This window comes from Pseudomonas wadenswilerensis (assembly GCF_024749185.1).
GTDB lineage: Bacteria > Pseudomonadota > Gammaproteobacteria > Pseudomonadales > Pseudomonadaceae > Aquipseudomonas > Aquipseudomonas wadenswilerensis.
On sequence record NZ_CP087191.1, the window covers coordinates 2,702,264 to 2,759,934 of the forward strand.

General features: G+C 63.5%; 44 protein-coding genes and 1 pseudogene (2 of these 45 running past the window's edge). 18 read left to right on the forward strand and 27 right to left on the reverse strand.

Translation table 11 applies throughout. From position 1 onward, the window contains the following. A protein-coding gene (locus tag LOY45_RS12475; protein WP_115086502.1) for a sigma-54-dependent transcriptional regulator crosses the window boundary here: on the forward strand, window positions 1-1,243 show its 3' portion. 185 nt of this gene lie to the left of the window's left edge; 1,243 of the gene's 1,428 nt are visible here — the last part of the coding sequence; its start codon lies off the left edge, out of view; it ends in the stop codon at window positions 1,241-1,243. 143 nt (window positions 1,244-1,386) lie between these two features. Continuing rightward, complete coding sequence (locus LOY45_RS12480) at window positions 1,387-1,842, forward strand: REP-associated tyrosine transposase (RefSeq protein WP_115086503.1); 456 nt, start codon at window positions 1,387-1,389, stop codon at window positions 1,840-1,842. 140 nt (window positions 1,843-1,982) lie between these two features. Here the strand turns inward: LOY45_RS12480 and LOY45_RS12485 are convergent, their stop codons facing one another. The 3 genes from LOY45_RS12485 to LOY45_RS12495 all read right to left on the reverse strand — a co-directional run bounded on the left by LOY45_RS12485 (window position 1,983) and on the right by LOY45_RS12495 (window position 5,459). Then, window positions 1,983-3,176: a hypothetical protein gene (locus LOY45_RS12485; protein WP_115086504.1), complete on the reverse strand. Its 1,194-nt coding sequence runs from the start codon at window positions 3,174-3,176 to the stop codon at window positions 1,983-1,985. An 87-nt stretch (window positions 3,177-3,263) separates the two neighbouring features. After that, window positions 3,264-3,731: a VOC family protein gene (locus LOY45_RS12490; protein ID WP_233673429.1), complete on the reverse strand. Its 468-nt coding sequence runs from the start codon at window positions 3,729-3,731 to the stop codon at window positions 3,264-3,266. A 108-nt stretch (window positions 3,732-3,839) separates the two neighbouring features. Next, entirely contained in the window at window positions 3,840-5,459 is a 1,620-nt protein-coding gene (locus LOY45_RS12495) for an NADP-dependent glyceraldehyde-3-phosphate dehydrogenase (protein WP_258579215.1), read from the reverse strand. Between the two features lie 139 nt (window positions 5,460-5,598). Here LOY45_RS12495 and LOY45_RS12500 point away from each other — a divergent pair, with 139 nt between their 5' ends. Both LOY45_RS12500 and LOY45_RS27000 read left to right on the forward strand, forming a co-directional pair. Then, on the forward strand, window positions 5,599-7,839 hold the full coding sequence (locus tag LOY45_RS12500; protein ID WP_115086507.1) for a putative bifunctional diguanylate cyclase/phosphodiesterase: 2,241 nt from the start codon (window positions 5,599-5,601) through the stop codon (window positions 7,837-7,839). A gap of 828 nt (window positions 7,840-8,667) precedes the next feature. Continuing rightward, window positions 8,668-8,913, forward strand: a complete 246-nt coding sequence (locus LOY45_RS27000; RefSeq protein ID WP_420832716.1) for a DUF6124 family protein — start codon at window positions 8,668-8,670, stop codon at window positions 8,911-8,913. A 141-nt stretch (window positions 8,914-9,054) separates the two neighbouring features. Here the strand turns inward: LOY45_RS27000 and LOY45_RS12505 are convergent. The 16 genes and pseudogenes from LOY45_RS12505 to LOY45_RS12580 form a co-directional block, all read right to left on the reverse strand. Further along, a pseudogene (locus LOY45_RS12505) lies at window positions 9,055-9,842 on the reverse strand (carbohydrate deacetylase). Beyond that, window positions 9,814-10,986 carry a GNAT family N-acetyltransferase gene (locus tag LOY45_RS12510; RefSeq protein WP_258579216.1) on the reverse strand — a complete coding sequence of 391 codons (1,173 nt, stop codon included), beginning with the start codon at window positions 10,984-10,986 and terminating at the stop codon, window positions 9,814-9,816. The pseudogene LOY45_RS12505 and the gene LOY45_RS12510 overlap by 29 nt, the downstream one beginning before the upstream one ends. A 4-nt stretch (window positions 10,987-10,990) precedes the next feature. After that, window positions 10,991-11,680: a GNAT family N-acetyltransferase gene (locus tag LOY45_RS12515; RefSeq protein WP_115086511.1), complete on the reverse strand. Its 690-nt coding sequence runs from the start codon at window positions 11,678-11,680 to the stop codon at window positions 10,991-10,993. 34 nt (window positions 11,681-11,714) lie between these two features. Next, a complete protein-coding gene (locus LOY45_RS12520) occupies window positions 11,715-13,634 on the reverse strand; it encodes a hypothetical protein (protein WP_258579217.1) in 1,920 nt (639 codons plus the stop codon). Continuing rightward, window positions 13,631-14,935, reverse strand: a complete 1,305-nt coding sequence (locus LOY45_RS12525) for a lipopolysaccharide biosynthesis protein (protein ID WP_115086513.1) — start codon at window positions 14,933-14,935, stop codon at window positions 13,631-13,633. The genes LOY45_RS12520 and LOY45_RS12525 overlap by 4 nt, the downstream gene beginning before the upstream one ends. Further along, window positions 14,932-15,942, reverse strand: coding sequence for a polysaccharide deacetylase family protein (locus LOY45_RS12530; RefSeq protein WP_115086514.1), 1,011 nt, complete (start codon window positions 15,940-15,942; stop codon window positions 14,932-14,934). Before LOY45_RS12530 ends, LOY45_RS12525 begins: the two co-directional genes overlap by 4 nt. 9 nt (window positions 15,943-15,951) lie before the next feature. Then, complete coding sequence (locus LOY45_RS12535; RefSeq protein ID WP_115086515.1) at window positions 15,952-17,088, reverse strand: glycosyltransferase family 2 protein; 1,137 nt, start codon at window positions 17,086-17,088, stop codon at window positions 15,952-15,954. After that, window positions 17,081-18,046 (reverse strand): glycosyltransferase family 2 protein, encoded by a 966-nt coding sequence (locus LOY45_RS12540; RefSeq protein ID WP_258579218.1) that lies wholly within the window; start codon window positions 18,044-18,046, stop codon window positions 17,081-17,083. Before LOY45_RS12540 ends, LOY45_RS12535 begins: the two co-directional genes overlap by 8 nt. Further along, on the reverse strand, window positions 18,043-19,413 hold the full coding sequence (locus LOY45_RS12545; protein ID WP_258579219.1) for an O-antigen ligase family protein: 1,371 nt from the start codon (window positions 19,411-19,413) through the stop codon (window positions 18,043-18,045). The genes LOY45_RS12540 and LOY45_RS12545 overlap by 4 nt, the downstream gene beginning before the upstream one ends. Next, a complete protein-coding gene (locus tag LOY45_RS12550; RefSeq protein WP_258579220.1) occupies window positions 19,410-20,498 on the reverse strand; it encodes a glycosyltransferase family 4 protein in 1,089 nt (362 codons plus the stop codon). Before LOY45_RS12550 ends, LOY45_RS12545 begins: the two co-directional genes overlap by 4 nt. Then, complete coding sequence (locus LOY45_RS12555; RefSeq protein ID WP_258579221.1) at window positions 20,495-22,084, reverse strand: GumC family protein; 1,590 nt, start codon at window positions 22,082-22,084, stop codon at window positions 20,495-20,497. Before LOY45_RS12555 ends, LOY45_RS12550 begins: the two co-directional genes overlap by 4 nt. A 20-nt stretch (window positions 22,085-22,104) precedes the next feature. Further along, entirely contained in the window at window positions 22,105-23,127 is a 1,023-nt protein-coding gene (locus tag LOY45_RS12560; protein WP_115086520.1) for a polysaccharide biosynthesis/export family protein, read from the reverse strand. Between the two features lie 22 nt (window positions 23,128-23,149). Further along, window positions 23,150-23,797 (reverse strand): CpsD/CapB family tyrosine-protein kinase, encoded by a 648-nt coding sequence (locus tag LOY45_RS12565; RefSeq protein WP_115086521.1) that lies wholly within the window; start codon window positions 23,795-23,797, stop codon window positions 23,150-23,152. Further along, window positions 23,798-24,544, reverse strand: a complete 747-nt coding sequence (locus tag LOY45_RS12570) for a sugar transferase (RefSeq protein ID WP_115086522.1) — start codon at window positions 24,542-24,544, stop codon at window positions 23,798-23,800. Continuing rightward, complete coding sequence (locus LOY45_RS12575; RefSeq protein WP_258579222.1) at window positions 24,541-25,611, reverse strand: NAD-dependent epimerase; 1,071 nt, start codon at window positions 25,609-25,611, stop codon at window positions 24,541-24,543. Before LOY45_RS12575 ends, LOY45_RS12570 begins: the two co-directional genes overlap by 4 nt. Continuing rightward, window positions 25,608-26,960, reverse strand: a complete 1,353-nt coding sequence (locus LOY45_RS12580; protein ID WP_134062549.1) for a UDP-glucose dehydrogenase family protein — start codon at window positions 26,958-26,960, stop codon at window positions 25,608-25,610. Before LOY45_RS12580 ends, LOY45_RS12575 begins: the two co-directional genes overlap by 4 nt. Window positions 26,961-27,363: 403 nt before the next feature. Between LOY45_RS12580 and LOY45_RS12585 the strand changes: the two genes are divergently transcribed. The 3 genes from LOY45_RS12585 (at window position 27,364) to LOY45_RS12595 (ending at window position 39,527) form a co-directional block, all read left to right on the forward strand. Then, the gene (locus tag LOY45_RS12585) at window positions 27,364-29,067 is read left to right on the forward strand and encodes a sulfatase-like hydrolase/transferase (RefSeq protein ID WP_258579223.1); all 1,704 of its coding nucleotides are present in this window, start codon (window positions 27,364-27,366) and stop codon (window positions 29,065-29,067) included. A gap of 83 nt (window positions 29,068-29,150) precedes the next feature. Then, a complete protein-coding gene (locus LOY45_RS12590) occupies window positions 29,151-34,352 on the forward strand; it encodes an NEL-type E3 ubiquitin ligase domain-containing protein (protein WP_258579224.1) in 5,202 nt (1,733 codons plus the stop codon). Window positions 34,353-34,427: 75 nt separating this feature from the next. Continuing rightward, window positions 34,428-39,527 carry a dermonecrotic toxin domain-containing protein gene (locus tag LOY45_RS12595; RefSeq protein WP_258579225.1) on the forward strand — a complete coding sequence of 1,700 codons (5,100 nt, stop codon included), beginning with the start codon at window positions 34,428-34,430 and terminating at the stop codon, window positions 39,525-39,527. Between the two features lie 36 nt (window positions 39,528-39,563). On the opposite strand, the gene LOY45_RS12600 is transcribed toward LOY45_RS12595, so the two are convergent. Continuing rightward, the gene (locus LOY45_RS12600; protein ID WP_115086528.1) at window positions 39,564-40,529 is read right to left on the reverse strand and encodes a LysR substrate-binding domain-containing protein; all 966 of its coding nucleotides are present in this window, start codon (window positions 40,527-40,529) and stop codon (window positions 39,564-39,566) included. A gap of 146 nt (window positions 40,530-40,675) precedes the next feature. On the opposite strand from LOY45_RS12600, the gene LOY45_RS12605 reads away from it, so the two are divergent. Beyond that, on the forward strand, window positions 40,676-42,052 hold the full coding sequence (locus LOY45_RS12605) for an L-serine ammonia-lyase (protein ID WP_258579226.1): 1,377 nt from the start codon (window positions 40,676-40,678) through the stop codon (window positions 42,050-42,052). A gap of 165 nt (window positions 42,053-42,217) precedes the next feature. Then, window positions 42,218-43,516, forward strand: a complete 1,299-nt coding sequence (locus LOY45_RS12610; protein ID WP_258579227.1) for a serine/threonine transporter — start codon at window positions 42,218-42,220, stop codon at window positions 43,514-43,516. A 43-nt stretch (window positions 43,517-43,559) separates the two neighbouring features. On the opposite strand, the gene LOY45_RS12615 is transcribed toward LOY45_RS12610, so the two are convergent. Genes LOY45_RS12615 through LOY45_RS12625 form a run of 3 tightly spaced genes read right to left on the reverse strand, consistent with a single transcriptional unit; the run spans window position 43,560 to window position 47,176 of the window. Beyond that, complete coding sequence (locus LOY45_RS12615; RefSeq protein ID WP_258579228.1) at window positions 43,560-44,384, reverse strand: hypothetical protein; 825 nt, start codon at window positions 44,382-44,384, stop codon at window positions 43,560-43,562. Between the two features lie 12 nt (window positions 44,385-44,396). Next, a complete protein-coding gene (locus LOY45_RS12620) occupies window positions 44,397-45,473 on the reverse strand; it encodes an HNH endonuclease family protein (RefSeq protein ID WP_258579229.1) in 1,077 nt (358 codons plus the stop codon). A gap of 44 nt (window positions 45,474-45,517) precedes the next feature. Further along, window positions 45,518-47,176, reverse strand: a complete 1,659-nt coding sequence (locus tag LOY45_RS12625; RefSeq protein ID WP_258579230.1) for an alkaline phosphatase D family protein — start codon at window positions 47,174-47,176, stop codon at window positions 45,518-45,520. Between the two features lie 175 nt (window positions 47,177-47,351). Here LOY45_RS12625 and LOY45_RS12630 point away from each other — a divergent pair, with 175 nt between their 5' ends. After that, window positions 47,352-47,759 carry an OsmC family protein gene (locus tag LOY45_RS12630; protein ID WP_134062564.1) on the forward strand — a complete coding sequence of 136 codons (408 nt, stop codon included), beginning with the start codon at window positions 47,352-47,354 and terminating at the stop codon, window positions 47,757-47,759. Here LOY45_RS12630 and LOY45_RS12635 read toward each other — a convergent pair. Beyond that, a complete protein-coding gene (locus LOY45_RS12635) occupies window positions 47,756-48,433 on the reverse strand; it encodes a DUF3313 domain-containing protein (protein ID WP_115086533.1) in 678 nt (225 codons plus the stop codon). The genes LOY45_RS12630 and LOY45_RS12635 overlap by 4 nt on opposite strands. Before the next feature lie 161 nt (window positions 48,434-48,594). On the opposite strand from LOY45_RS12635, the gene LOY45_RS12640 reads away from it, so the two are divergent. The 3 genes from LOY45_RS12640 (at window position 48,595) to LOY45_RS12650 (ending at window position 50,275) form a co-directional block, all read left to right on the forward strand. Continuing rightward, window positions 48,595-49,095, forward strand: coding sequence for a GNAT family N-acetyltransferase (locus LOY45_RS12640; RefSeq protein ID WP_258579231.1), 501 nt, complete (start codon window positions 48,595-48,597; stop codon window positions 49,093-49,095). A gap of 414 nt (window positions 49,096-49,509) precedes the next feature. Continuing rightward, complete coding sequence (locus LOY45_RS12645) at window positions 49,510-49,812, forward strand: DUF6124 family protein (RefSeq protein ID WP_115086535.1); 303 nt, start codon at window positions 49,510-49,512, stop codon at window positions 49,810-49,812. Window positions 49,813-50,020: 208 nt separating this feature from the next. Continuing rightward, window positions 50,021-50,275, forward strand: coding sequence for an acyl-CoA-binding protein (locus LOY45_RS12650; RefSeq protein ID WP_115086536.1), 255 nt, complete (start codon window positions 50,021-50,023; stop codon window positions 50,273-50,275). Window positions 50,276-50,386: 111 nt separating this feature from the next. Here LOY45_RS12650 and LOY45_RS12655 read toward each other — a convergent pair whose 3' ends face one another. The 3 genes from LOY45_RS12655 to LOY45_RS12665 are packed head-to-tail and all read right to left on the reverse strand — an operon-like array spanning window position 50,387 to window position 53,759. Then, on the reverse strand, window positions 50,387-51,133 hold the full coding sequence (locus tag LOY45_RS12655) for an enoyl-CoA hydratase (RefSeq protein ID WP_115086537.1): 747 nt from the start codon (window positions 51,131-51,133) through the stop codon (window positions 50,387-50,389). A 24-nt stretch (window positions 51,134-51,157) separates the two neighbouring features. Next, window positions 51,158-51,763 carry a helix-turn-helix domain-containing protein gene (locus tag LOY45_RS12660; RefSeq protein WP_115086538.1) on the reverse strand — a complete coding sequence of 202 codons (606 nt, stop codon included), beginning with the start codon at window positions 51,761-51,763 and terminating at the stop codon, window positions 51,158-51,160. Between the two features lie 46 nt (window positions 51,764-51,809). Continuing rightward, window positions 51,810-53,759, reverse strand: coding sequence for an oxidoreductase (locus tag LOY45_RS12665; RefSeq protein WP_115086539.1), 1,950 nt, complete (start codon window positions 53,757-53,759; stop codon window positions 51,810-51,812). 183 nt (window positions 53,760-53,942) lie between these two features. Here LOY45_RS12665 and LOY45_RS12670 point away from each other — a divergent pair, with 183 nt between their 5' ends. The 5 genes from LOY45_RS12670 to LOY45_RS12690 all read left to right on the forward strand — a co-directional run. After that, window positions 53,943-54,980, forward strand: coding sequence for an ABC transporter substrate-binding protein (locus tag LOY45_RS12670; protein WP_115086540.1), 1,038 nt, complete (start codon window positions 53,943-53,945; stop codon window positions 54,978-54,980). Between the two features lie 75 nt (window positions 54,981-55,055). Continuing rightward, a complete protein-coding gene (locus LOY45_RS12675; RefSeq protein WP_233673406.1) occupies window positions 55,056-55,811 on the forward strand; it encodes a class II aldolase/adducin family protein in 756 nt (251 codons plus the stop codon). A gap of 206 nt (window positions 55,812-56,017) precedes the next feature. Beyond that, entirely contained in the window at window positions 56,018-56,662 is a 645-nt protein-coding gene (locus tag LOY45_RS12680; protein ID WP_115086542.1) for a TetR family transcriptional regulator C-terminal domain-containing protein, read from the forward strand. A 72-nt stretch (window positions 56,663-56,734) separates the two neighbouring features. Further along, complete coding sequence (locus tag LOY45_RS12685) at window positions 56,735-57,451, forward strand: response regulator (protein WP_134062574.1); 717 nt, start codon at window positions 56,735-56,737, stop codon at window positions 57,449-57,451. A 4-nt stretch (window positions 57,452-57,455) separates the two neighbouring features. After that, window positions 57,456-57,671: the 5' portion of a substrate-binding periplasmic protein gene (locus tag LOY45_RS12690; protein ID WP_258579232.1), read on the forward strand. The gene runs 558 nt beyond the window's last position; 216 of the gene's 774 nt are visible here — the first part of the coding sequence; it begins with the start codon at window positions 57,456-57,458; the stop codon falls past the right edge of the window.

Consider the following 57,671-nt stretch of genomic DNA (forward strand, 5'->3'; position numbering starts at 1 on the left):
CGAACTGCTCAAGGTCTTGGCCCAGCGCGAGCCGGAGCTCAAGGTGATCATGATGACCGGCTATGGCAACGTCGAAGATGCCGTGCTGGCGATGAAAGAGGGCGCGTTCCACTACCTGACCAAACCGGTGGTGCTGGCCGAACTCAAGCTGATGCTGGAAAAGGCCCTGGCCACCGAGCGCATGGAGCGCACCTTGTCGTTTTACCAGGAGCGCGAGGCGCAAAAATCCGGTGGGCAGGCACTGATTGGCGAGTCACCGGCCATGCTTGGCCTCAAGCACACCATCCGCCAGTTGCTCGACGCCGAGCGGCGCATGGCCAGCGGCGACCTGCCGCCGGTGCTGGTAGAAGGCGAGACCGGCACCGGCAAGGAGCTGGTAGCCCGCGCCCTGCATTTTGACGGGGTGCGCAGCAAGGGGCCGTTTATCGAATTCAACTGCGCGTCGATCCCGGCCAACCTGCTGGAAGCCGAGCTGTTCGGCCATGAGAAGGGCGCGTTTACCGATGCCAAGGATCGCCGCGTTGGCCTGGTCGAGGCGGCGGACGGCGGTACCTTGTTTCTCGACGAGATCGGCGAGATGGACCTGCTGTTGCAGGCCAAGCTGCTCAAGCTGCTGGAAGACCGCACCATCCGCCGCATTGGCGCGGTGAAAGAACGCAAGGTCGACCTGCGCATCATCAGCGCCACCAACTGCAACCTGGAGCAGATGGTCCAGCAGGGCAAGTTTCGTCGTGACCTGTTTTTCCGCCTGCGCATCATCTCGATCAAGGTGCCCAGGCTGTATGCCCGTGGTGAAGACATCCTGTTGCTGGCTCGGCACTTTCTTGCCCAGCACGGCAAACGCTATGGCAAGCCGAACCTGCGCTTCAGCGACGAGGCCGAGGAATTGATGCTCAACTACAGCTGGCCGGGCAACGTGCGCGAATTGCGCAACATGCTTGAGCAGACGGTGTTGCTGGCGCCCCAGGAACTGATCGCCCCGCACCAGCTCAACGTGTGCATGAGCCTGGTGGATGAGCCGCTGGAGATGCCGGCGCTTGCCGTGCACGAGGCGTACGGCAATGGCGATGCCCAGGCCTCGGCGAGCCTGCCGGAAGTGGAGCGCGACATGGTGCGCAAGATGCTTGATCGCACCGACTGGAACGTCACCAAGTCGGCGCGGCTGCTGGGTTTGAGCCGGGATATGTTGCGTTACCGGATCGAGAAACTTGGACTGACTCGGCCTGACAAGCGCCAGTGGTAGCGTTGGGGCTGCTGCGCAGCCCTTCGCCGGCAACGCCGGCTCCCACAGGGTTGTGCATACCCCAGACACATCAGGTTTAACTGTACTGATACCCCAATGTAATGACCGGGCTAGCCTGAAAGTTCATCTTCAGGAGACCCGACATGGACAGCCCAGCCTCCCACCGCCTGAGACGTGGGCGAGTATCGACACCTGGCGGCTTGTACCTGCTGACCAGCATCACTGAAAACCGCCAACCGGTTTTTACTGATTTTCACCTGGCTCGGCTGATGGTTGAACAGCTGCAATATGCACAGCAACAAGCCCTGGCGAAATCCCTGGCCTGGGTGATCATGCCCGATCATCTGCACTGGTTGATCGAGCTGCAGCAGGGAACCCTTGCATCCTTGGTACGTCGGGTCAAATCCCGCAGTACCTGCCTGATCAACAAGGCCAGCCGGCGCACGGGGCGCTTATGGCAACAAGGCTTCCATGACCGGGCGTTGCGCCGGGAAGAGGATATTCAGGCGGTGGCACGTTACATCGTTGCGAACCCATTGAGAGCGGGATTGGTGTCCCGCATTGGCGACTACCCGCATTGGGATGCCATCTGGCTCTAGACCCCTGGGGTGATCGGAGCATGCACAACCCTGTGGGGAATGGCGACCGCTGCGCGCTCGATCGCTGGCAACGCCAGCTCCCACAGGTCCATTGTGGGAGCAACTGTCTTGATCAGGCTGTTTGCACTCGACCAACGGCGCTACTCGCGCCCGCGCATGAAGAACCCCGCCACGTACTTGCGGAAGGTATCCAGGCTCTTGAAGTCGGCATAACGCTTGAACGTTTCACCCTCTGGCTCCGGCCCCAGCGGCTGCTCGGTCAGCGACACCGACAGCACCCGGTCCTGGTCGGAGCTGAGCACCAGTGCATCCATGCCCTGACCACCCAGCACCGGCCGGCGCATGATCACCTTGACGCCCTTGCTGGCCATCCAGTCAATCAGCGAGATGAGCATCTTCAACGGCTCTCGCTCTTCATCGCGATACACCGGAAACAGCTGCCCGCGGGACAGCACCGGCACGCTGGCGACATGAATCAGCTCATAGAAATGACTGCCGGCACTGGCCGGCGAGTAGATCGCCAGGGCCAGCAACGGCCCCGGGGTTTTGCTGCCGCCCCAGAGCAGGTGATGGCCCTGGAAGTCGAAGCCGTCTTCACTGCGGTCGTTGAACACCTTGCGCGCCTTGACCTGGCTGACACAGTCGAGCAGCAGGCCATGCCGGCGATGGTTGCCAAAGGCCGTGGACTCACGCAAGCGCCCCTTGAGCATCATCATGTGCTTCATGTCCAGGCGGGTTTCCAGGTAGTTGCTGGCCGGCACCCGCTCGATCAAGGGGTAACGGCTGGCCACCCCGCGCAATTCGGCGAACTGCCCGGTGAGGTCTTTTTTCAGGTGAGTGGCGTAGACATTCAGGCCACTGGCCTCGATCAGGGTCAGCAGCAGCGACAGCAGCCGGTGCTGTTCGCGTTTGTCGCCACTGCCTGCGGATTCGCCTGCGCCATCGCTGGCACGCTTGAAATCACCGATCAGGCGCAACGGCGCGTCGGGCGCGAGCCAGGCCGCCGGTGGCGAATCGTTGTCGCTGTCGCGGCTGCCACTTTCACGCTCATCCTTGATGAACGCGCAGTCTGGCGCGTGCTCGGCCGTGCCCGGGTTGTTCTTGAGGAACAGGGTGCCGGTGTTGCCATTGAGGTTGACGTTGAGCACCGGCATTGCCCTGGGCTGGCAATCGCAGGCCAGCCAGTGGCCGGCGGCGCGCACCTTCATCAACAGCTGGTTGGCCTGCAACAGGCGCGGGCCCTCAAGACTACCCTGGACAAAGCCACGCAACAGCTCGTCTTCAGCAGGGGTGAGGGTGCGCACCAGCGCGATGTTTTTTTCGATGATTCGCATGGACAATCCTGGCCAGCCTTCCTTTGCCTGCCACCTTAATGCAAAGCCCGGCTGGCGAACATGCCCGCCAGCCGAACCAAGCGCTGCTTACTGGCCGCCAAACAGCTTGGCGGCGCGGGCGCGGATCTCTTCCACGGAGAGGTCTTCCTGGTGGGTGGAGACGAACCACAGGTTGCCGAACGGGTCTTTCAAGGTGCCGCTACGGTCGCCGTAGAACTGGTCTTTGACTTCAGTGACCTGGGTGGCACCGGCGGCGAGGGCCTGGGCATAGGTGGCATCGGCATTTTCGACATACAGGTGCAGGCCGATGGCGGTGCCATTGAGCGATTGGCTGCTGGTCAGCCCGCCAGACTGCTCGCACGGGTCGGCGAGCATCAGCGAGGAGTCGCCGATCTTAAGCTCGGCATGGCCGACGCGCCCGTCGGGGCTGTCGAGGCGGAACATCTCGATCGCACCGAAGGCCTTCTTGTAGAAATCGATGGCCTTGGCGGCATCCTTGATGCCCAGGTAGGGGGTAATGCTGTGTTGTCCTTCGGGGATTGGTTTGACTGCCATTTTATTGATCCTCCTTTAAAGCGCCGCAGGGGAATGGCGCGAAACTGTATGTTTATACAGTTTCGGCGATTCGGCAAATCAAAATTCACAGCGCTGGACGGAAGGTCGTCAGAAAATGTAATCGGTGGTCAGGAAGCTCGACTCGCGGTTGCGGATGATGTCGCTGATCAGCTGCTTGTTGCTCTCCTGGAACCTGGTCGCCACCAGCGTGCGAATGGAGAACACGCGCAGTGCGTCGTGCACCGACAGGGTGCCTTCGGCCGAGTTCTTGCGCCCGTTGAACGGGTAGGTGTCCGGGCCGCGCTGGCACTGGGCATTGAGGTTGATACGGCCGACCTGGTTGGCGAAGGTATCGACCAGCATGCCGACTTCAGCCGAGTTGCTGCCGAAGATGCTCAGCTGCTGGCCGAAGTCGGAATCGAGCACATAGTCGATCACCGTCTGCAGGTCGCGATAAGGCACCACCGGCACCAGCGGGCCGAACTGCTCTTCATGGTACACGCGCATCTGCGCATTCACCGGGTACAGCAGGGCGGGGTAGAAGAACGAGCCACGGCTGGCGCCACCGCCTTCATTGATGACTTGTGCACCCTTGTCGACGGCATCGGCCACCAGGCCGTTGAGGTAGTCGATCTTGCCCGCTTCCGGCAGCGGCGTCAGGGCCACGCCCGGCTCCCAGGGCATGCCCGGCTTGAGCGCGGCCAGCTTGCGCTGGAACTTGTCGAGAAAGCTTGCGACCACGTCTTCATGGACGAAGAGAATCTTCAGCGCCGTGCAGCGCTGGCCGTTGAACGACAGGGCGCCGGTGACCGCCTCGTTCACCGCGTTGTCGAGGTCGACCTCGGGCAGCACGATCCCCGGGTTCTTGGCATCCAGGCCGAGGGCGGCGCGCAGGCGGTGCGGGCGCGGGTGGAGTTTTTTCAGGTCGCTGGCGGCCTTGTTGGTGCCGATGAAGGCGAACACATCGATCTTGCCGCTGGCCATCAGCGCACTGACGGTCTCGCGGCCACGGCCATAGATGACGTTGATCACCCCGGCCGGGAAACTGTCGCGAAAGGCCTCAAGCAGCGGACGGATCAGCAGCACGCCGAACTTGGCCGGCTTGAACACCACGGTGTTGCCCATGATCAGCGCCGGGATCAGGGTGGTGAAGGTTTCGTTCAGCGGGTAGTTGTAGGGGCCCATGCACAAGGCCACGCCCAGCGGCGCGCGGCGGATCTGGCCGAGGGTGTCCTGCTCCAGTTCGAAGCGGCTGGAACGGCGGTCCAGCTCCTTGAGCGCACCGATGGTGTCGACGATGTAGTCACAGGTGCGGTCGAACTCTTTTTCCGAATCCTTGAGGTTCTTGCCGATTTCCCACATCAGCAGCTTGACCACCGCCTCGCGCTGTTCGCGCATCTTGCCCAGGAAGGTCTCGACATGCTGGATGCGTTCGGCCACCCGCATCGTCGGCCAGGCGCCACGGCCTTTGTCGTAGGCATGTACGGCGGCGTCCAGGGCGGTGAGGGCGGTATCGGCGTCCAGCAGCGGCGTATTGCCGAGGGTCACCTGGCGCTCTTCGTTACCTTCCTTGAGCCACACCGGGCTGCGCACCGTGGCCAGGGGCCCGTCCCATTGCTGCAACTGGCCGTTGACCAGGTACTCGCGTTGCACCAGCGGTTCACCCAGGCGGTACGCCTCGGGGATCTCGTTGGCAGTGGGAAACAGCGAATCGAGCAGACGGTCCATGGGCGCAGCACCTCTTTTTCTGTAATGGGTGAAACGTTTCAGTCCGAGCATAACGCCAGGGCGCTAAAAAAAGCCAGCCTCGCTCAACATTGCGCCCAAGGCGCCGATAAAGCAGTAATCCGATGCGAATAACGGACCTATGAGCACAAGAACCCTCGCCCTTGATGACAATCTGGTCCTGCCAAAGAACCTGCGCACCACCCTCAATCGCCTGCTGCCGGTAGGTTTTGCCCTGATCGGTATCGGCCTGTCGGTGGTGCTCGGGCGTCTGGACGTGCAGCGCCAGGAAGCCGAAGTGATCGCCAATGCCAGCGCGCGCCTGTCCGGTGTGCGCGCCAGTATCGAAGCGCAATTGCGCTCGGCGTTCGGTGAGACCGAGGGCATTGCCCAACTGCTGAGCGCCGACGGTGAAATCAGCCCCGAGCATTTTCACGACATGGCCCGCCAGGCCATCGCCTCGGTGCCGCACATCCGGCATATCTCCCTGGCCCCGGGCGATGTGATCGCCGACGTCTACCCGCTGCACGGCAACCAGAGCGTGCTGGGCATGGACTACCGTCAGTTGCCGGACCAATACCCGCTGCTGCAGCGCGCCCGCGACAACTACAGCCCGGTGCTGGCCGGCCCGGTGCAACTGTTCCAGGGCGGGCGCGGGCTGATCTACCGGCGCCCGGTGTTCCTCAAGGGCCACAAGGGCGTGCAGCTGTACTGGGGCAATGTCTCGATCGTCGCCGATATCGACCGTTTGCTCAGTACCGCCGGGCTCGACCTCGACCCGGGCTTCGAGCTGGCCCTGCGCGGCGCCGACGGCCAGGGTTCGATCGGCGGCATGATCTGGGGCGACCCGAAGCTGTTCGAGCAGCACCCGGTCACCGTCAACGTCGACGTCCCCGGCGGGCTCTGGCAACTGGCGGCCAGCCCCCTGGGCGGCTGGCCATCGATGAGCCTGTTTGCCTCGCCGTTGTTCCTGTTTGCCCTGACCTGCACCGGCCTGTTCAGCGTGTTCGTCGCCCAGCTCAACCGCAGCAACCACCTGATCAACCTGCGTAACCGTGAACTCAAGCTGTCCCAGGCGCAACTGGAGCGCCTGGCGCATTTCGATGCGATCACCGGCTTGCCCAACCGCCTGCGCTTTCATCAGCAACTGCTCGATGAAATCAACCAGGGCCAGCGCCTGGCGGTGCTGGTGCTGGATATCGACGGCTTCAAGCAGGTCAATGACAGCCTCGGCCATGCCATGGGCGACCTGCTGCTGCAGCAGGCCACGGCGCGCTTCATGCAGATCATCGAACCCCAGGATTGCCTGTGCCGGCTGGGCGGCGATGAATTTGCCTTTGTTTTCAAAGGGCCGGATGGCCGGTGCATCGAGCGCATCCAGGCGTTGCTGCAAACCCTGCAGTTGCCCTTCGACCTCAAGGGCAACGCTGCCCTGGTCACCGGCAGCATTGGCCTGGCCTGGTGCCCGGAACACGGCCAGAGCGCCGACCGCCTGCTGCGCCATGCCGACACCGCGATGTACGCGGCCAAGGAGAGCGGGCGCAACGCCTACCGCCTGTACCAGCCGGAGATGACCCAGCGCCTGCAGCAGCGCCTGGACCTGGAACACAACCTGCGCCGTGCGCTGAAGCACAACGAATTCGAGCTCTGGTACCAACCCAAGATCGACCTGTTCAGCGGCCGCGTCGAAGGCGCCGAAGCGCTGCTGCGCTGGCGTGATCCAGAGCACGGGCTGGTATCGCCAGCGCAGTTCATCCCCCTGGCCGAACGCACGGGGCTGATCATCCCCTTGGGGGAGAAGGTGCTGGATCTGGCCTGCGCGCAGATCGCCGCCTGGCGTGCCGCCGAGCGCCTGCCCGGGCCGGTGGCAATCAACGTCGCGGCCCTGCAGATCGAGCGCAGCGACTATGTCGCCAGCCTCAAGCGCAGCCTCAAACGCTACGACCTGGCGCCAACCCTGCTGGAGGTGGAAATTACCGAAAGCCTGCTGATGGAAAGCCAGCAGCATGCCTGTGCGGTGCTGGCGCAGTTGCAGGAGCTGGGCGTGACCACGGCGGTGGACGACTTCGGCACCGGTTACTCGTCACTGGCCTACCTGAAGATGCTGCCGATCGACCACCTGAAGATCGACCGCGCCTTCATCAAGGATTTGCCCGAAGACGACGATGGCGCGGCGATTACCCGCGCGATCATCGACCTGGGCCATGCCCTGGGCTTCAAGATCACCGCGGAAGGCATCGAGACCGCCGAACAATATGCCTTTTTGCGCAACGCTGGCTGCGACCAGGGCCAGGGTTTCTGGATGGGCCGGCCGATGCCGGTGGCTGAATTCGACAGCTGGCTGGAAACAAAAGTAGCGGATAAAGGCATTTTGACTCGGTGAATTTAAGATTGTCGAATTTCGGCTGAGATGTGATAGCAGATCGCTTGGCTTTTCCTATACTCGGTGAACATGCCACTGGGGTGGAGTAAAAAAATGCGACGCGACGGAACATCAACCCTAAATTCTTACGATGCGATTCAAATATTGAATGACCAAGGCTTATGCCTAAGCGCTATAAGTTCTTTATGTAGATATAACGATTCGAAAGGGAAGCTCTCTGAGCAAGAGGTCGAGATTCTTCGTGTTGAAGCCGAGTTGCAATTCGCTAGGTTGCAAGAGTTCTACCTAAGAAAATTGGGCGGATACGCTTTCGTTCGTCATTGACTCGCTTCGTGGCGCCTAATTTGGCTGAAATGTCTGTGCTCACAGGTGACGGCGTTACTGCTGTTAGTAGATAGAGGACTTCCTAGATTTACTTGAAAATTCGCCCGTCAAGCCTTTTTAAGCTAGTTCAAATGGTTCCTAGGATTTATCCTACGCGCTCTGTCGCCTTCAGTCGCTTGCTTGGGCTAAATGTTCAAACTAGGCTCGCTCGGTCACTAAATTTTTGGTGATCGGGTTTGGCGACCCGGGATCTATATGCAGATATGTCCCTGAAGAAAGGCGGGCGTTTTCATGCCCGTATGTCTTTTATGGTGGCTGTACGCGGGAGGGCTTAGGCCCTGCCGGGGTTTCCTGCGTTGATCCGGTTCGCCAACCCGCGTACAGCTGCCACCTAATCTCGTTTGGCGACGAGTTCGTGGTAGCTCCACTCAACCAGGAGCCTATCGATGAAAAAGCCAGTACCCGACCCACCATCACTTCATCTTGTCGAAACCATAGAAACCAGTGTCAATAGTTGTCCAGATCATCCACCACATTTTCAATGTTCGAGCTGGTGTGTGTGCAGAGGATGCATTAGTTCATGCGCTCCTTTACCTGAAATGTGCAAGCGCGACAATCTCGCAGGCTGCTCAGCATACCGGTGAGGCAGGGCGTGCTTTTGTATGGTCTTCGCAGCACTCTGTTGAAATGGCCAGCGCGCTCATGGACGCCTTGCTAGATGGAGTCGAAGCTCGACAGCTCCAGGTCTGAGCCATAGCTGAAAGCGGGTACGAATTAGATCCTGCTCTATTGGATAAAATCACTCGCTTTCAGTAACCGGACCTATTGACAGGGGAATCGACAGCCCAGTCAGCGCAACGGCTATGCGCTGACTGCTTACACTCAAGCATCCTAAGATGGTGCCAGCATATTTCTTTCCACAGTAAGCACACTATACCCAACCCGCGGCACCCCCCCAACCGCTGCTCCACCAACGCCTTCAACGACTCCCCACTCCCCAAATACGCATCACCAAAATCATGCCCGCCCAACGCACTCGGGTGCGCCACCACCTCCAGCAATCCTTCAGCCGGCGCCAACCCCGCCCTTAGATCCGCCGGCGTACACACATAATCCGCCGTCGCCCCCGCCAACTGCTTCAACCGTCGATTAAGCAACGTCTTGAACACCCGCTTCAGCGGCCCGATGTTGTGCCCAAGGTTGCGCGCCAACCTCACCGCCACGCCTTCACGCGCCGCAAACCGGGCGACGATGACGCCAATGGGCCAGATGTTGTGCACATGCTGGTGCGAGTCCAGGTGGCTGGGCGTCAGGCCCTGGTTCAGGCAGTGCTGCCACTGCGCCTGCAATTCCTGCTCGACGGCTTCGCGCTCGGCCCGGCTCAGGTGCAGGGTGCGCTGTTTCAGGCGCAGGTCGAACTCGCCATTGGCGGCGCAGAAGCGTGGCTGCTTGGCGATGGCTTCGCTCAACGGCCGGCCATAGGTGAGGTTGAAGTGCAGGCCGATGCGCCCGCGCAAGGCCGGCAACTGCGCCAGGCTGCACGCCGCGCTGAACGCCGGCATGTTGGCCATGGCCGTGGCCGAGCTGATCAGCCCGGCCTGGAAGGCATGCAGGATGACGGCGTTGGTGTGGGCGCTGAGGCCGAAGTCGTCAGCGTTGACTATGACCTGTGAGGGCATCCGGGTTCTCCTGTGGCGAGTCGGGCTCGGCAGTCGTTACCGAGGGTGGGCGGCGCAGGCGCTGCAGCTGCGGCTTGAAGCGTTGCCACAGGCGCAAGGCCAGGCCCAGGGCCAGGCCGCTGGGGCGCCAGCTGTAGAAGCTTTGGCGGTGGTGTTCGAGGGTGCCGGTCATGCGTTCGTGCAGTTGGTGGCTGGAGTTGTTCAGGCTCACCCGCGAGGCGTCGACCCATTCCCAACCCTCGTCCAGGCCCCAGTGAATCCATTCCTCCAGCAGCACGCGGCCACTGCCAAGCTCGGCATGGGCGGGGACGAAGGCGAGGTTGTAGTCGTACACCCGGCCGCGCTCGAACACGCCCAGGCGGTAGCTGATGCAGCGGCCATCGAGCTCCAGCAGCACCACGCGCACCAGGCCCTGGGCCGCCAGGGCGGTGAAGGCCTGGTACATCCATTGACGGCGCAGGCGCCCGGAAAAGATGCCGACGTCGTCGTCGCCTTTCCAGCTGATGTGTTCCACGGCGCTGACGGCATCGAGCAGTGCGCTGATGGTCTCGGCGTCGGGCGTCACCCGGCGTACCTGGGCGCCGCAGGCGGCAATGCGCTTGCGTGCGCGGCGCAGTTTGTAGCGCGGGTCGCCGCTGATTTCCTGGCGGTCTTCAGGGGCGATGCGGTGCACCGGTACCCGGCAGCTCAGGCGCTGTTGATGGGTGGAGCTGCGCCGTGCCCAACGGCGCAGCAGCGTCTGGGCCGCCGCGCCGTTGGGCACTTCGTCCAGTTGCAGCAGGGCGTGGGGCAGGTGCTTGCGGATCGCCCGCAGCACCGGCGCGGCAGCCTTGGCGGGCAGGTCGCAGAGCAGGGCGATGCGGTCACTGAGCGGATACCCCAGGTGGCGTACCACCGGTACCGTCAGTGGCCCGAAGCGCTCGTTGCTGCGGATCAGCGGCAGGCACAGGCACAGCCGGCCCTGATCGCGGCCAACCAGTACCTGCAACTGTTGCCCGACTGCCAGCGCCGCTTCGGCCGCCTGCATCCAGCCCAGGTGGTTGAACGGTGTGCTGTCGGCCAGTCGCTGGCGCAGCTGCTCGTACTCGGCGGCGGGGAAGTCCGCCGCCGCCAACGACGGGTACCACTGCAGTTCAAGGCTCATGGGCTCAGGTCACCGTGGCCGGGGCCGGGCTGGCTTCAGGTTTGCGCAGGGGCTCCAGGCGCGACTCGCTGTAGCGCGTTTCGCGGAAGAACTTCCAGCGCCCGAACAGGCAGTACACGTGCATGATCCGCCCCTGTTCCTGATAGCCCATGCGCAGGTGCAGTTTCAGCGCCGGGATGTTGTGGCTCTCGCACACGTCGACCACGGTGTCGCAACCCTGGGCGGCCATGGCCTTCCACAGTTCCAGCTGCAAATCGACCGAGAGCAGGGTGCCCCAGTATTTGCGCGTCAGCTCGCCACCAAATTCGAAAAACTGCCCGGGTTCCACCGGGAACCAGCAGCCGTAGAAGTGGCGGTCGTGGTAATGGCGCTGGCTGCCCCAGATAAAGGCCACGGTGTCGCCGGCGTCATCGAGAAACATCAACCCGGTGTGGCCTTCGACGGCCAGTTCGCGCATGGTCTCGATGCGGTCGCCGAAGTGTTTGGCAAAGGCCCGCACGTTGTGCACGGTGATGGTTTCGATGCGCAGCGCCGGGTAGGGTCTGAGTTTGTGCGGTGGCACGGGGCTGACCAGGTCGCGTTCCATCCACAGCAGTTCCCAGTGGTAGAACAGGTAACGCTTGACCCCGGCGTTAAGGGTATTGCGCAGTCCTTTGCGCTTTATACGGTCCTGGATTTTGCTCAAAGCACTCATGGTGCCTCCTGTTTCCAGCAGGTGAGGTGCGCGCTCATGACGCGCTCCAGGTCAGGGCGAACAGGGTTTGCCCCGGCAATTGAAAGTGGATGCGGCCTTGCTCGCAGGCGAACGGCGCGCTGCGGGTCTTGTTGTCCGGGCCGAAGAAGCTCAGCGCGCCTTGCGGGCAGGCTTGCTCGGTGGCCAGGCTTACCTGCTGCAGGCGCTCGCCCTTGTTCACCCCCAGCAGGCTGCGCTGCTTGCCGCGGGCCATGGCCAGGGCGTCGACCTCGAAGGCGTCGTTGTCCAGGGCCAGCACCTGGTCGAGCCAGTGCTGCTGGATGAACTGCTGGGCCAGGCCCACCGGCTTGAGCTCAAAGCGGTTCTCGCCGAGCACCCGGACCATGCCCTTGGGCCACTCGGGTTCGTCGGCGACGTGGAACCAGTTGAGCATGTCGAGCAGGCCGTCCTGGGAGGCGTTGATCACCACCGAGGTCCACCACAGGGCGGTGAAGTGGGTTTCCTGGTCGTAGGGGCTCAGGCTCGAACCGCTGGAAAGGTTGGTCTGGTCGAGCAGCAGGGCCTTGTTCGGCCGGCCCTGGGCGTTGAGGCCGACCAGGTTGGCCGCCTGGCGCACCGAATCGCGGTAGCTGCGGGTGGCCAGCAGGTCGCGGACCATCCATTCGTGCCAGGCCAGGGCGTCGATCTGGCTGCCATGCTCCTTGAGCAGGCGCCGCGCCCAGTCCAGGCCGATGCGTTTTTCGCTGCTGCCGTGCAACGGGCCGTTGACCAGCCGGGAGCTGGCCGGCATGGCGATGCGCACCCCGGCTTCGCGGGCGCCGGGGCTGCGTTGCACGCGCTCGGCCATGGCCTGGAAGTAGCGGCTGAAGCTTGGGTAGTCGCTGTAGTTGAGGTTGGGCTCGTCGGCGAAGGCCAGGTAGTGCAGGGTGCTGCCGCCCAGCTTACGGGTGGTGTTCAGCCAGTCGTCGAGGCCGTCGTGGCTGGTGCGGTCGGCGGCCAGTACCGATTCGCGGCCGGTGCCGGCCAGCAGGGTGATGTCCTGTTTGATGGTGTAGCGTTGCTGGTAAAAGCTGCGGAATGCGGTTTCGTACCCCGGCTTGCGCGCGAGTAGGTCGGCAAAGCTGTAGTAGCCGGCGGCTTGCGGCTGCAGTGCATCGAGCACGGCGTAGCTGGACGGCGGCGGCAGCACATAGGGCAGGTTGACGCCCAGGTCCGGGGTGCGGCCCAGCACCGTGTGGCCGAGGGTTAGCGCGACCTTGCCGTCGCTGTTGTGCAGCGGCCGCAGTTGCCCGGGCTGCTGGGCGAACAGGTTGGCGCTGCCGTCGAGCCAGAACGCCACCTTGCCGCGCCCTTGCAGTTGCAGGCGGAAGGTCTGCTCTTTACTCGACTGCGGTAGCGTCAGGCGATCGAACTGCCAGTAGGCGGGGTAGGGCTTGAGCGCCAGGCTCAGCTGTTGAGCATCGCCCAGGCGCTGCACCTGCAGGCCGCGCACGCCGCCGTGGTACTTGCCGGCCAGGCTGGCTTTCTCGCCCGCGGGCACTTTGAAGTACAGCTCGACATTGGGCCCAACCTCGGCGCTGAAATGCACCTTGGCCGGGGCGAACAGGGCGCGGGTGCTGTCGGCGTGCTCGATGCGGTAACGGCGGAAGCTGTAGCCGGGGATTTCCAGCTGGTAGTCGCTGTTGCTCGCCGCCAGTGGCCACTGCACCCGGCCACGGGGTTCATCGGCCTTGATCGGGCGATCGGTCTGCAACTGGCCCTGGCCATTGAGCAGGAAGATGTGTTCGGGGTTGGCGTCGGCCTGCCAGGCCGGTTGCCAACTGACCGTCACGGTGTCGGCCTTGGCCGCCTGCAGGTACAGGCTGCCGTCGCGAATGTCGCCCCATTGCAAGGGCGCAGCCTGCAGCGTGGCACTGAGCACCAGGGCGGCGAACACTAGGCCGGCGCGTTTCATGCCGGCCGCCGTTGCAGCATCTGCCGCAGGGGCGCCAGGTCGCTGGGCAGTACCAGCAAGGTTTGCCAGAACGGCACGCCGCTAAGTTTGCAGTACAGCAGCAACATCGCCAGGGTCACCGCCAGGTAGGCAATGGACGAGGCCATGGCGGCGCCGACGATGCCGTAGACGGGAATCAGCAGCACATTGAGCACCAGGTTCAATGCCGCGCCCAGGCCCATCAGCAGCGATACCGTGCCGGGGCGGTTCTTGCCCAGCAGGTCGAGGCGCAGGATGCTCGCGTAGCACAGGCCGAACAGCCCGGGCAGCAAGGCCAGCAAGGCCGGGTAGGCCGGCTGGTATTCGGCGCCGAACAGGGTGACGATCAGCCACTCGCCGATCAGCGCCATGCTCAGGCAGGCGCCGAGCATCACCGTGGCGGTCAGGCGCAGGGCCAGCGGGGTCAGTTTGTCCATGCCGGCGTCCTGCTGCAGCAGGCGTTTCATCAAGGGCGTGGTCACCGCTTCGGGGACGATCAGCAACAGTTCGGCGGCAGCGCTGGCCATGGCGTAATGGCCCAGCGCCGCACTGCCGAGCATGGCGCTGATGAACAGGTAGTCCGAACGCAGGATCACTTGCTGGAACAACAGGTCCGGATGGCTCTTGGCACTGTAGGACAGCAGCTCACGCTGGCCGCTGCGGTCCCAGCACAGGCGGATTGCATGTTGCCGGCCGAGCCAGTACAGGCCCAGCAGCACCACCAGGCTCAGGCCCAGCAGCCAGCTGATCAGCGCCGCTTCCAGCGCCGCGTTCTGCCACATCCAGAACATCCCGACAAACAGCAGCAGCGGCACCAGCGACTCGGTCAGGCGCAAGGCGTTGAAGGCGCCAACGCCGCCGGTGGCGTTGTGCAGGGTCAGCAGGCCGCTTTTCAGCACCGTCAGCGGCACCGCCAGCAGCAACAGCCAGGCCAGCAGGCCGAGCTGGGTGGTCACTTCAAGTTCGTTGCCGAACGCCCGGGCCAGGGCCACACAGATCAGGGTCAGGGCGCCGGCCACCAGGCAGCCGTAGATCAGCACCTGGCTGAGCAGCAGGCCCATGCTGCGCTGCTTGGCCGCCTGGTAACCGACGGCTGTATTGAGGCCACCGCTGGTGGCGGCGCTGATCAGGTCGGGCAGGGTGCTGAGCAGGGCGAACAGGCCACGCTCGCTAGGGCCGAGAATGCGCGCCAGCAGCACGTTGCGCATCAGCCGCAGGGCGATCATCGCCAGGCGCGTGCCCATGCTCAGCAGCAGGTGGCGAACATAGTGGCTGCGGCTCATGGGCGGCCCCCGCGGCTGATGCGCCAGGCCAGCAAGGAAGGCCGGCTGGCGGTGCGCTGGCTGACGCTGATGCGCGGCAGGGCCAGGGGGTCGTCATGGCCCTGGCAGATCCCGGCGCGGGTGCTCAGGGCAAACGGGTACCGGTGCGCGGCCAGGCGTTCGCGCACCCGCGCATCGTGGTCGCCATTGGGGTAGCAGTACACCGGCAGCGGTTGTTTGCAGCCTTGTTGCAGGGCGTAGTGGCTGCGGCTCAGTTCTTCTTCCAGGCGCTGGTCGTCCAGGCCTGGCAGCAGCGCGTGGCTGGCGCCGTGGGGGCCGAAGCTGATCAGCCCGGAGTTCTCCAGGTGGCGCACCTGGTTCCAGTCCAGGGCCTGGGGCAGGGATTCGGCCGGGCAGGCATCGGTGAGGTGATGCAGGGCCATGGGGCTCAGGGTTTTCAGGCTTTGCAGGTATTTGCCCAGGGCCTGGCTGCGGGCATGGGACCGATCGCTCATGAAGTAGGCGGCCGGCAGCGGCCGGCCGATCTTGCGCAATTGCTCGATCAACGCCCGGCGCGATGTTTCGCCGTGGCTGCCCCAGAGGGTTTCGCCCAGGCTTTCCCACCAGAAGCGCTGGCGGCTGCCGATGTAGTCGGTGGACAAAAAGATGCTCGCCGGCACCTGGTATTGCTGCAGCAGCGGGAAGGCATTCAGGGCATTGTCGCGCCAGCCGTCGTCGAAGGTCAGGGCGACCTTGGGCCGGCCGCCGTTGCGCGGCTGCTCGTGGGTTTTCAGCAGGTCCATCAGGTGCACGCAGTCAAAGTGGCGTTGCAGCCAGCGCAGCAAACGCTCGAAGGCCTGGGGGCCGACGCACAGTTCGTTGCGATGGGGCAGGGCGGCGCTGCTGTCGTCGGCCAGCACCCGGTGCAACATGAGGATCACGCCGGCGCCGCGCAACTGGCTGCGACCCTTGGGCGAGTTGAGGTAAAACCAACCGCTGGCACGCTTGATACTGGTTTTTATCGGCATGTCAGGTGCTCATCGAGTCTGGTCGGGGTTCCATTGGTTGTAGCTGTGCCCGCGCAAGAACTGCCACAGGCCGACGCTCATGCCGGCCAGGGTCACCAGCACGAAGGCCGCCAGGCGAAACGGTTTGGGCAGGCGTTGGCGCACATCCAGCAGGCCGGCGATGGCAATGGCATAGCCAAGCAGTTGCGCGGCCAGGGTCAGTTGGTAAAAGCCGTGGCCGTCGAACAACCACAGGTTGGCCAGCAGCAAGGGCAGCAACAGCACCGGCGCCAGGCGGCGGATCAGCTTGTGGCTGATCAGGGCAATGGCGTACAAGCCATGGCGCAGCGGGTTGAGCAGTTCGCGGCGGGCGGCCAGGCTGATCAGGCCGCCGACGGTGACCCGCTGGCGACGGCTGAACTGGCGGTCGGCTTCGTCCACGCCCTGGTCGAGGACCTGGGCCTCGTCGACATACACCACGCGCTTGCCGGCGACCGGCGCACAGGTATTGATATAGAAGTCGTCGTTGACCCGCGCCGGGATCGGCTGGTACAGCTCGCGGCGCACGGCCTGCAGGGCGCCGTCGGCGGACACCGTGCAACCGGTGCGGCTTTCCACCCGCCGCAGCCAGGCTTCGTAGTGGCGGTACAGGCTTTCGCCCAGGCTCAGGCCCTTGCCGGCCACCGGGATGATCATCTTGCCCACCGTGCCGCCGACCTGCGGGTCGGCAAAGGGCGCCAGCAACGCCGCCAGGGTGCCGTCGATCCAGTGCACATCGGCATCGGTGAACACCACGATGTCGCCCGTGCACTGGGTGACGGCGACGTTGAGCACGCTGTTCTTGCCCATCCGCGGCAGGTCCAGGACCCGAATGCGCGGGTCGTCGAAGCTGCGTGCCAGGGCCACGGTGCGGTCGCTGGAGCCATCGCTGGCGACGACGATCTGCAGGCTTTCAGCGTGATAATCCTGGGCCAGCAGGTTGCGCAGCTTGTTGTCGATGTTGCGTTCCTCGTTGTGCGCTGCCACCACCACGCTAACCCGTTGCGGTGGCAGCGCTGCCGGTGTGTGGCGCGGGAACAACGGCCCCAGCACGGTGAGCAGCAGGGGGTAGCCTAGCCAGGCATAAAACGGCAGCAACAGGCACAACCAAAAAATGAATTCAGCCACGGGCGGGCCTCCTTGCGCTCCAGTTGAACAGGCTTAGCACGAAGGCCGCGCCGGCCAGGTGCAGGCGGATCCAGTGCAGGCCCCAGAGCTGCAGGGCGAACAGCAGGTCGCGGTGTTTCAGGCTCTGGCGCAGGCTCAGCACCAGCGCCGGGACACTGGTGACGAACAGCATGAACAGCGCCACGTGCGGGTAACCATCGAGCAGCGCCAACAAGGCCAGGGCATCGAGCAACCAGGCAGCCAGTGACAACAGCGGGAAGCGCAGCAGGCGCAGGCTCAAGCCATTGCAGCGCAGCAGTTGCAGGTTACTGCCCTGGCGCCACAGCTCCTTGCCCAGCCACTCGCTCCAGCTGCCCTCGAAACCCCAGTGCAGCACCACCGGGTCGCGCAGGGCCAGCAGGCGTGCGCCGGCCTTGTTCAGGTGCCAGGTAAAGTCCTTGTCTTCGCCGGTGCGCAGGGTTTCGCTAAAGCCGCCGACCTGGTCGAACCAGTGGCGCTGCATCAGCAGGTTGGGCGTCGGCAGCCATTGCATGCGGTGCAGCGCCGGCAAGCCTGCGCGCAGGGTGCGCCGTTGCCAGGCGCGGGCGAACCAGGGCGCCAGGCGCGGGGTGTCGCAGTCCAGGGCAAACACATCGCCACGGCCTTCGGCATGCAGGTCGAGCAGCAGGCTCAGCCAGTGCTCCGGCACTTCGATATCGGCATCGAGGAACGCCAGCCACTCACCGCTGCTGGCCTGCACGCCACGGTTGCGCAGGGCGCCGATGGTCAGCCCCGGCAGGCTCAGCACCTGGGCACCGAGGCTGCGGGCGATCTGCGGGCCGTCATCGCTGGAGCCGTTGTCGACCACCACCAACTCGCATTCGAGGCCGGCATCGGCGGCGGCTTGCATGGCCGACCGCAGGGTCCGGGCAATGTGCCGGGCCTCGTTGAACATCGGCACCACGACGCTGACTTTCATGCCTTCACCTGCGCCAGTTGTGCCTGTTCAGCCTTCAGGCGCAGCACGCTGGACAGCGCCAGCATGATCCACAGGTATTTGTGGTTGGGCGCACTGAGGAACATCAGGAACAGGCTAATGGCGAGCATGCTCATGCACAGGTGCGTCAATTGATCCGCCTGGGCGTGATCACCCTGGCGCAGCCACAGGCGCCGGGCGTACCAGACGTTGTACAGCGCCATCAGCACCAGGCCGACGAAGAGGATGCCGGCCGGTATGCCGACTTCGCTGAAAATCTCCAGGTAGGTGTTGTGTGCCCGGCGGTACAGGTCGCCGACCTTGCGGTTGGCCGAGAAGGCCTTGGCATAACCGGTGGTGGCGTAGTGCAGGGGGAAGGTACCCGGGCCGGTGCCCAGCACTGGATGCTCGCGGATCATCTTGCTGCCGACCACGATGTAGGAGGAGCGCCGGCCCAGGGAGTCATCCTTGAAGGCATTGACCCCGGACTTGAGCAGTGCCAGCGACTGGATGCGCGCCACGTAGCTTTCAGGCATCAGCGCCACCAGGGTCGGTAGCAGGATCGCCAGGCCCAGCATGGCAAAGCCCAGGTGCCGCGGGCGCAGGTGGGCGACCTGGGTGCGGTAGTGCACCAGGACGATCCCCAGGCTGATCAACAGCACCACAAGGCCCGAGCGCGAGTTGGTCTTGGTCATGCCCGCCAGCAGGAGGATGCAGCAGGCGATCCAGAACAGCTTGTGCAGCCGTCGGGGGCTGTTGAACACCAGCCACAGGGCCATCGGTACGGCAATGGCGATGAGCATGGCGAATAGGTTGGGGTCTTCCAAAAGGCCGGCGGCGCGGCCTTCGTCCTGGTACTTGGCCGAGACCATGGCCATGATGCAGGTCAGGCCGACGCTTAAGGTCACCAGCCGGTACATCATCGGCAGGTTGAGGTCGCGGCCGATCAGCAGGGTGATGCCGAACAGCAGCAGGCCCACCGCCAGTTCACGAAAATGCCCCAGGGACATCTCGCTGCTGTCGCTGGCCCACAAACTCAGCAGGTACAGCGCCAGAAAACCCAGCAACAGCCGCCACATGGGGCTGCGCAGGCGCTCGGCGGGCAGTTGCTTGACTGCCAGTTGCAGCACCAGCATCAGGGCCAGGGCCGCGCCGATCAGTTTGGTGGCGGTCAGTTGGCTGTCCTTGAACAGGCCTTCCAGCGGTACCAGGGTGATGATCGCCAGCAGGCCCCAGGCCGGGCGTTTGTACAGCGCCAGCAAACCGGCCAGGCCGATGACCGCGCCGGGGGCGAGGAACGGGTAGGGGCTGGCCAGCAGCGCCAGGCAGGCAATGGCCAGCAGGCCGATCAGCGACAGGGGGATGATCATGCGCAGGTCTCCTTGGCTGCGCCCAGGTACACTCGGGCCCAGCGTTGCGCCAGCGTCGGCAGGTGATAACGTTCGCGTTGGGTGCGCCGCGCCTGGGCGATCAGCTCGCCGGCCTGGGCCGGGTCGAGCATCAGCGCCTCCAGCTGCGCCGCCAGCTCTTGCACCGCCAGGGGCCGGGCCAGCAGGCCGCTATGCCCGTGTTCGATCACATCGGGGATACCACCGACGCCAAAGGCCACCACCGGCACGCCATCCTGCATGGCTTCGAGCAGGATCATCGGCGTGCCTTCGGTGCGCGAGCTGATCACCAGGGTATCCAGGCGCGCCATCCACTGGCGCATGTCGGCCTGAAACCCCGGCAGGCGGATGCGCTGGCTCAAGTCCGCGGCGTCGATGCGCGCTTGCAGTGCGTCGCGCTCCGGGCCGTCGCCGAGCATCACCGCATCGAGCTGCGGGTGGCGCTGGCACAGCGGAATCAGGGTATCGAGAAACAGGTCCGGGCCTTTTTCACTGCTCAATCGCCCGACATAACCGGCCAGCCAGCGGCCATCGCCATGATTGCGCGCGGGCAGGGCGTCGGCCTCGGGCAAGCCGTTGGGGATCACCTGCAGCTTGGCTTCGGCAACCCCGGCCTGGCGATGGATGCGCTTGATGCTCTCGGCCACGCAGACCACCCGTTCGATGGTGGCGGTGCGGCACAGTTGCAGGCTGATCCAGGTGTACAGGCGCTGTTTGCGGCTGGTGGGGGTAAAACCATGCTGGGTGGCGACCATCGGCAGGCGCCACAACCTGGCGCCCAGCCAGCCGAACAGCAGGCCCTTGAAGTTGTGGCTGTTGATCAAAGGCTGCTGATCGTGACGCTGGCGCAGTACGCTGAGCAGCTCGCCCACCCCGTCGCAGGTCTGGCAGGCCACGCCGGCGGCGCGAAAGCGCGCCACCAGTTGCTCCGGGGCCCCGAGAAACAGCACTTGGTGCTGCCCCGGGGTGGCCTGGCAGTGGTCCAGCAGCATCCGCTCGGCGCCGTAGAAACCACCACTGCTGAGCAGGTGCAGGATCGGCCGTGGCGGGGTCAGGGCTGCGTTCAATTGCGCACCCAGTGCACCAGCCGCGGCAGCGACCAGCCCTTGTAGGGGTTGGGGGTTTCCGGCGTCTGGTCGTTGATCACCAGCAGTACCGGCAGGTCCAGTTGATGGCTGATTTGCGCCGGGTGCTTGAAGCGCCGGTCAAAGAACTCTTTGACGTACACCAGGGCAATCGCCAGCAGCAGGCCGGTGAGCATGCCGAACGGTACGATCAGCAGCGGCTTGGGAAACGCCGCCTCGGCAGGCTCGTACGGGGCGCTGAGGATCCGCGCGTTGGACAGACCGTCCAGCAGGTCGGCACCGCGCGATTCTTCGTAGCGCTGGGTGTAGGTGAAGTAGGCCTTGTGCAGGGCGTCGATCTCGGTGTCGAGCTGGCGCGCCTTGCTCTGGGTCTCTTGCAACTGGTGCACGCGGCCTTTGAAGTCAGCAATGCGCGCGGTCTTCTGGGCGATCACGTTCTGCACCACGGCCAGGTCTTTTTCGCGCTCCTTGATGCGGTTGGCGACGATCTTGAGGAACTGCTGGCGGGTCTTGGCGATCTGCTCGCGTTGCAGCAGCATCTGCTCGCTGCCGGGCTGGAACACCGCCAGGTCGCTGACGTAGGTCAGCACCAGGGTGGTCAGCTGTTCACCGAGCTGCTTGATCTCGCGGTCTTCGAAGGCCACGTTGTCGACCGTGGTGGTGAAGGTGTAGGGGAAGGCGAAATCGCGCATGTTGGCGTTGTTGGCCGCGGCCAGGCTGGTTTTCAGGTACTCCAGCCACTGCTGGCTTTGCAGCAGGCGGTCGCGGTACAGGTTCAGCGCCTGTTCTTCGGTGTTGATGGCGTTGAGACGGAAGGTGATCTCTTCTTTGGGGTCCGAGGAGCCGATCTTTTCGAGCATCCCCAGGCGCTTGCCTTCGAGGTCATCCATGCGCACCTGGTACTGCAGTTTCTTCTGCTCGTAGAACTGCTCGGGCAGCTCGTTGGACTGCAGGTTCTGGCGGTTGCGCAGGTAGTTGTCGAGCAGGCGGCTGACGAACAGCGTGCCGAGTTTCGGCTCGGGAAAGCTGTAGGTCACCGAGACCACGTTGGAGCCCGGCAGGGTCTCGATCTTCAGGTCCTTGATGGCGTCATCGGTGAGGGCGTCGAGCTGGGTGTCGCGCACCGGATCGACTTCCAGGCCGAACCGCGCCCGCAACGGGTTGATCACGTGCTCGCGCAGCGGGTTGATCACCGCCGTGCGCAGCGGGTCGAACACCACACGCTGCATCAGGCTTGGCGGCACCTCGTACTTGGCCTCGTCGCGCAGCTGGCTGATGGTTTCGCGGATCAGGGTCGGCGAGCGCAGGATGTTGCTCTCGGTTTCCATGTCGGCCAGCGACGGCGGGATGAACTTGTCGGTCTCCTGGGCCAGGGCGGTGTTGGTATCGCTCTGGGACAGTTTCTTCGACTGCACGATCACTTCCGCAGTGATATCGAAGCTCTGTTTGAGCACCAGGGGCAACAGCAAGGCGATCACTGCGAACACCAGGAAGACTCGTTTCACCAATTGGCGGTTGGCGAAGAAGATCCTGAAGAATTCATGCAGGTAGTTTTCTTTTGTATTCATGCTCGGATACCCGCCTGGGATTAGTTGTTGTCGCTGTCTTTGTTGTCAACGCGATAACCGAAGCTGAAGCCCACTCCCTGGAACAGCACCACGTCAGCCAGTTGCCGGGCCAGGTCGCCGGCGCTGGCGAGCTTGGTCTTGGGCACGTAAAGCATGTCGTCCGGCTGCAGATAAGCCACTTGCGCCGCGCTGGCATCCAGGGCCTTGTCGACGTTGTACGGCACGGCCTGCACCTGGTTGCCGTTGCGGCGCATGATCACCACCGAATCGAGCCGGGCCTTGACGTTCGGGCCACGGGCCAGGGTCAGGGCTTCGAGCACCGATACCGGGCGGCGGATCGGGTAGGCGCCGGGCTGGCCGACTTCACCCAGCACGTAGATCTCGTTGACCGCAGTGGACTTGAGCATCACGTCCACGGTCATCCGCCCGGGCAGGTCGGCGTAGCGTTTGTTCAGGTAGGTCTGCAGTTGCGTGACGGTCATGCCCTGCAGCGGTACCGAGCCGATTTCCGGAAAGCTGGCCTGGCCATCGCTGCCCACGGTGATCTCGCGGCTCATGCCGGTGGCCGGGTGGTTGAGGGCGCTCTTGAGGTTCTGCTCGTTGGTCAGCGGGCTGATCACCTGCACGGTGACGTTGTCACGCCCCGGCTGGAACAGGCGTTTGTTGCGGTACGCCTGCTGGATGGTGCGCCGGGCTTCATCCGGGGTTTGCCCGGCGATGTTCACCGAGGTGTTGGCCCGTGGCAGCTCGATGGTGCCGTCGGGCAGCACCAGCTGGTTGCCGTTGAGCGAACTGGCGGCGGGGAAGGCCAGGCCGACGGTGTCGCCGGACTGGATGCGGTACGACGCCGATCCGCTGGTGCTGATGTGGAAGATCACATCGAGCACGTCCTGCGGGCGCAGCACCTGCTCGCTGCGCGGCAACTCGGCATCCTGGGCGTTGGCCGGGGCGGCGGTCATGATCTGTACCGGCATCTGCCGGGTGTCCTGATTGGCGCAGCCGGCCAGGGTCAGCAGGCACAGCGCGAACGTCGTGTATTTCATGTGAGGCTCCTGGGCTGCTGGCCTAAAGGTTGTTGTACAGCCACTTGGGCATGTAGTACTTGCGCCGGTTGAACACGCTGCCGATCAGCCTGGCGCCGGCCTGGGTCAGGCGCTGGGCGGCGGCCTGGGCCACTTCCCACCGGGTTTCCTCGGCGCACACCACCAGCACCACGCCATCGACCAGGGTGCCGATGATCAGGCTGTCGGCGCTGGCGTACACCGCCTCGCCGTCGACCACCACAAAGCGGTAGTGCTCGCCCATGTGCTTGAGCAGCACGCGCAGCAGGTCGGGGTTCAGGCGCTCCTTGCCGCGCTTGTAGGTGCCGGCCGGCAGCACGTCGAACGGCTGGTCGGACAGGCGCACGATGCAGTCCTGCATCAACGGCGGGGTGTCCTGGTTGAACATCAGGTCGTTGAAACCGCGCAGTTTGTGCAGGCTCAACTGCTGGCTGAGGTTGTTGTTGCTGGGGCTGCTGTCGACCAGCAATACCGGGCCGCCGCTCATCAACGCCAACTGGCTGGCAAAGGCCAGGGCGCTGGTGCTGGTACCGCTGCCGGTGTTGGCGGCGGTTAGCAGCAGGATGCGCTGGTCTTCATCGAGCACCGTGGAGGTCAGGTTGGTTTCGCTCGGGGTGGCGATCGTCAGACTTCTAGAAGTAGAACCGTCCATTCAACTTGCTCCGTGGCCGCTGAAGACTTTGAAAGGAGTCTTGAAGAGGATCTTCAGATCCAGCATCAAGCTCTGTTCGTTGATGTAGCTCAGGTCCAGTTCGACTCGCTGGTCGAAGTCTATGTCGCTGCGTCCGGAGATCTGCCACAGGCCGGTCATGCCGGGGTGGATGCTCAGGCGGGCGAGGTGGTTGTCTTTGTAGCGATAGGCGTTGAACGAGGTGGGGCGGGGGCCGACCAGGCGCATGTCACCGCGCACCACGTTGAACAGGTTGGGTAACTCGTCCAGGCTGCTGCGCCGCAGCCAGCGGCCGATCGGGGTGACGCGCGGGTCCTTGTCGATCTTGAAATCGATGGCATCGGCGCCGTGCTTGTTCAGGTGGCGCACCGAATCCTTCAAGGCTTCGGCGTTGGCGACCATGGTGCGGAACTTGTACATGCCAAAGGTGCGGCCGCGGTAGCCGGTGCGCTTTTGCACGAAGAACACCGGGCCGGGGCTGCTGAGCTTGACCAGTACGGCCAGTGGCACCAGCAGCGGCGAAATCAGCACCAGGATGCACAGGGCGCCGAAACAGGCCAGCACCCGGTTGGTCCGCGACAGGGTCCAGGGACGCCCGCCAGCGCGGCCGGTCAGCCAGCCACGGCCTTGCATGTGAATGGCCGCGTCGATGCGTTGGCGATGCGCAGGGTCCATGCGCTTGTCTTGGTACAGTGCCTGCAGTTGCGCACTTTTAGGTTGTCCTGTCATACCGCCCTCCGTTGATGCTCGGGCGCCTGCCCGTTATCGCGTTTGGCGTCCTTGCCAGTGTGCGAGTAGTACTGATGAAACCAGGCAATAAAGCGCCCGAGCCCTTCATCCAGCGAAACCTGGGGGGTGAAGCCGGTGATCCGTTCCAGGGCGCTGCCATCGGCACAGGTGGCTAGCACATCGCCCGGTTGCAGCGGCAGCAGTTCGATGGCTGCCTTGCGCTGCAGGTGTTTTTCCAGCAGCGCGACGTAGTCGGTGAGCTCCACCGGGCGCTGGCCGCCGATGTTGAACAAGCGCCACGGTGCATGGCTGCTGGCCGCGTCCGGTTGATCGCGGTCCCAGCCCGGGTTGGCCTGTGGCGCCAGGGGAATCAGGCGCACCAGGCTTTCGACGATGTCGTCGATGTAGGTGAAGTCGCGCTGGTGCTGGCCATAGTTGAACAGCTGGATCGGCCGGCCCTCGGCAATCGCCCGGGCAAACTGGATCGGCGACATGTCCGGACGGCCCCAGGCGCCGTACACGGTAAAGAAACGCAAGCCGCTGGCGGGAATGCCGAACAGGTGGCTGTAGCTGTGGGCCATGGCCTCGTTGGCCTTTTTGGTCGCGGCGTACAGCGACAACGGATGGTCGACGGCATCCTCGACCCGGTACGGGGTGTGCTGGTTGGCGCCGTACACCGAGCTCGACGAGGCATACAGCAGGTGCTGCACGGGATGGCGGCGGCAGCCTTCGAGAATGTTGAGAAAGCCGCAGAGGTTGCTGTCGATATAGGCCCGCGGGTTCTCCAGCGAGTAGCGCACCCCGGCTTGCGCGGCCAGGTGAATCACCACGTCGGGTTGCTCGCTGGCGAACAGTTCGGCCATGCCGGCGGCATCGTTGAGGTCCAGGCGGTACAGGGTCAACGGACCCGCTTCGGCTTCGACCCAGCGCACCCGTGCTTCTTTGAGCGCCGGGTCGTAGTAGTCGTTGAAGTTGTCCAGGCCGATCACCTGATGGCCGTCGCGCAACAGTCGCAGGCTGCAATGAGCGCCAATGAAACCGGCAGCGCCGGTGACCAGGATCTTCATGGCGCCGGCACCTCTGGCTGGACCTGGCGCAGGCCGATGCCAATGTAGCTCAGGCCGAAGGTGGCGACCTGATCGGGGTTGTACAGGTTGCGCCCGTCGATGATCAGGCGGCTGCGCAGCTTCTTGGCCAGCAGGGCGAAGTCGACCACACGAAAGGTCTTCCACTCGGTGCAGATCACCAGGGCGTCGGCGTCTTCCAGGGTGTCGTCGCGGGTGGCGCACAGTTGCAGGTCTTTGCGGTAGCCGTAGAGGCGCCGGCATTCGGACATCGCCTCCGGATCGAAGGCGCATACGGTGGCGCCTTCGGCCCACAGCGCTTCCATCAGGTAGCGGCTGGGCGCTTCGCGCATGTCGTCGGTGTTGGGCTTGAAGGCCAGGCCCCAGACGGCAATCGACTTGCCCGCCAGGCTGCCGGGGAAGCGTTGCTTGAGCTTGGCGAAGAGGATCTGCCGTTGCGCGTCGTTGACCTCGCTGACACTTTGCAGCAAGCGCAGCGGCATGCCGCTATGCTCGGCAGTGTGCAGCAGGGCGCGCAGGTCCTTGGGAAAGCACGAACCGCCAAAGCCGCAACCCGGGTAGATAAAGTGATAGCCGATACGCGGGTCGGAGCCGATGCCCTTGCGCACGGCTTCGATGTCGGCGCCCAGGTGCTCGGTGAGGTTGGCCAGCTCGTTCATGAAGCTGATGCGCGTGGCGAGCATGGCGTTGGCCGCGTACTTGGTCAGCTCGGCGCTGCGGTTGTCCATGAACATGAGCTTTTCATGATTGCGGCAGAAGGGCGCGTAGAGCTCGGCAAGCTGGTCATGGGCCTGGTTGTCGGCGGTGCCGACGATGATCCGGTCCGGGCGCATGCAATCGGCCAACGCGCTGCCTTCTTTAAGGAACTCGGGGTTGGACACCACCCGTACCTTCAGCGCACCTTTGCCCAGGCGCTCCAGTTCGTCGCGGGCCAGGGCGGCGACCTTGTCGGCGGTACCGACCGGCACGGTGGACTTGATGATCAGGGTGCGGTCGGCGTCCATCAGCCCGGCGATCTGCCGGGTCACCCCCAGGACATGGGAGAGGTCGGCCGAGCCGTCTTCGTCCGGCGGCGTGCCGACGGCAATGAAGATCAGTTCGGCGTGGTTGACGGCGTCACTGGCCTGGGTACTGAACAGCAGGCGGCCTTCCTTGATGTTTTCTTCGAGCATGCTCGAAAGGCCGGGTTCGCTGATTGGCGGTACGCCCTGACGCAGTTGACTGATCTTGTGCGCATCAATATCGATGCACAGAACTCGGTGTCCTACGTCTGCGAGGGCTGCAGCTTGTACAAGACCGACATAGCCGGTGCCAAATACGCTCACGTCCATGTCGGCGTGCCTCGTATGGAGTAATGAGGATGAAACAGTGGTGTGATTTCGGTATAGCCCACCCGTAGGAAGTCGTGTCAATGAAATGGCATGTTTCGTCTGATTTACACAGGCTAAGTTTTAGGCTTTTTGCCATCAAGCCGTTCTAAATCCGTGAGTTAGCTTGAGTAAGCACTGGCCAATTGCCGCATAGCAAAACGATGAACGGTCGCAGCCCCCGGTAAACAAGGGCTTAACGGATATCACTGTTTCACGAATGCAACGTTTTCGCATTTTTGAACTGTCAGAATTGGCGCTGCCAAGTTGAGTCATAAAATTGACGTTGTTCCGGTTTGCGCTTTGTCGGGGCACTGCTAACGTGTCAGTGTCCGGGGCAGTTGCAAGCGTTGCTGGCGAGGGAGAGATGCACAGATATTTCAAGGAACTGCTGCTCGCGCTGTACCTGCTGAGCAACTACCCGTACTACATCGAGCGCTTTCAGGCCATCGGCTTGAGCCCGGCGTTGCTGTTGTATGTCGGTGTACTGGTGCTGCTGGTGCTGGCCTTGCTGCTGTGCGCCAACATCCGCCAGGCCTGGCTGCGCTGGGGCCTGGCCCTGGTGTTCAGCGCCAGCGCGGTGTTTTTCGATGCCTACACGCGCATTACCGCCGACTACCTGACCTACAGCGGCTTTATCTCGATGGTGTATTCCGGTGGTTTTGTCGGTGAAGCCATCGAGCAGTACCACAGCGTGATCCTGCAGGTGCTGGGCAGGTCGTTGCTGTTGCTGCTGGGCCTGGGGCTCGCACCACGGCACAGCGTGCCAGGGCCCAGGGCACTGCCGTGGGCCGCGCCGCTGCTGGGCATCGCCTTGCTCACCGCGATCCTGTTCGTGCGCGCCGGCGAGGGGGCCCGCGGCCTGCCGATCATGTACACGCCACTGGCCTACGCCAACCTGATGCTCTACGAATCGCTGCACGACAGCGTTGGCCCGCGCGAACCGGTGACCCTGGCCCGCAGCGGCCCGGCCCTGGCCCGCGACATCGTGCTGATCATCGACGAAAGCGTCTCGGGCAATTACCTGGACCTGAACACCGCCCATGGCGTACGCAGCCAGCTCAACCAGGCGCGCCCCGGGGTCAGTATCTTCAACTATGGCTACGCCGCCTCGATTGCCAATTGCAGCTCCGACACCAACGTCACCCTGCGCTATGGCGGCACCCGTGACGACTACCTGCGCATCAACTCGACCCTGCCGTCGATCTGGCAATACGCCAAGGTCGCAGGGCTTGGCACCGTATACATCGATGCCCAGCGCACGGGCGGCAACCTGCAGAACCTGATGAATGCGGCGGAAAAACGCGACATCGACCAGTTCATCCAGTTCGACAGCACTCCGGTGCGCGACCGCGACATGGCCGCTGCGGCCAAGCTCACTGAACTGTTGGGCGATGGAAAGGCGCAGTTGATCGTGATCAACAAGGTTGGCGTGCATTTCCCCGTGCACGACAAGTACCCGGACGACTTCATGACCTACCGCCCGGCCTTGCCGCGCGGGCAGTACACCGACATCACCGATACCGGCCGGCGCGATGGTTTTTCCGGTCAGCCCGAAGACTGGGTGCTGTACCGCAATTCGTACATGAACAGCCTGTTGTGGAATGTCGGCGAGTTCTTCAATCGCCTGTTCGCCCAAGCTGATCTTAGCCAGGCGGTACTCATCTACACCTCCGACCACGGCCAGGACCTGCACGAACGCGGCAACCCTGGCCTGAATACGCACTGCGACAGCAACCCGGTGGAGGAGGAGGGCCTGGTGCCGCTGGTGGTGATCCAGGGCCAGGGTTTGCAGACCCTCGATTGGCAGGCGCACCTGGCGGCCAACAAAGACCGCTCCAGCCACTACAACATCTTCCCGACCCTGTTGCAGCTGCTTGGTTACGACCCGGCCGGGATCGCCGCGGTGTACGGGCGTTCGCTGGCGGTGCCAACGGAGGACCCGTTCAGCTTCAACACCCGCTTCAATGCGCGGCTGGGGGCGAAGCCGGTGTTCAAGCATATCGACCTGAGCGAGGTGGTCACGCCGGGCGAGGCGCAGGCACAGATGCCGATCGGCAAGGCGGACTAACAACGCAGTCGGTAGTTATGTAGCGCCAAAAGCCTGGGCATCGGCGCTTATCTGTAGGTTCATTCACCTGCAGGTACACGACCATGCTCGACACTCCCGAAATCTCCCCCGAAGTTTTTCATCACCAACGCCTGGCCGCCGCTTTGCGGCCCAGGCTCCAGCACCTGACATCCGCCGACCTGCGTGGGCTGTTGCACAGTCAGCGGGCCATTTACCTCGACCCAACCGGCCAGCCGCTGGCCTGGTTCAGTACCAGCAGCGAACCCTTGCGTGAGGCTTTGCTCGCGGCGGTCAACCGGCAACAGGCGACCCGGCGGTCGCTGGCCACGCGCTTGGCCGGCCTGATCAGTATCAGTGATTTTGCCGAGCCCTTGCTGACCCGGGTCTTACATGAGCAGTACGGTTTGCAAGTGGATGTCAAGCGCGCCTTGTTGCACCGCTGGGCCAGTGAGTTCGAAGGGCCCAGCCAGACCATTGGCGGGCACCGGGTCAGAAAGGGGCCGGAGCATCGTGCCAGTCTGCTCGAAGCCGCTTTGCAGAATTTCGAGGAGAAAGAGGACTTTCACTTCAGCTTCATCAGTCATTTCGGCAATCCGATCGAGAAGCTTGACCTGCAGCCCGCTGAATTCGCCCGCCTGAGCCACCAGCTCGATCTTGGCCAGGCCTACCAGAGCCACCTGCAGCAGGTGTTCGACAGCCCGGCCACAGCACAATTGCTGCGCGAGGACATGATCAACGTTATCCGCTGCGATTTTCAGGTGACTTTGCACCGGGCGCGAATGACCAGCGACATCAGTGAGTCGAGCTATCAGATGCTCCAGGAACTGATGGTGCGGGGCAACGCCAGGCTCGATGGTAAAGCGGTTGTCTGCCGGCGAATTTCGCTGCTCGATTGCGAGCTGGGCGATGCCTTGTTGATCGGTCCCTCGACCACCGCCAGCGCGAGCACCGAGCGTTGTGTGGTGTGGCTGGCCGGGGCGCCAGCGCAGCCGCTCAAGGACTACTCTTCGGTCAGCGCCTTTGCCAACGGCTTGGTGGCACAGCTCAAATCAACAGATTTTTTAGCGGCGATGACGGCCAAAGTACCCCAAGGGCTCAAGGGCTTTTTTGCCCGGCGCGTGGACCGTGCGCTGTACGTCGCGCCGGCCACCGCCGAGGGCGCCATGCGTGAAACGGTGGCGCGGCCGCGCCTGGACATCGTCGAGCGTGAGATCAACGGGCCGTTATGGGCGACCTTGCAAGACCTACAGGTGCGTCGCCTGAAAGCCAATGCGCGGGTACTCGCCGTACCGACCGGCGATGAGGATTACCAGACGCGCATTCGCCGTCTGGAGACCTGGTTGCAAATTGCAGTGGACACCCTCAACAGTGCCGCCTTCGTGGTGCCTGGGATCAATGAAGTCATGCTGGCGGTGGCTGGCGCGCAGATCATGGACAGCCTGTTTCATGGCGTGCATGCCTGGGAGCAGGGCGAGACCGCCGAGGCGGTGCAACAACTGGTCTCGGTGGGCCTCAACCTGGGCGTGTTTGCCGGCCTGGGCGCTGTCGGTGCAGTTTTGCACCGTTCGGGCTTTGTCGACAGCCTGACCTCCGTGGAATTACCCAATGGCGACTCACGGCTGTGGAAGCCCGACCTGAACGGTTATGCCAGCGACATCACCATCCCCACCACTGTCGAGGCCAATGCACTGGGCCAGTACTTGCATGCGGGTCGCTACTTCCTGCGACTTGACGAACACTGGTATGAGCAGCGCCAAGCCGACAGCGGGCAGTGGCGCCTGGTGCACCCGACTGACCCGGCGGCCTATGAGCCTGTGCTCAGCCACAACGGCCAGGGCGCCTGGCAGTATCAGGGTGAGCAACCGCTGCACTGGCCACGCGGCCAGTTGCTCAGGCGCATCGGTGCACTGGCCGACGGCCTGGATGACGCACAGCTCGAGCAGGCGCTGCACATCAGTGGCGTCGAGGAACAGGCGCTGCGCAGTGTCCACGTTCACCAGTTGCCAATACCTGCGCTGCTGGCCGATACCCTGCAGCGCATGCAGTTCGAACGGCGCATCACCCGGCTGATCAGCGATGTGCGCGCCGGCCTGGCGCCGCAGTCCGGCATGACCTACCCGGTAGCCTTGCTGGTCGAGCTACCGAACTGGCCCGCCAACCGGGTGCTGGAGGTGTTCAAGGGGGCTGAGCTCTGGGGCGCTTCATCCACCTACGGCCTGGAGCGCTGGCCGCAAGGGCGCCCGATCAAGCTGCTGGCCCACGAGATCCGTCAAGGCCAATTGCCGGAGAAAGTCCTGGCGGCGCTCAGCGAGGACGAAATCATTCCGCTGCTGGGCAGCAGCGTGGCAACCGCTGATCGCCTGCAGGCCTTGCGCGAGGCCGTGGCCAAGCAAGTGCACAAACGCCGCGGCGCTATCTTCGACAGCTTGCGGCAAGGTACAGCAGGGCCGTCTTCAGCGGGGGTTGCGCTGCTGCTCAGGGACTTCCCCACGCTGCCCGATAGCATCGCCCGGGAGATCGAAAGCCAGGCCAGCCTGACTGAACATGCCCAGCTCAATCAGGCCGGGGCCCGCCTACCGTTGCGCCTGGCCGAAGAGGCGCGCCTGTATCAGCAACAAGTGCGCCTGAGCCGTGCCCTGGAAGGGCTGCAGTGGTCGGCCCCGCACAACCCGGACAGCCAGCGCCTGGCCCTGGGCCTGCTGGAATCGGTGCCGGGCTGGACGGGTGAGGTGCGTATCGAGCTGCGTGAGGAGGTCGCTAGCGGTCGCCTGCTGGCCCGTGTCGGCCGCGCCGATGGCGAGCTCAAGATCCTGGTCGCCAGCGCCGAGCGCTATCGTGCCTATGATGGCCTGGGTAACGAGTTGTTCAGTGGTGAGGATTACGCTGCCGCCATCCTCAGGGCCTTACCGGACGCCGAGCGCCGGGCATTGAGGATCGAAGTTTTTGATGTCGGGCAGTTGCGCATGAGGCTGCAGCAACTGGCGATCGACGATCGTGCCCGGGCCTCGCGCCTGCTCGGCCAGCAACCGCGTAAACCCTGGCACCGCGCACCGCTGCGCCTGGCAGACGGGCGCGGCGGTTATACCCTGGGCGGTGCCTCCAGTACCTTGCGGCCGGAAACCCACCGACGCCTGGGCGTGCTGTACCCGGAGTTGAACCGGGAGCAGATCACCCGCCTGGTCGCTGAGTTGCGCAAGAGTGGCCGCGACCTGGCCGAGCGTGTCGAGGGGCTGGAGATGGAGTACCGCCAGCTGCAGCTCAAGCTCGACTACTGGCAGCGGTCGGGTCCCGACAGCCCGACCCGGCGCCTGGCGGTTTCCCGGCTGAAACGGGCCTGGCAACGGGGAGGGGGCTCGGAAAGCCACAGGCTTGAACTCAAGGAACTGGATATCACCGGTTTGCCAACGCTTGACGTTCAGTTCCCGCACATCACCGAACTTAACCTGCGCGGCGTGGCCGGGCCTACTGGTGTGCATGGCGGTGAAATTCCGGCACATCTGTTCAGCAGCTTTCCGAAGTTGAAGGCCCTGGGCCTGGTGGGTAACCACTTACCGGAGATTCCGCTGTCGATCAGGCACTGTGGAGAACTGGAAGAACTGGCCCTGGGCCACAACAGGCTGCAGGTCACAGACACCATGTTCCAGCCGCTCCAGGCCCTGCCCAGGCTACAGATTCTGAGCCTGGCCAGCAATCAACTGGGGCAATTGCCCGATGCCGCAATCGACGCGCTGTCGGGGCTGCCTAAGTTGACGTATCTGGACCTGAGCAGCAACAGCCTGGTGCTTGAGGCCCGCCACCTGGAGCAGTTGGCCAACCTTCGCCTGGGCAATCTGAACCTGGCGGACAACCGGATTACCCTTGATGAAGCCGGGGCGGCGGTGTTTCAGCGCTTTATTTACCTGCGCAACCTGAACCTGAGCGTAAACCCGCTGATGCGTGCCCCCGACCTGGTTATCATGCCCTGGCTGCAAAACGTCGACCTGAGCTTCTGCCAGCTGCGCGAATGGCCAGGCGGGCTTACCGGGCTGATGAATCAACACCAGTTTCAACTGCGTTCGATCAACCTGGCCGACAACCAGATTGAACAGCTACCGCAACTGGCGCAAACCCGCTTCGGCCAGACCCTGCGCCACATAGGGCCGCGTGGTAATCTGGCGCTGCGCCTGACCAACAACCCGCTCAATGCCCAGGGCATCTTGCGCCTGCATGCGCTGGGCCTTACCCATGTGTTCTATGGTGACGCTGCGGTCAACCGGCTGTGGCTCGAAGGCGCCAGCGAGGCGCGACAGGGTTTGTGGCAGGACCTGTTCGACAGTGAGCGTAACCGCCCACTGTTCATTGCCCTGAGCACCCTGGAGCGCTCGCAAGCCGCGCAGATCGACGCCGCGCACCTGACCCGCCGGGTGTGGAACTTGCTCGAACTGGCAGCGCAGGATGAAGTGCTGCGCAACGAGCTCAATGACATTGCGGGCAGTTTTCCCGACACCTGCGGCGATGCCGGGGCCGATGTGTTTGCCGCGCTGGAGGTCGAGGTCATGGCCAACCGTCTTGCCGGGCAGGCGCTGGATGACCAGGGGCGCAGCGGTGAGTTGCTGGGGCTTTACCAGCGGCTGTATCGGCGCCATGAAGTGGAGCGAATTGCCGACCGCATCTCCAGTTTGCGCCAACTGCGCAAAAATGCGCTGGACAGCGGCGAGGCATTGCCAGCCCTGGATCCGCTGGACGACATCAGCGACGCCGACCTGGGGTTCACGGTCGACGACATTGAAGTTCGCCTGGCATTGCGCCGTACCCTGGCGACCCGCCTGGACTTTCCCGAGTCTTCGGCCGGAATGCTCTATCGCCAACTGGCCTATGTCAGCGATAGCCTGGCCAGCCGGGTCGAGCGAGAAGTGCGCAGCCTCGACAGTGCCGCCAACCGTCAGCAATGGATGCTCGAGCAGCCGGGCTGGGCAAGGTTTCTCAAGCAACGCTTCAAGCCGCAGTTCGATGCTTTGACCGATCACTGGTATCAGGGTGCGGAGTATGCCGAGCATTGCCTCGACCCGAGCAACCCAGCCGTACCGATGCTCGATGCCAGCCTGATCAGCTTCCTGCATGGGCAGGCCGCTGACGTGGCGTTCATCGAGGCCGGGATCAGCGCCCTCAGCCATGATGAAGCGGGTGCCTTGCGCCGGCAGGTGTTCAATGATCACCAGTACACGGTGTTCCTCAACGTGCTGGCCAGGGGGCAGGCAGCCGCCGAACGCGCACTGTTGTTGCAGCTCACGCGCCAGTCTGGTTGATGCACTACTTATCTAGCACCGTCGCGACTGACGGTGCTGGTCTCCTGACAGCCCCCACTGTCAGGAGTTTTTCCGATGACACCCGTAACGCAAACCTCGCCACTGATCTATCATCGCGCCTTGATCGGCGCGGCCATTCCCGCCTGGGTCAGCCATCTGGCGGCCAAGGATTTTCAGGCCCTGCTGCATAGCCAGCAATTGCCATCCTCGACCGAGCCGCAACTGCGGGCCGCGATCATGGCCTCGCAGTCAGCGCGTCAGGCGCTGGCTTTGCAGCTTGCCGGGCTCAAGGGCATCAGCGCGTTCTGTGCACCGTTGCTGGCCCGCACGTTGCGCGAGACCTACAGGCTCGACCTTGATGTACTGACGGCGCAACTGCACTACATTGGTTTTGAAAGCAGTGGCGGGCGCACCTACCCCAAGGGCGGCAGGCGCCCCAGCAGCCTGCTTGAAGCGGCCTTGCAGAATTTCAGCGCCAACGAAGACTTGGGGCCCTTCAGCTACCTGGTTGACGGGCAGAATCAATCACTGAACCTGACCTGCGCTCAGTTCGTCGCGCTGTGCCGCCAGCTCGACCTTGGCCAGCAGTACCAGGACCATCTGGCGCAGATGCTGGATAGCCCTGGCACGGACGCCAGCATGATGGAGGCGGCCCGGGCCGACTTTGTCGTGCAGGTGCATCGGGCACGCGGCAACGACGAAATCACCGGACAAGTTCTGAACCTGTTGCTGGCGCTGGCCAACGGTGCGCCGGGTACCGTGCCCAAGCTCGACGGCAAACCGGTGGTTTGTCGTCAGGTCAGCGTGCTGGGCAGCGTACTGCAGGGCGTGCTGTTGATCGGGCCGGATCCGGAGACGAGCAACGTTACCGAGCGCTGTGTGGCCTGGGTCGTCGGTGCACCGTTGTATCCGGTCAAGGAGTACTCATCGACCAGCGCCTTTGCCCACGACCTGGCCATCAGCCTGCAAAGCGACGGTTATCGCCAGGCGATCCTCAGCTGTGTCCCCCAGGCGGAACGCTCGGCATTCGTCCGCGCCCTGGACGCAGCACTGTACCTCGAGCGCTACCGGGGCGAAGAAAAGATCCGCCAGCCGATCCTTAATCCGCGCCTGCAGGTGCAGGAACATGCGCTCGGCGGCGAACTCTGGAGCCGCTTGCAGCGCCTGCAAGTGCGCAGGCTGAAGGCCAATGCCCGGGTGCTGGCGGTACCTAACGCCGATGAAGATCGCGCCGCGCGCCTGGCGCGCCTGGCGTATTGGCTGGACATCGGCCTGAACGTGCTCAATGCCGCGGCCTTTGTCATCCCGGCGCTCAACCCGCTGATGCTGGCGGTTACCGGCGCGCAACTGATGGGCAATGTGTTCCATGGGGTAGAAGCCTGGGAGGCCGGCGAAACAGGTGAAGCCCTGGCCCAGGTCGAGTCGCTGGCAGTCAACCTGGGGTTGATCGCTGCGCTGGGAGCAGCCGGCAGCGCTGTCGAGTCGTCGCGGTTTGTCGATGCTCTTGAGCGTATCGAATTGCCCAATGGCCAGGTGCGTCTGTGGAAGCCCGATTTGAGCGGCTATGAAAGCCCGGTGCAACTACCCGAGCGCCTGGCACCCAATGACCTGGGGCAATACGCGCTGAACGAGCGGCTGTACATTCGCCTGGACGGCAAGCTCTATGAGCAGCGCTACGATGCCGATGGCCAGCAATGGCGCATCCGCCACCCGCGCCAGGGCGATGCCTTCCAGCCGGTGCTCAAGCAATATGGCGACGGCGCCTGGCAGTTCCAGGGTGAACAACCGTTGCACTGGGAACGCAGCCAACTGCTGCGGCGCATCGGCGTTCTGGCCGAGGGGCTGGACGATGCCACCCTGGCACAGGCTGCCGATATCAGCGGTATCGACGACGATATGCTGCGGCATATGCATGTCGAGCAGGGGCCGCTTGCACCGCTGCTGGCCGATACCTTGCAGCGCCTGCAACTGGACCGGCGCATCGCCCGGATGGTCGCCGATATTCGCAGTGGTGCGGCGCTGGAGCCGGGCATGACCTACCCGGTGGCGTTGCTGGTCGAGCTGCCCAACTGGCCAGCCAACCGCGTACTGCAAGTGTTCAACGGGCCGGAGCCTTGGGGGCAATCGCAGACCTACGGCCTGGAACGCTGGCCGCAGGGCCATGCAATCAAGGTCCTGGCCGGTGATGTACGCAGCGGCAGGCTGGCCGAAGTGCTGTTGCAGGCCTTGAGCGAGGTGCAAGGCAGCGAGCTGCTGGGCCAGCACCTGCCGCAACCTGCGCGTGTGCCGGCCTTGCGCGAGCACATGGCCGAGCTGGCGGAACGCAGGCGTAGCGCGGTGTTCGACAGCCTGTATGCCAGTGTCGAAGGTTCGTCCGATCCGGGGGCCAAGACCCTGCAGCGCGACTTTGCGCTGCTGCCTGATTCACTGGCGCAAGAGATCGCCCGGCATGCCACTGCCCAGGAGCGTGCGCAATTGATCGGCGAGCAGGCGCGGGTGCCTCGGCGCCTGGCAGAAGAAGCCCGGGCCTATCAGCGCCAGCTGCGCCTGAGTCGTGCACTGGAAGGGCTGGTGTTCCCAGCGCACCTGGCGCTGGACAGCGAGCGCTTGGGGCTGCAATTGCTGGCAGATTTGCCGGGTTGGAACGCCGATGTTCGCCTTGAGTTGCACGAGCAAACGCTGGGCAGCGAAGTGCTGGCCAGCGTCGGTGACACCGGGGCAGAGCTCAGGTCGTTGCTCAAGTACGACGGTGGCTACCGCGTCTTCGATGCCCGGGGCAATGAGCTGGGCGTCAGCGATGATTTTTTTGCTGCGCTGTTGCGTGCGCTGCCAGACACCGTGCGAAGGTCGCTTGACGTGGAAATCTACGAGTCCGCGCAACTGCGCCAGCGCCTTGCCCGGCAAGCCCTGAGCGATCGCGCACACAGTTCCACCCTGATCGGCCAGCAACCTTCGCGTCCCTGGCTGCAGTCGCCGCTTAAACTGGCCGACGGGCGTCGCGGCTATCCGTTGGGTGGGGCAGTGGGGACGTTGCGCTCTACCGAGTATCGTCGCTTGAGCGCGCTGTACCCTGAGCTTCGCGAAAGCGAAATCACCGAGATCAAGCATCGGCTGAGAGTCGAAAGTGAAGACCTCGCCGCTGCCATCCAGCGCCTGGAGGATGAGTATCGCCAGCTCGGGCAAAGCCTCGATAGCTGGGTGGCGCAAGGCCCCAGCGCCCGCGAGCGGGTGGACCGTGAGAGGCTGCGTGACCGGCTCAAGGCCGCCTGGCGCCGCGTGGGGGGCTACCTCAAGCACGAGCTGGACCTGTCCTCCTGGGTGCCGGGCGCTTTGCCTGCCATTGAAGCGCGTTTTAGCCATGTCAATCGACTGTTTCTGCATCGGATGGAACTGACGGCAGTGCCGGAGCATTTCCTCTCGGCGTTTCCTGAACTCAGAGATCTGGGGCTGGACCATAACCGCTTGACTGAAATTCCCGCTGCACTCGGCACCAGGACCAAACTCAGCTCGCTCGGCCTTGAGAATAATCAGGTCAGCGTCAATGCCCGCATGTTCGACTCGCTGCAACCGTTGCGGGCCTTGCAGGTGCTCAGCCTCACCGGCAACCAGATGGCCACGCTGCCCATAGAAGCCATTGGCACGCTGGGCAAGCTCCCCAGCCTGACCACCCTGGGCCTGCGTGCCACTGGCGTGACGCTTGACGCCGAGCAACTGCAGGCCCTGGCGGCAATCCCGTTGCAACATCTGGACCTTGCCCGTAACAACATCCGGCTGGACGCAGCCGGAGCCGAAGCCTTTGCAGGCTTGGTGCGGGTGCGCAAACTCAACCTGGCCGACAACCCTCTGGGCCGAGCTCCGCGGCTGGGTACCCTGAGGGCATTGGAGCACCTGGGCCTGCGTGGCTGCCAACTTGAAGACTGGCCCGAGGGGCTTGTGGAATTGATGCAGCCGCGGGGGTATCGGTTGCGCACGGTCGACCTGAGCAGCAACGAGCTGACCCAGCTCCCCGACCTGGCAACCACGGCCTTCGGCGCCGACCTGCGCGCCGACGGCCAGCGCAGTCGCTGGATCCTGTTGAACCAGAATCCGCTCAGTGAAGCCGCTGCTGCTCACTTGCGCGGCCTGGGCATGCCGTTCAGTCGTCGCGCCAGCGGCCTGGCAGCCGGCTGGCTGCGCGAGGCCAGCGTCGATCAGCAACAACTGTGGGACACCTTGTTCCCGGATGACGACACGCATCGTCCGCTGTTGCTGGTGCTTGACCGGGCGTTGGAGTCCAGCGAGGGCAGGTTCGATTTCGCCAATATATCCGCCAGGGTTTGGAAGCTATTGCGAGCGGCGGCACGTTCCGATCAGCTGTTCAGTGATCTGCAGGCGGTGGCCGAAGCCTATCCGCCAACCTGCGGTGACGCCGGGGCTGACGGCTTCAGTGCCCTGGAGATCGAGTTCCTCGCCTATCGTCGGAGCCAGGAGGCGCTCGATCCGCTGCAGCGCACTGCGGCCGTGGTCGGGTTGTACAAGCAGCTCTACCGCCGCGACCTGGTCAATTCCCTGGCCCAGCGTATCGGCCTGGCGCGTGACCTGCGCCGCAATGGCATTCGTGCCGGTACTCGGCCACTTCCTGCCTTCGATCCGCTGGATAACATTACCGACCTGGATCTGGAGCATGAATCCGATCCGGTGGAGATCCGCCTGAGGTTGCGTCAGCAACTGGCCGACAAGCTCGACTTCCCCGAGCCGTCCAGCGGCATGCTGTTTGCGCACAGGGCGGATGTCGATGAGCGCATCATCAAGAACGTCGCGCGTGAAGTCCGACGCCTGAGCAGTCAGCTGGAACCAAGGCGGGAGTGGATGGCGCTGCAGCAGGGCTGGAAACGTTACTTGCGCAACCTGCACGGGCAACGCTTCGAGGCGTTCGAGCAAAAATGGCGAGATGCAGCGAAGTACCTGTTGAGCTGCCTGGACGACTGGCACGAGTTCGACGGGCCGCTGGCGCCCGAGGTGCGCAGTGCCGTGCAGCAGATCCTGCCTGACGCCCCGGTGGACGGGCAGGGGCAACTGCAACGGTTGCCGCTTTCGGAAGGGCGTTACTTCATGGCTGAACGCCAGTTGAAAGAAGTCAGCAGCGCCGCCGAGCACGGGCTGATCCTTGAGCTGACGCGCAGCAGCGAAGTGTAAGGTTGTAGAACGGCCTTGCCTCCCGCTGGCGCAATTTCAGCGGGAGGCAAGCGCGTTTGCAGGTGCCCCGTCCTGGGCGTGAAGCGCCCGAAACCCTTCGGCTTCCTCCACCAGCCAGTCGTGCACTGCCCGTGCCCCCGGGTGCGCCAGGCCACCGGGCGGGTAAAGCAGCACATAGCGCTTGTGGTTGGCGATCGGCAGGCCGAACGGCACGATCAAGGCGCCGCGTTCCAGCTCGTCATTGAGCAGGGTGCGACGGGCAATGGCCACGCCGATGCCGGCAATCGCCGCCTCGATGGTCAGGTGATTGCGGTTGAAGGTGTGCCCACGGCGCACGTCCAGGCCGCTGGCACCAATCCCCTCCAGGTAGAACTCCCACTCGGCGTATTCCGAACTGCCGCGCCAGGCGGTGATGTCGTGCAGCAACGGGTAGTGCGCGAGGTCCGCCGGGCCGTGCAGCGGTGGGCGGCCGCGCAGCAGGGAGGGGGCGCAGACCGGGAAGATCTGCTCGTCAAGCAGGGGCGTTGAGTGCATGCCCGGGTAGCTGCCGTCGTTGAGGTCGATGGCCAGGTCGAAGTCGCCTTCGTGCAGGGCCTGGCTGCTGTCTTCGGCCACCAGGCGCAGCTGGATATCCGGGTAGCGTTGCTGCAGGCGCGGCAGGCGCGGGGTCAGCCATTTGGCCAAAAACGAAGGAATCGAGCGCAGGCGCAGGGTGCCGCGGATTTCGCCAGCGTCCAGGCGGCGCAGCTCGGCATCGATGCTGCCATAGGCTTCGCTGACGGTTTGCGCCAGGCGCTGGCCCTCGGCGGTCAGCTCCACACCGCGGGCGCGGCGCAGGAACAGGCGAAAGCCCAGGCGCTCTTCCAGTTGGCGGATCTGCTGGCTGACCGCGCCCGGGGTGATGTGCAGTTCTTCGGCGCAGCGGGTGAACGACAGATGCCGCGCCGCACAGGCAAACACATGCAGCCAGACGTACATCTGGCCATTCATTTGTCGCTTCATTGTTTAGTTCTGCTAAAGGCTTGCTTAGAAAGTTTCGTTGGTCAACACGGCAGTGACCGGGCAGTATCGCGCAACTTCGCGACATCCATCAATTTTTTAACAGTGCCGTTGCGTGACATGGATTGTTGCCTCGGTCAGGCATTAGCATGGCTATCAGTGTTTTCGACCTTTTCAAGATTGGCATCGGGCCCTCCAGTTCCCATACCGTAGGCCCCATGCGTGCGGCGGCAACCTTTGCCCAGGCCCTGCGTGAGCAAGGTGTGCTGGCGCAGGTGAGCCGGGTCGAGGTGCGCCTGTACGGTTCGTTGTCGGCCACCGGTGTTGGCCACGCCACCGACCGCGCCTGCCTGCTCGGGCTGATGGGCGAATGGCCGGACCAGATCGACCCGCAGAGCATCGAGCTGCTGATTGCCCAGTTGCAGCAGAGCCAGGTGCTGATGCTCGACGGCAGCCGGGCGATCCCGTTCGACTGCGCAACCGATTTGCTGCTGCTCGATGAAAGCCTGCCGTATCACCCCAACGCCATGACCCTGGAAGCCAGCAGTGCAACGGGTTCGTTGCTGCAGCAAACCTATTATTCGGTCGGTGGCGGTTTTATCGTCGAGGCGGCGCAAGTGGGCGAGGCGGGCAACGGCGCCGAGCAGGTGCAACTGCCCTATGACTTCGACAGCGCCGCCGAGCTGCTGGCGCTGTGCAAGCAGCATAAGCTGCGGGTCAGCCAGGTGATGATGGCCAACGAACTGGCCTGGCGCGAGGAAGCCGAGGTGCGCAGCGGCCTGCTCAAATTGTGGGCGGCCATGCGCGAGTGCGTCGACAACGGCCTGCGCAACGAGGGCATCTTGCCGGGCGGGCTCAAGGTCAAGCGCCGCGCCGCCAAGCTGCACCGCAGCCTGCAGGAACTGGGCAAGCCCAACGTCATTGGCTCGACCCTGAGCGCCATGGAATGGGTCAACCTGTTCGCCCTGGCGGTCAACGAAGAGAACGCTGCCGGCGGGCGCATGGTCACCGCGCCGACCAACGGCGCGGCCGGCATCATCCCGGCAGTGCTGCATTACTACATGAAATTCAACCCCGATGCCTGCGACAACGACGTGGTCGACTTCCTGCTCAGCGCTGCCGCCGTGGGCATCCTGTGCAAGAAGAACGCGTCGATCTCCGGCGCGGAAGTGGGGTGCCAGGGGGAGGTGGGTTCGGCCTGCGCCATGGCCGCTGCGGGCCTGGCCGACGTGCTCGGGGCCACGCCGATGCAAGTGGAAAACGCCGCTGAAATCGCCCTGGAGCACAACCTCGGGCTGACCTGTGACCCGGTTGGCGGCCTGGTCCAGGTGCCGTGCATCGAGCGCAACGCGATTGCCGCGGTCAAGGCCATCAACGCCGTGCAGATGGCCTTGCGTGGTGATGGCGAGCACTTTATTTCCCTCGACCGGGTGATCCGCACCATGCGCGATACCGGTGCCGACATGCATGCCAACTACAAGGAGACTTCGCGCGGCGGCCTGGCGGTCGCGTTCGTCGAGTGTTGATCGTTTAAAAGGCAAGGCTTCGCTGGCAAGCCAGCTCCCACAGGGATTGCACCATTCCTGTGGGAGCCGGTCTTGCCGGCGATGGGCTGCACAGCAGCCCCAGGTTTTACCCAGCAACAAAGCAGTTCGTTCATACGCAACAAAAACAACTACAAGGCAATATCGATGACTGATGTAAATAGCACCACGACCGTTCGTGTGGAATCGGCTGCGCCTGCGCAAAGCCGTGCCTGGAGCCGTTACGACACCACCTGGGTTCTGGGCCTGTATGGCACCGCCATCGGCGCCGGCACCCTGTTCCTGCCGATCAACGCCGGGGTAGGGGGCTTCTGGCCGCTGCTGGTCCTGGCAGTATTGGCCTTCCCCATGACCTTCTACGCCCACCGCGGCCTGACCCGCTTCGTGCTATCGGGCAAGCGCGGCGCCAGTGAAGACATCACCGAAGTGGTCGAAGAACACTTCGGCGTCGGCGCCGGCAAGCTGATCACTCTGCTGTACTTCCTCGCCATCTTCCCGATCCTGCTGGTGTACAGCGTCGCCCTGACCAACACCCTGGGCAACTTCATGGAGCACCAGCTGCACATGACCCCGCCGCCGCGGGCGCTGCTGGCCCTGTTGCTGATCTGCGGGCTGATGATCGTGGTGCGCAGCGGCCAGGGCATCATCGTCAAGGTCATGAGCCTGCTGGTCTACCCGTTCGTGGCCGCGCTGTTGCTGCTGGCCGTGAGCCTGATCCCCAACTGGAACGGCGCCTTCTTCGCCCAGGCCAGCGAAGGCATGCCCCTGGACCTGTTCTTCAAGACCTTGTGGCTGGCCATCCCGGTGATGGTGTTCTCGTTCAACCATTCGCCGATCATCTCCGCCTTTGCCGTTGACCAGAAGCACCGCTATGGCGAGCAGGCCGATGCCAAGAGCGGCAAGATCCTCGCCAGCGCCCATGTGATGATGGTGCTGACGGTGATGTTTTTCTGCTTCAGCTGCGTGCTGGCGCTGAGCCCGGCCGACCTCGCTGCCGCCAAGCAACAGAACATCTCGATCCTGTCGTACCTGGCCAACCACTTCCAGACCCCGGTGATCGCCTTCGTCGCGCCGCTGATTGCCCTGGTGGCAATCACCAAGTCGTTCCTCGGTCACTACATCGGTGCCAGCGAAGGCTTCCAGGGCATGATCGTGAAAACCCTGCGCAGCCGTGGCAAACAAGTGTCGGCCAAGCGCCTGGAACAGATGACCGCGCTGTTCATGGTGGTTACCTGCTGGGCCGTGGCGACCCTGAACCCGAGCATCCTCGGCATGATCGAGAACCTCGGCGGGCCGATCATTGCCTGCCTGCTGTTCCTGATGCCGATGTACGCCATCCACAAAGTGCCGTCGCTGCGCAAATACTCGGGCAAGGCCTCGAACGTGTTTGTGGTGCTGATTGGATTGATTACCTTGTCGGCGATTCTGTATTCGTTCTTTGCCTGAGTGAACGGCTGCACACCGCTTGATGCTGTGTGCAGCCGACTGCCTAGAACGGGGCGGTGCCGGGGAAGGGCTGATGCGGGCCGTTGCCCAGAAAGTGAACGGCGTGTTCCTCAGGCAGGCCGGCAATCGGCGGCGGATGGGCAGACAGGTTTGCAGCGAATATCGCTTGCAGCTTTTGCGGGTCCAGGAGGACCAGGGCGACTGCCGCCCGACAGGTTGACCAGAACCCGGTTGTGCCGATGAACTGGCGCAGTTGTTGGGTCATGGCATCAACCACCTCGGGCGTTCCGGCTTCCTTCAAGTCTCGAGCAGCCTGGATCGCATGGTGCCAAGCCTCGGTGCGCTGCTCCATCCGCCGATCAAGTAATGACTGGTAATCCTGCCAAGGGACCACCAGTCTGTCCTCGTCCAGATACGCGGTATTGAGCGCGAAATAGCGAATCGTTGCCTGGGCCCGGTAGTCGGTCGCAGAAACCACCACCTGATGGACATCATCGTGTTGAATCAATTTCTGTTCTTGGTCGACCAGATCCCTTTGCAAGGGTGTCAGCAAATACCGCAGTGACGGACCTTCCCGCTGAAAGACAGCTGCATCGGTTGGCAGCATCAGCAAGTGCAGGTCCAGTGGGCTGGCCTGTAGTTGAGCCTCGTGGCAGTTGTGGTCGAGCAGGTAAAGGTGTTCCCAGTCCTCACCGGTGCAGTGGTCACCTTCCTGGCTCTGGCCCGTTTTCGCATTCCAGACCCAGAGGTTATCCAGCAAAGGACGCTCACAGAACGAACAGAAGTTACCGAACGCGCTCACCAGCAACCTGGCAGCGGGAGCCTGTTGCAATTGCGTTGGCAGCGCAGGGCGTACAAGCGGTCGCATGGCGCACCTCGTTCAGGGAAGCGTGTGAGTATTAGTCTGGGGGTAGTACAGCGAGTTGTTGGTCTCCTGGATAACGCGTTTGGCGTAGTAGGTGCCATAGGTTGCGTCGTATGCCTGCATTACCGTCAACCATACCGCATAGAAGCCGGAGCTGGCCGCGCGGCGTGGTGTGCTCCTCCAGAGCCAGTTCAGGTCCGGTGTGCTGTTGGCGGTACTCAATAATCGACATTCCTCCAACGCATCGAACCAGGCCCGCGTGCGATTCATCTGGCGTCGGTCGTAGATGCTGGAGGAGTCATCGTTCAATCCAATCAGGTCGATGGTATCGGCGGCCACGGTGTCATGCGCGGCGCAATCCACAACGACGGTAACCGGAACGTCGTTAAGCAGTGTGTGGTTGACTTCAATAGTGGCCAGTACCTGATGCTGTATCACATCGTAGGCCGTGAGCTGGTTGTTGGCATTCACCGATGCCGCCGGGTCAAGCTCGATCCATCTGTTGCTGTCGTGATAGTGCAGCTTGAGCGGCAACCGTCGATAGCAGTCTGGCGCCAGGTCGGGCCAAATGTAGCTGTGGTACCTGATGGTATTGCGCAACTCCGTCTCATTCGGAGTTTGGATGCCTGACGACTGGATCGCTGTTATGCGGTCTGGCGTGTTGCCTTTGCTGGTATTGCAGGGACCGCAAGCAGGCAGAAAATTTTCCCAGGCTGTGGCGTACGTTGGGTAGGGTGCTTTTGGCACTGCATGCTCCACTTCCACCAACCCGGGCAGGGCCGTACCGCAGTAGGCGCAGAAAGCACCCAACTCCTGGGTCAAGGGAAGGGCGGCGGTTTTGTAGAGACTGCTGACTCGCTGTTTGAGGCCTGTTACCAGGACATCCTGTTCCACGGCTGAAACACCGCGAATGGGTAAGCCTTTGGCGCGATCCAGGAGCAGGTCCAGCACACGATCCAGGCTAATCGTGTAGGTGGGTTGCGTGGCGACACGGTCAATTTTCTGCAGCAGCGCCGCAACAGCACCGCTGAAGCTCTGTGCCGCGGAGGGGGCGTAGATTGGATTGGCGAGGCTTTTTTTGACCGGGCGCATGGCGCAGTCCTCATATGGCAGACTGACATCAATTGAGTATAGTGCTACTTGAGCAACACCCGGCGCTTGGTCAGCTCACCATCCTCGCCACTGGGCCAGTGCAGTTCCACCAGCACTTCGGTCTGTTTGCCGTCCAGTGACGGGCGCACGCTGAGCAGGGCGAAGTTCTTTGAACCGGCCATGGCGTACCAGCGCTCGCAGACCATGTTGGCAATGCCCGGCATCTCGCCACCGCCGCTGATGGCCATCTTCAGCATGTCCGGCGCCGGTAGGCGCGAGATGGCGCTGGAGGTGACCTGGAACACCTTGGCCGCCGGGTATTGCTTGTGCAACAGGCGAAACACCGCCGCGCAGTGCACGTCGCCACTGAGAAACACCACCGGCTTGGCACTCTTGCCCAGCGCCGCATAGACCTGATCGAGCAGTACCTTGCGTTCGGCGCGGTTGGTCTTGTGGTCCCACTCATCCATGCAATCGTCCTTGAGCGAGCCGAAATCGGCGCCGTTGGTGACCGCGTTCTTCCAGTGCATCACCGGCACCGGCGAGACAATGAACACCGCCTTGGCGCTCTGCACCACGGCACTGTTCAACCAGTCCTTGAAGCGCTTCATTTGCGCGCTGCCGAGGATCTTGTGCGGGTCGTTGGCCTCGACATCGTGATGGCCGCGCATGTCCAGCACATAGAAGGCCGAGCCGCCTTGCTCGAAGGCGTAGTCCCAGTGGCAGTCGTCGGGCTTGTCGAGGTTGATCGAGGTCACCGGGTTGTGGCTGTGCTCGTATTCGTAATAGGCGCGGCAGGCGGCGCGCCACATGAGATCGACGAGCATCTGGTTGGTGGGGCCGTTGCTGGTGCTTTCAAACAGCAGCGAGATGCGTTTTTGCCGCTCCTTGTTGGTCAGCGAGCCCCAACCGTCCATGATCTCGTGATCGTCCCAGATCATGTACTGCGGGAACTGCTCGTACACCTCGCGCAGGGTCGGGATGTTCCAGTACACCCGGTAATACCAGCGGTAGATGTTCAGCAGGTACTGCTCGATGCCGGGTTTGTCGTAGCTGTTGCCTTTCTTGTAGTGGGCCAGCAGGGCCTGCTTGTTTTCTTTCAACCATTCCCAGATATCCAGGAAGCCGTTTTTCTTGTTGGTGTCGACGTACATCTGGTCGCCACCGCCGATGACGAACTGCGCGCGCTGGTCGATCAGTTGCTGGTGCAGCAGCGGCCAGGCGCCGGCACTGCCGTCGGCGCTGATCGGGTCGTGGCAGCTGTAGAAGCCGAAGGTCAGGGTTTCGGGATTGATCGCCGGGGTGATGAAGTTTTTCGGCGAGTCGGCGCCGATTTCGGTGCGCCGACGGATGATCAGGTGGTCGGTTTCGCTGCTGATCAGCGCGTAGTAATAGGTGCTTTGCGCCTTCAGACCAGTCACTGCAAAGACACCGGTGAGGTCGCTGTCGAAGCTGAATTTTTGCGCCTGGACGAACACCGGCTTGATCTTGTGTTTTTTCAGGAAATCGGCCACGGGCAGCTCATCCAGGCGCTGCAGGTCGCCGCTCAACGGCGTGGTGGTGACCACCAGCACCCACTCGCCGGGCATGTACACGCGAAACCACAAGCGAACGCTGGTTGGCGTGATCGCACCGATGATCGCGGCGCTGGCCAGCTTGGCGTACTTGCTTTCGTTGGAGGTGGGGTCCAGGAGCTGGGACATGGTCGATTTCCTTATCAGGTCAAGTTGTTGTCCCGGCAAGTAAAGCGGATTGGCCTGGTTCTGCCATTGTGCGTCGTTCTGCGCGCAGGACGCTGAAGTTCAACCGCGCGACTGGCGGCGGCGGGTCTTGGGCGCTAGGGTAGGCGGGTGTACCCATCTCCGATTAAGGAAGCTCATGAGCGCATCAACCGTTTACGCCGACCTTGGCGATGTCCCGTATCAGGTAAGCCTGGCTGCCGGTGCCCAGCAGTGGCTGGCTGATGAGGGCCGCGAGCTGGGCGGCCACGACAGCGGTCCCAATCCGCATCAATTGCTGCTGTCGGCCCTTGGCGCCTGCACCGCAATCACCTTGTCGATGTATGCAAAACGCAAGGATTGGCCGCTGCACCATGTGCATGTGCAGCTGGACATCGTCAGTGAGGTGAAAAGCCCTGAAGTGCGCACCGAGATCAAGCGTGTGATCGAACTGCACGGTGATCTCGATGCGGCCCAGCGCGAGCGCCTGCTGGGCGTGGCCAATGCCTGTCCGGTGCACAAGCTGCTCAGCGGCAGCATCGTCATCGACAGTGAACTGAGCGACTAGCGCGATTCGCTCTTGAGCTTGGCGAAGCTTTTGCGCAGGTCGCTGGCCCAGCCGTCCAGCACTGGCTTGACGTTCTCCAGGGCCAGCTTGGAGGTGTTGTTTTCCAAGGCCTCGCCGGTGCCTTTGCGTACCACCTGAGCGATCACCTTGTTGTTGCTACCGTCGAGGAAGGCCGCCTCGGTGGCGATGTCCACTTCCTGGTCGCGGCCACCGGCGGCAGTGTTGACGGCGGCGGCCACCAGGGCGATGGGGATCACTTCGTAGGGCTTGAGGCCTTCGGTCTTGGTCGACACGGCGGTGATCGCCGGGCGCACCACCAGCACACCCGGGCCCGGACCCTGGGCCAAGGGCAGCTCGGCACCCAGTTCACGCTTGAGCGCGGTGTTGTAGTACTGGGTGATCTGCCCCAGGGTCTGCGGCGATATCGCCGCAGTGGGCTGGGGCTTGGGGTAGAACTGGCTGGGCTCGATATACACCTTGGTGAAGCGCGCGGCTTTCACCTGCGGGTCGATCCAGCGCATCACCGGCTGGCCGGAGATGCTTTCGGCGGGCTTGAGGCGGCTATAGTCCTTGAGAAACCCGGAATACTGGCTGGGGTCGACCCGGGAGCTGGCGCAACCGGCCAATACGATAAGGGCGGAGCAGAGCAGGGTGGAGCGCAAGGTGGGTTTCATCGACTTTCGTATCCTTGGCAATGACCGCACGGGGCAGGGGATTGATCGCCTGAACAACGCTAGCAGCTCTTGGCCAGGTCGCCAGCGATCAAGCGCAAAGCGCTCGTAAAGGATAGGTCTATGCAATACTTGTCGGTCCTTACCCGCCTCAGGACCCCGCAATGGACTTGCCCCGCCGCCTGCGCAGCAAACAGCTGAAACTCCACGCCCCGGAACTGACCTTTGCCGCGCAACTGCAGGCTGTGCTCAAGGCCAACTACGGCTTCCACCGTGAATTTCTGCCCTGGGCCCGCGACGACTGGACCCTGGAACAAGCGCGACAAAGCCTGCTTCAGGCCCGGCAGAACTGGGCAGCGCCCCAGGGCGAAAAACGCTATTACCTGTTCCTGGCCAGCGGCGAACTGATCGGCTGCCTGGGCGTGCGGCCGGATGCTCAGGGCAAGGTCGGCTTGGGCTACTGGATCGCCGAGGGCCATGCCCGGCAGGGCTTGATGACCGAGGCGCTGGAAACGCTGTTGCCGGTGCTGGAAGGTTCGCTGCTGTGGCTGACCACGTCGCCGGCGAATGTGGCCTGTCAGCGGCTGGCGGAAGGGCTGGGGTTCAGGCGGGTGGCTGCGGCGGGTGGGGCGAATGCGCGGTTGCGGTATGAGTTGAGGTGCTGATTCAAAGTCGGCGTTGCCTGGATTACGAGCGCTTCGCGCTCGATCGCTGGCAAGGCCAGCTCCCACAAGTTCAGCGTCACGCCGGCCACTGTGGGAGCTGGCTTGCCAGCGATGAGGCCGGCACAGCGCTAGCCAACCTCAGGTCCTAGGACCTATCCTACGCAGTCTGTCGATATCACGCGCTTGCCCGGGGAAGGTCTGCACACTAGGCTCGCTCGGTCACTGAATGTTCGGTGATCGGGTTTGGCGACCCGGACAAGTTAAGACATCACCATGACTCTCTATGGTGGCTGTGCGCGGGAGGGCTTCGGCCCTGCCGGGTTCCTAACTTACCGGTTCGCCAACCCGCGTACAGCTGCCACCCATTTTGTTTGGCGACGAAAGCGTGGCGGCTCCACAAGTTAGGAGTTGACCATGAAAAAGCTCGTCCCCGATCCCCCAAGCCTGCACCTCGCTGAAACCGTCGAAACCCCTGTCAATAGTTGCCCGGAGCACCCACCCTTGTTCAGCGTGTGCGCAGGTGTCAGCGCCGAAGACGCGCTGGTGCATGCCTTGCTGTACCTCAAGAGCGCCAGCGCCACTATTGGCCAGGCGGTGCAGCACTGCAGTGAGGAAGGACGAGGGTTTGTCTGGTCGGCCCAGCAATCGGTGGAGCTGGCCAGGGCGCTGGTGGATGCGTTGTTGGATGGGATTGAGTTGAGGGTGATGAAAGACTGATTCGGCGTTGCCTGGATCGCGGGGCAAGCCTGCTCCCACCGGGTGGTGCTGACCCCGCGATGATGTTAATTCTGTCGTTGTCTGGCGATAAGGGGTATTCAGCTTTACTGTAAAGAACTATCACTTTTGTCAGTTGTGCTTAAGCCCCAGGCATTGATACTGGGGACCTCGGCGTGGGCCTGGGCAATTGATTTCTGTGAGGTGGGTGATGAGTGTTCTGGATGATCAGTTCAATGAAGCAAAGTACAAAGTATCTAACTTAGAATCGAGGCCAACGGATGGTCAGTTGCTTGAACTCTACGGGTTGAGCAAACAAGCCATCGACGGGGATAACAATACGCTCCGTCCTGGAATGCTGGACTTTAGCGGCAAGGCGAAATGGGATGCCTGGAATAGTTTGAAGGGCACCGCTCAAGATGAAGCCAAGCAGCGTTATATCGATTTTGTCAGTAATCTTGCGTGAGATGTCCAAGTCTTCGGGTGGACTCGGTATAGCATCGCGGGGCAAGCCCACTCCTACAGGATCACATCAAACCGGTGGGAGCGGGCTTGCCCCGCGATGAGGCCGCAATCGTCAATCCTTGACCAACGCCCGCAACGCCGCTTTCGCCTCGGGCGTGTGCAGACGCTCGATAAACAGCAAGCCTTCACGTTGAACAGTGACCTCCAGCTCCTGCCGATGGGCATCCTTGAGCAAGCGCTTGCTGATCCGTAGCGCATCCTGCGGCAAGGCCTGCAGGCGCTCGGCCAGTTTGCGCGCCGCTGCCAGGCACTGCTCACCATCCTCATGCAGTTCATTGGCCAGGCCCCATTCAACGGCCTGTTCGCCCGTGAGCAGTTCATTGCATAGCAACAACCGCGCCGCACGCGCATGGCCGAGCAGCCGCGGTAGCAACAGGCTGGAACCAAACTCCGGGCACAAGCCCAGTGGCACGAACGGCATGCGCAGCTTGGCCGAACGACTCACCAGCACCTGGTCGCAGTGCAGCAGCAGGGTGGTGCCGATGCCGATGGCCGGCCCCGCCACCGCCGCAATCAATGGCTTGTCCAGGGCCATGACCAGCCGCATCAGGCGGAACACCGGGCTGTCCATGTCGCTGGGCGGGTTGTCGAGAAAGTCCTTCAGGTCGTTGCCGGCGCAAAAGCACTGCGGGCCACCGGTCAGCAGGATAACCTCGACTTCAGCGTCCTCAGTCGCTGCCAGCAACTGATCGCCCAGTTGCGTATACATCGCGGTGTTCAGCGCATTGAGCTTGTCTGGGCGGTTGAAGGTCAGGGTCAGCAGGCCCTGGTGCAGGTCCCGTGTGATCAACTCGTTCATGGCTTGCCTTTGTTGTTGTAGGTATCAGAACGTCGGCGGGGTGATCACCCAGATCACCACCGCATCCACCTCGCCAGGGTTGCCGTAACGGTGCGGCTCCTGGCTGGAAAAACTGAAGCTGTCGCCTTCGCTCAGCTGAAAATGCCGCTCGCCGACCCACAGCTCGAAACTGCCGGACAGCAGGTAGCCGGCTTCTTCGCCGTCGTGGCTGTAGCTTTGCTGGCTGTAGGTGCCCGGCGGGAAGCGCGAATGCAGAATCTCCAGCTGGCGGTTGGGTTGCGGGGTCAGCAACTGGTCGACGATACCGTCTTCGTAATGCACGCTCAGGCGGCTGTTCTTGCGCACCACGTAGCCGTTGTCTTCCGGGGCGGTGCTGGCTTCGCTGGCGAAGAACCACTGGATGGTCACGCCGAGGCTGCGGGCAATATTGAACAGCGCCGGGATCGACGGGTAGGAAAGGTTGCGCTCCAGCTGGCTGATGTAGCCGGCAGTCAGCTCGCTTTGCTCGGCAAGCTCGGCCAGGGTCATGCCGCGGCGCTTACGCAGGCCGCGGATGCGGGTGCCGAGAAAATGCGGGGCGCTGGTGCCTTCCTGGCTGGCGGCGGGCGGCGTCTTGCTGCTGTTGCTCATGGCGTGCTCCGAACCGCACTGTCAAAGCCCCGGAGTATAAACAGGCTTACAGGCTCCAGGCGACCTTCAAACCGTCGTAGACGGCTTCTTCCACCGTGCGCGGGGCCAGGCAGTCGCCAATGCGTTTCACCTCGACCAGGCCGTGCAGCTCGGCGGCGAGGCTATCGACCGGCTGATGGCCCTGACACAGCACCAGGGTGTCGATGTCTTCGAAGATCATCGGTTCGCCGCTGGCGGTGTGTTGCAGGTACACGGTGTTGTCGTCGCAGCCGTACAGGCGTGCATAGGGGGTGATCGGGATGCCCAGCTTGTGCAGCTCGCCGGCCATCTGGTCGCGTACGTACAGTGGCAGGCTTTCGCCGCAGTGGGTGCCGTTGACCGCCAGTTGCACCTGGTGGCCTTCACGCACCAGGCGCTCGGCGATGCCCGGGCCGATCCAGTCGCAGCGCCAGTCGACCACCAGCACCGAGCGCCCGGGCTTGGCCTCGCCGCGCAGGATTTGCCAAGCGTCGACCACCTGCAGTTCGCCGCCGCGCTCGAAGGCCGGCCAGTAAGGTTCGGCGCCGGTGGCGACGATCACCAGGTCGGGCTGCTCGCGCTCGACCAGGGCGCGATCCACGCGCGTGTTGCGCACCACCTTGACCCCGGCCAGGTGCATCTCCCGTTGCAGGTTGGTGCTGGCACCGCCGAACTCGGCCCGGCGCGGGAGCAGTTGCGCGAGCAACACCTGGCCGCCGAGCTGGGCGCTGGCTTCATACAAAGTGACGTCATGGCCACGCGCTGCGGCCACCGCCGCGGCTTTCATGCCGGCCGGGCCGCCACCGGCGATCATCACCCGCTTGCGTGTAGTCGCTGCCTGCAGGGTGCCGAACTGCTGCTCGCGCCCGGTTTCCGGATGCTGGATGCACGAGATTGGCAGGCCCTTGTGAAAATGTCCGATGCACGCCTGGTTGCAGGCGATGCAGGCGCGCACGTCTTCGGCGCGATCGCTGCGGGTTTTGTTGGGCATCTGCGGGTCGCAGATCAGCGCGCGGGTCATGCCGCAGACATCGGCCTGGCCACGGGCGAGGATCAGCTCCGCTTCCTGGGGCTGGTTGATGCGCCCGGTGACGAACAGCGGAATGCTCAGTTGCGCCTTGAAGGTCCCGGCCTCACGCGCCAGGTACGCCGCTTCGATGGCCATGGGCGGGACGATATGTACCGCGCCACCCAGCGACGCCGAGGTGCCGGCGACGATATGCACATAATCCAGCTCGGCCTGCAGCATCTTCACCGCCGCCAGCGATTCATCCTCGGTCAGGCCCTCGGCATCGCGCTCATCGGCGCTGATGCGCAGGCCGATGATGAAATCGTCTGCCGTCGCCGCACGTACCGCCGCGATCACTTCGCGGACAAAGCGCAGCCGCTGCTGCAACTCGCCGTTGTAGCCATCGCTGCGGCGGTTGACCCGTGGGTTGATGAATTGCGCGGGCAGGTAACCGTGGCTGGCAACCACCTCGACGCCATCGATGCCGGCCTGGTGCAGGCGCCGGGCCGCGGCGGCGTAACCGGCGACGATCTCGTCGATCATCCCCTGGTCCAGTGCCCGCGGCATCACCCGAAAGCGCTCGTTGGGCACCGCCGATGCCGAGTAGGCCACCGCCAGCAGGCCATCACTGGACTCCATGATTTCCCGCCCCGGGTGGAAAATCTGCGACAGCACCACGGTGCCATGGGCATGGCAGGTCTCGGCCAGCTGGCGGTAACCCTCGATACAGGCGTCGTCGGTGGCCATCAGCACGTGGGAGGTGTAGCGGGCGCTGTCGTGCACCCCGGCCACCTGCAGCACGATCAGGCCGACGCCGCCGGCGGCGCGGGCCTGGTGGTAGGCGATCAGGCGCTCGTTGACCAGGTTGTCGGTGGGCATCGAGGTGTCGTGTCCGCTGGACATGATGCGGTTCTTCAGGCGTTTGCCACGGATTTGCAGCGGTTCGAACAGGTGCGCGAAGGTCGACATGCGGGTCAGGCTCCAGCGGGGTGTTGTTATTATTTTTCTATAGAAGTGTACCGCCAGTAAAAAATCAACTTGTTTTTTTACTGGCCTTTGACTAGCGTGCAATCACCCCGGGTCCTGGGGCACACCTCACAACAACAAGAAAACGGGCCACGCATCACGTGGTACCGGCAAGAGGAACCATTGATGAAATCGAATCTGCTCAAGCGCTCTCCCTGGTTGTTCGCCCTTGCTGTCGGCGCCGTCCAGGCAGCACCGGACATGGTCGTGGTCGCCTACGGCGGCGCCGGCCAGAAAGCCCAGGATGCGGCGATCTTCAAGCCTTTCAGTGCCCAGGACGGCAGCACGTTGATCCAGAGCGAGTACAACGGCGAAATGGCCCGGATCAAGGTCATGGTCGATACCGGCAACGTCGACTGGGACCTGGTGCAGATCGAAGGCCCGGACCTGATGCGCGGCTGCGACGAGGGCATGTACGAGCGCCTCGACTGGACCCAGCTCGGCCGCGCCGAGCAGTTGATCCCCGATGCCGCCCAGGAGTGTGGCTCGGCGGTGCTGGTGTGGAGCGTGGCGATCGCCTACGACCGCAACAAGCTGGCCCAGGCACCGACCTCGTGGGCGGATTTCTGGGACGTCAAGAAAACCCCCGGCAAGCGCGGCCTGCGCAAGCGTGCGGTGTACAACCTGGAGTTCGCGCTGATGGCCGACGGGGTCAAGGTCGAGGACGTGTACAAGGTCCTGGCCACCCCCGAGGGGGTCGACCGCGCCTTCAACAAGCTCAGCGAGCTCAAGCCCTACATCCAGTGGTGGGAAGCCGGCGCGCAACCGGCGCAGTGGCTGAGCGCCGGTGACGTGGTCATGACCTCGACCTACAGCGGCCGGGTCGCCGTCGCCGCCCAGGAGGGCAGCCCGCTGGCCCTGGTGTGGCCCGGCAGCCTGTATGGCATGGACTACTGGGCGATCATCAAGGGCTCCAGGCATGTTGACCAGGCCAAGCGCCTGATCGCCTTCGCCAACCAGCCCGACACCCAGGTGCGCTACGTCAAGGAAATCCCCTACGGGCCGACCAACACCCAGGCCGCTGCCGAGCTAGATCCGAAGCTGGCCAGCTGGGTGCCGACCTCCAGGCAAAACCTTGAAGGCGCGTTGTCGATGAATGTCGAGTTCTGGGTCGATCATGGCGATGAGCTCGAGGAGCGTTTCAACGCCTGGGCCAGCCGCTGAACCCTCGCTGTGGCTGGACATCGAACGATGTCCAGCCCTATTGTCTGGCCAGCCTTTCGCCTGAGGACAACAATAATGACCGAGACCGAAATCCACCTGCGCCAGGAACTGGCCGCCTGCTACCGGTTGATCGCGCACTTTCGCATGACCGACCTGATCTTTACCCATATCTCGGTGCGCATTCCCGGCCCCGAGCATCATTTTCTGATCAACCCCTACGGCTTGATGTTCGATGAAATCAGCGCCTCCAACCTGGTCAAGATCGACCTGCAGGGCAAGGCGGTGGAGGCGTCGCCGTACCCGGTCAACCCGGCCGGTTTCGTTATCCACAGTGCCATCCATGGTGCCCGCGAGGATGCCCAGTGCGTGTTGCACACCCACACCAAGGCCGGTTGCGCGCTGGCGGCGCTCAAGTGCGGGTTGTTGCCGGTGAACCAGATTTCCATGGAGTTCCATGGCAAGGTTGCCTACCACGATTACGAAGGCATCGCCCTGGACATGGCCGAGCAAGTGCGCCTGGTCGATGACCTGGGTGACAAGGCGGTGCTGATTTTGCGCAACCATGGCTTGCTCAGCGTCGGGCGCAGTGTCAGCGAGGCGTTCCTGCGCATGTATTACCTGGAGAAAGCCTGCGAAATCCAGCTGACGGCGATGGCCGCCGGCGAGCTGGTGTTGCCGACGGAAGAGGTCTGCGCTCACACCGAACGCCAGTTCAACGAACCGGCGCGGGCCTTGAAGGAAGGCGAGTTGAGTGATCCGGACGGCATGCAGCTGGCCTGGTCGGCGTTGCTGCGCTTGCTGGAGCGGGTGGCGCCGGGCTATCGCGACTGATCAGCAGTTGTTGTACAGTCGTTCAATACGCAATCCTGTGGGAGCGGGCCTTGCCCCGCGATCTGCTGCAAAGCAGCAGTAAAACCTGTCGACACGGTGCAAACAGACACACCGCATTGGCCGTTTTTACGACCGCTTCGCGCTCGATCGCGGGGCAAGGCCCGCTCCCACCGGGTTCCTGCAACTCACTCTGTTCGAGAAACCCCATGACCCAGGAAGCCCGTTACAGCCGCATGGTCCCAGAGCTACGCAAGGCCAACCTGGTCGAAGCGACCCTGGTGTGTTTGAAGCGGCACGGCTTCCAGGGCGCCTCGATTCGCAAGATCTCCGCCGAGGCCGGCGTCTCGGTGGGGCTGATCAGCCACCACTATTCAGGCAAGGACGAACTGGTCGCCGAGGCTTACATGGCGGTCACCGGCCGGGTCATGGGCCTGATCCGCGAAGCCATGGCCCAAGCCGCGCCCAATGCCCGCGAGCGGCTGTCGGCATTCTTTCGCGCCTCCTTCTGCGCCGAACTGCTCGACCCGCAGTTGCTGGATGCCTGGCTGGCGTTCTGGGGCGCGGTGAAAACCGCCGAAGCGATCAACCAGGTGCACGATCACTCCTACGGCGAATACCGCAACGAACTGGGCCGGCTGCTGGCTGAGCTGGCCGCGGAAGAGGGCTGGCAGGCCTTCAACGCCGACCTGGCAGCCATCAGCCTGAGCGCCTTGCTCGACGGTCTGTGGCTGGAATCCGGGCTCAACCCGGGCACCTTCACCCCGGAGCAGGGCGTGCAAATCTGCGAGGCCTGGGTCGATGGCCTGCAGGCCGGTGGCCGCCGGCGCTTCACTCTGACCGAGGGCTGTTGATCGGTCGTTCAGTAATGGGTACGCTGCTGTCGCGGGTTTCACAACAACACCTATAACAAGAGACAACACGCAATGACGCCTCGGGTACTGGTCGTCGATGACGATCCGCTTATTCGCGACTTGCTGCACGCCTACCTGTCCCAGGAAGGCTACGACGTGCACTGCGCCGCCACGGCGGAGCAGGCCGAGCATTTTCTCGCCGAGCAGGCTGTCGACCTGGTCATGCTCGACATCCGCCTGCCGGGCAAGGACGGCCTGACCCTAACTCGCGAACTGCGGGTGCGCTCGGAAGTCGGCATCATCCTCATCACCGGGCGCAACGACGACATCGACCGTATCGTCGGTCTGGAATGCGGCGCCGACGACTACGTGATCAAACCGCTGAACCCGCGCGAGCTGGTGTCGCGGGCCAAGAACCTGGTGCGCCGGGTGCGCCATGCCCAGGCCGGCAAGCCGCCCAGCGCCGCCAATCACCCGCTCAAGCAGTTTGCCGACTGGGCCCTGGACACCGACCGGCGGCGCCTGATCGACCCGCAGGGCGGCGAAACCTTGCTGACCCACGGCGAATTTCAGCTGCTCAGCGTGTTCCTGCGCAACAGCGGCCATACCCTGAGCCGCGACCAGTTGATGGACCAGATCCGCAACCGCGAATGGGTGCCCAACGACCGCTCCATCGACGTGCTGGTCGGCCGCCTGCGGCGCAAGCTGCACGACGACCCGGCCGAACCGCAGCTGATCATTACCATTCACGGCGCCGGTTACCTGTTTACTGCCAGCGTGGCGGCCTGATCATATGTGGCGGCTGCTCTGGCTCGCCATGCTGATGCCCGGCGCCCAGGCCCAGGCGGCCGAGCGCGTCCGCTATTGCGACTACCCGGTGTACCCGCCGATTTCCTGGAGCGACGGCAAGCAGGTGCGCGGCCTGGCGCCGACCGTGGTGCGCCAGCTGTTCGCGCGCCTGGGCTATGAGGTGGAGATCGTCGTGCTGGGCAACTGGAAGCGCTGCCTG

Bases quoted from the DNA above. Each gene is read 5' to 3' on its own strand.
- LOY45_RS12665 (WP_115086539.1), bottom strand. From the start codon at position 53,759: ATGTCGACCTTCGCGCACCTGTTCGAACCGCTGCAAATCCGTGGCAAA.
- LOY45_RS12570 (WP_115086522.1), bottom strand. From the start codon at position 24,544: ATGACAGGACAACCTAAAAGTGCGCAACTGCAGGCACTGTACCAAGAC.
- LOY45_RS12490 (WP_233673429.1), bottom strand. From the start codon at position 3,731: ATGGCAGTCAAACCAATCCCCGAAGGACAACACAGCATTACCCCCTAC.
- LOY45_RS12670 (WP_115086540.1), top strand. From the start codon at position 53,943: ATGAAATCGAATCTGCTCAAGCGCTCTCCCTGGTTGTTCGCCCTTGCT.
- LOY45_RS12605 (WP_258579226.1), top strand. From the start codon at position 40,676: ATGGCTATCAGTGTTTTCGACCTTTTCAAGATTGGCATCGGGCCCTCC.
- LOY45_RS12645 (WP_115086535.1), top strand. From the start codon at position 49,510: ATGAAAAAGCTCGTCCCCGATCCCCCAAGCCTGCACCTCGCTGAAACC.
- LOY45_RS12635 (WP_115086533.1), bottom strand. From the start codon at position 48,433: ATGAAACCCACCTTGCGCTCCACCCTGCTCTGCTCCGCCCTTATCGTA.
- LOY45_RS12525 (WP_115086513.1), bottom strand. From the start codon at position 14,935: ATGAGCCGCAGCCACTATGTTCGCCACCTGCTGCTGAGCATGGGCACG.
- LOY45_RS12650 (WP_115086536.1), top strand. From the start codon at position 50,021: ATGAGTGTTCTGGATGATCAGTTCAATGAAGCAAAGTACAAAGTATCT.
- LOY45_RS12660 (WP_115086538.1), bottom strand. From the start codon at position 51,763: ATGAGCAACAGCAGCAAGACGCCGCCCGCCGCCAGCCAGGAAGGCACC.
- LOY45_RS12610 (WP_258579227.1), top strand. From the start codon at position 42,218: ATGACTGATGTAAATAGCACCACGACCGTTCGTGTGGAATCGGCTGCG.
- LOY45_RS12595 (WP_258579225.1), top strand. From the start codon at position 34,428: ATGACACCCGTAACGCAAACCTCGCCACTGATCTATCATCGCGCCTTG.
- LOY45_RS12515 (WP_115086511.1), bottom strand. From the start codon at position 11,680: ATGAGTGCTTTGAGCAAAATCCAGGACCGTATAAAGCGCAAAGGACTG.
- LOY45_RS12675 (WP_233673406.1), top strand. From the start codon at position 55,056: ATGACCGAGACCGAAATCCACCTGCGCCAGGAACTGGCCGCCTGCTAC.
- LOY45_RS12655 (WP_115086537.1), bottom strand. From the start codon at position 51,133: ATGAACGAGTTGATCACACGGGACCTGCACCAGGGCCTGCTGACCCTG.
- LOY45_RS12630 (WP_134062564.1), top strand. From the start codon at position 47,352: ATGAGCGCATCAACCGTTTACGCCGACCTTGGCGATGTCCCGTATCAG.
- LOY45_RS12620 (WP_258579229.1), bottom strand. From the start codon at position 45,473: ATGCGCCCGGTCAAAAAAAGCCTCGCCAATCCAATCTACGCCCCCTCC.
- LOY45_RS12615 (WP_258579228.1), bottom strand. From the start codon at position 44,384: ATGCGACCGCTTGTACGCCCTGCGCTGCCAACGCAATTGCAACAGGCT.
- LOY45_RS12545 (WP_258579219.1), bottom strand. From the start codon at position 19,413: ATGATCATCCCCCTGTCGCTGATCGGCCTGCTGGCCATTGCCTGCCTG.
- LOY45_RS12560 (WP_115086520.1), bottom strand. From the start codon at position 23,127: ATGAAATACACGACGTTCGCGCTGTGCCTGCTGACCCTGGCCGGCTGC.
- LOY45_RS12495 (WP_258579215.1), bottom strand. From the start codon at position 5,459: ATGGACCGTCTGCTCGATTCGCTGTTTCCCACTGCCAACGAGATCCCC.
- LOY45_RS12540 (WP_258579218.1), bottom strand. From the start codon at position 18,046: ATGAAAGTCAGCGTCGTGGTGCCGATGTTCAACGAGGCCCGGCACATT.
- LOY45_RS12485 (WP_115086504.1), bottom strand. From the start codon at position 3,176: ATGCGAATCATCGAAAAAAACATCGCGCTGGTGCGCACCCTCACCCCT.
- LOY45_RS12685 (WP_134062574.1), top strand. From the start codon at position 56,735: ATGACGCCTCGGGTACTGGTCGTCGATGACGATCCGCTTATTCGCGAC.
- LOY45_RS12580 (WP_134062549.1), bottom strand. From the start codon at position 26,960: ATGGACGTGAGCGTATTTGGCACCGGCTATGTCGGTCTTGTACAAGCT.
- LOY45_RS12530 (WP_115086514.1), bottom strand. From the start codon at position 15,942: ATGCCGATAAAAACCAGTATCAAGCGTGCCAGCGGTTGGTTTTACCTC.
- LOY45_RS12590 (WP_258579224.1), top strand. From the start codon at position 29,151: ATGCTCGACACTCCCGAAATCTCCCCCGAAGTTTTTCATCACCAACGC.
- LOY45_RS12565 (WP_115086521.1), bottom strand. From the start codon at position 23,797: ATGGACGGTTCTACTTCTAGAAGTCTGACGATCGCCACCCCGAGCGAA.
- LOY45_RS12585 (WP_258579223.1), top strand. From the start codon at position 27,364: ATGCACAGATATTTCAAGGAACTGCTGCTCGCGCTGTACCTGCTGAGC.
- LOY45_RS12640 (WP_258579231.1), top strand. From the start codon at position 48,595: ATGGACTTGCCCCGCCGCCTGCGCAGCAAACAGCTGAAACTCCACGCC.
- LOY45_RS12480 (WP_115086503.1), top strand. From the start codon at position 1,387: ATGGACAGCCCAGCCTCCCACCGCCTGAGACGTGGGCGAGTATCGACA.
- LOY45_RS12600 (WP_115086528.1), bottom strand. From the start codon at position 40,529: ATGAAGCGACAAATGAATGGCCAGATGTACGTCTGGCTGCATGTGTTT.
- LOY45_RS12680 (WP_115086542.1), top strand. From the start codon at position 56,018: ATGACCCAGGAAGCCCGTTACAGCCGCATGGTCCCAGAGCTACGCAAG.
- LOY45_RS12575 (WP_258579222.1), bottom strand. From the start codon at position 25,611: ATGAAGATCCTGGTCACCGGCGCTGCCGGTTTCATTGGCGCTCATTGC.
- LOY45_RS12625 (WP_258579230.1), bottom strand. From the start codon at position 47,176: ATGTCCCAGCTCCTGGACCCCACCTCCAACGAAAGCAAGTACGCCAAG.
- LOY45_RS12555 (WP_258579221.1), bottom strand. From the start codon at position 22,084: ATGAATACAAAAGAAAACTACCTGCATGAATTCTTCAGGATCTTCTTC.
- LOY45_RS12510 (WP_258579216.1), bottom strand. From the start codon at position 10,986: ATGAGCCTTGAACTGCAGTGGTACCCGTCGTTGGCGGCGGCGGACTTC.
- LOY45_RS12500 (WP_115086507.1), top strand. From the start codon at position 5,599: ATGAGCACAAGAACCCTCGCCCTTGATGACAATCTGGTCCTGCCAAAG.
- LOY45_RS12520 (WP_258579217.1), bottom strand. From the start codon at position 13,634: ATGAAACGCGCCGGCCTAGTGTTCGCCGCCCTGGTGCTCAGTGCCACG.